The sequence below is a fragment of the Kibdelosporangium aridum genome (assembly GCF_900176515.1).
In the GTDB taxonomy this organism is placed as follows: Bacteria; Actinomycetota; Actinomycetes; order Mycobacteriales; family Pseudonocardiaceae; genus Kibdelosporangium; species Kibdelosporangium aridum.
The window spans coordinates 55,689-113,359 of the sequence record NZ_FWXV01000012.1 but is presented as its reverse complement, the minus strand read 5'-3'; the positions used below and the strand labels follow the sequence as shown (position 1 = coordinate 113,359).

General features: G+C 66.0%; 48 protein-coding genes and 1 pseudogene (2 of these 49 cut by a window edge). 16 read left to right on the top strand and 33 right to left on the bottom strand.

From position 1 onward, the window contains the following. Together B9C43_RS45550 and hemG are read right to left on the bottom strand one after the other, a co-directional pair. A protein-coding gene (locus B9C43_RS45550; protein WP_033387966.1) for a mycothiol-dependent nitroreductase Rv2466c family protein crosses the window boundary here: on the bottom strand, positions 1–532 show its 5' portion. 83 nt of this gene lie to the left of the window's left edge; the window shows 532 of its 615 coding nt (coding positions 1–532); the start codon lies at positions 530–532; the stop codon falls past the left edge of the window. Further along, positions 525–1,976, bottom strand: coding sequence for a protoporphyrinogen oxidase (gene hemG, locus B9C43_RS45545; protein ID WP_084433582.1), 1,452 nt, complete (start codon positions 1,974–1,976; stop codon positions 525–527). Before hemG ends, B9C43_RS45550 begins: the two co-directional genes overlap by 8 nt. Positions 1,977–2,149: 173 nt before the next feature. On the opposite strand from hemG, the pseudogene B9C43_RS60285 reads away from it, so the two are divergent. Next, positions 2,150–2,440: pseudogene (locus B9C43_RS60285) on the top strand (helix-turn-helix transcriptional regulator); the annotation flags it as partial. 764 nt (positions 2,441–3,204) lie between these two features. On the opposite strand, the gene B9C43_RS45535 reads toward B9C43_RS60285, so the two are convergent. Continuing rightward, positions 3,205–4,170 carry a ParB N-terminal domain-containing protein gene (locus tag B9C43_RS45535; RefSeq protein ID WP_200825998.1) on the bottom strand — a complete coding sequence of 322 codons (966 nt, stop codon included), beginning with the start codon at positions 4,168–4,170 and terminating at the stop codon, positions 3,205–3,207. 394 nt (positions 4,171–4,564) lie between these two features. On the opposite strand from B9C43_RS45535, the gene B9C43_RS45530 reads away from it, so the two are divergent. Then, complete coding sequence (locus B9C43_RS45530) at positions 4,565–4,954, top strand: VOC family protein (protein WP_084433579.1); 390 nt, start codon at positions 4,565–4,567, stop codon at positions 4,952–4,954. A 55-nt stretch (positions 4,955–5,009) separates the two neighbouring features. On the opposite strand, the gene B9C43_RS45525 is transcribed toward B9C43_RS45530, so the two are convergent. Together B9C43_RS45525 and B9C43_RS45520 are read right to left on the bottom strand one after the other, a co-directional pair. Then, on the bottom strand, positions 5,010–6,839 hold the full coding sequence (locus B9C43_RS45525; protein ID WP_084433578.1) for an endonuclease/exonuclease/phosphatase family protein: 1,830 nt from the start codon (positions 6,837–6,839) through the stop codon (positions 5,010–5,012). Between the two features lie 163 nt (positions 6,840–7,002). Continuing rightward, complete coding sequence (locus B9C43_RS45520) at positions 7,003–8,361, bottom strand: NDP-hexose 2,3-dehydratase family protein (RefSeq protein WP_200825997.1); 1,359 nt, start codon at positions 8,359–8,361, stop codon at positions 7,003–7,005. A 253-nt stretch (positions 8,362–8,614) separates the two neighbouring features. Here B9C43_RS45520 and B9C43_RS45515 point away from each other — a divergent pair, with 253 nt between their 5' ends. Continuing rightward, entirely contained in the window at positions 8,615–9,931 is a 1,317-nt protein-coding gene (locus tag B9C43_RS45515; protein ID WP_084433576.1) for an activator-dependent family glycosyltransferase, read from the top strand. A 62-nt stretch (positions 9,932–9,993) separates the two neighbouring features. Here the strand turns inward: B9C43_RS45515 and B9C43_RS45510 are convergent, their stop codons facing one another. Next, positions 9,994–11,202, bottom strand: coding sequence for a nucleotide disphospho-sugar-binding domain-containing protein (locus tag B9C43_RS45510; protein WP_033392091.1), 1,209 nt, complete (start codon positions 11,200–11,202; stop codon positions 9,994–9,996). Positions 11,203–11,459: 257 nt separating this feature from the next. Here B9C43_RS45510 and B9C43_RS45505 point away from each other — a divergent pair, with 257 nt between their 5' ends. Then, complete coding sequence (locus B9C43_RS45505; RefSeq protein WP_084433575.1) at positions 11,460–12,362, top strand: putative sugar O-methyltransferase; 903 nt, start codon at positions 11,460–11,462, stop codon at positions 12,360–12,362. Between the two features lie 271 nt (positions 12,363–12,633). Here B9C43_RS45505 and B9C43_RS45500 read toward each other — a convergent pair whose 3' ends face one another. From B9C43_RS45500 to B9C43_RS45490, 3 genes are all read right to left on the bottom strand, one after another. Beyond that, entirely contained in the window at positions 12,634–13,617 is a 984-nt protein-coding gene (locus B9C43_RS45500) for an NAD-dependent epimerase/dehydratase family protein (protein ID WP_084433574.1), read from the bottom strand. Then, complete coding sequence (locus B9C43_RS45495) at positions 13,614–14,960, bottom strand: nucleotide sugar dehydrogenase (protein WP_084433573.1); 1,347 nt, start codon at positions 14,958–14,960, stop codon at positions 13,614–13,616. The genes B9C43_RS45500 and B9C43_RS45495 overlap by 4 nt, the downstream gene beginning before the upstream one ends. Positions 14,961–15,021: 61 nt before the next feature. Further along, entirely contained in the window at positions 15,022–15,567 is a 546-nt protein-coding gene (locus tag B9C43_RS45490; RefSeq protein WP_033392096.1) for an NUDIX hydrolase, read from the bottom strand. A 211-nt stretch (positions 15,568–15,778) separates the two neighbouring features. Here B9C43_RS45490 and B9C43_RS45485 point away from each other — a divergent pair, with 211 nt between their 5' ends. The 4 genes from B9C43_RS45485 to B9C43_RS45470 are packed head-to-tail and all read left to right on the top strand — an operon-like array spanning position 15,779 to position 19,235. After that, the gene (locus tag B9C43_RS45485; protein WP_084433572.1) at positions 15,779–16,777 is read left to right on the top strand and encodes an NAD-dependent epimerase/dehydratase; all 999 of its coding nucleotides are present in this window, start codon (positions 15,779–15,781) and stop codon (positions 16,775–16,777) included. Then, positions 16,764–17,486: a class I SAM-dependent methyltransferase gene (locus B9C43_RS45480; RefSeq protein WP_084433571.1), complete on the top strand. Its 723-nt coding sequence runs from the start codon at positions 16,764–16,766 to the stop codon at positions 17,484–17,486. Before B9C43_RS45485 ends, B9C43_RS45480 begins: the two co-directional genes overlap by 14 nt. Then, positions 17,483–18,610, top strand: coding sequence for a DegT/DnrJ/EryC1/StrS family aminotransferase (locus tag B9C43_RS45475; RefSeq protein ID WP_084433570.1), 1,128 nt, complete (start codon positions 17,483–17,485; stop codon positions 18,608–18,610). Before B9C43_RS45480 ends, B9C43_RS45475 begins: the two co-directional genes overlap by 4 nt. 10 nt (positions 18,611–18,620) lie before the next feature. Beyond that, positions 18,621–19,235: a dTDP-4-dehydrorhamnose 3,5-epimerase family protein gene (locus B9C43_RS45470; protein ID WP_084433569.1), complete on the top strand. Its 615-nt coding sequence runs from the start codon at positions 18,621–18,623 to the stop codon at positions 19,233–19,235. Positions 19,236–19,510: 275 nt separating this feature from the next. On the opposite strand, the gene B9C43_RS45465 is transcribed toward B9C43_RS45470, so the two are convergent. From B9C43_RS45465 to B9C43_RS45445, 5 genes are all read right to left on the bottom strand, one after another. Further along, the gene (locus tag B9C43_RS45465) at positions 19,511–21,253 is read right to left on the bottom strand and encodes an ABC transporter ATP-binding protein (RefSeq protein WP_084433568.1); all 1,743 of its coding nucleotides are present in this window, start codon (positions 21,251–21,253) and stop codon (positions 19,511–19,513) included. Then, the gene (locus B9C43_RS45460; protein WP_084433837.1) at positions 21,250–22,971 is read right to left on the bottom strand and encodes an ABC transporter ATP-binding protein; all 1,722 of its coding nucleotides are present in this window, start codon (positions 22,969–22,971) and stop codon (positions 21,250–21,252) included. Before B9C43_RS45460 ends, B9C43_RS45465 begins: the two co-directional genes overlap by 4 nt. Before the next feature lie 33 nt (positions 22,972–23,004). Then, entirely contained in the window at positions 23,005–23,874 is an 870-nt protein-coding gene (rfbA, locus tag B9C43_RS45455) for a glucose-1-phosphate thymidylyltransferase RfbA (protein ID WP_033392103.1), read from the bottom strand. Positions 23,875–24,192: 318 nt separating this feature from the next. Further along, positions 24,193–24,750: a pyridoxamine 5'-phosphate oxidase family protein gene (locus B9C43_RS56175; RefSeq protein WP_143447065.1), complete on the bottom strand. Its 558-nt coding sequence runs from the start codon at positions 24,748–24,750 to the stop codon at positions 24,193–24,195. 152 nt (positions 24,751–24,902) lie between these two features. Then, the gene (locus tag B9C43_RS45445) at positions 24,903–25,769 is read right to left on the bottom strand and encodes an AfsR/SARP family transcriptional regulator (RefSeq protein WP_084433567.1); all 867 of its coding nucleotides are present in this window, start codon (positions 25,767–25,769) and stop codon (positions 24,903–24,905) included. A 942-nt stretch (positions 25,770–26,711) separates the two neighbouring features. On the opposite strand from B9C43_RS45445, the gene cysD reads away from it, so the two are divergent. Both cysD and cysC read left to right on the top strand, forming a co-directional pair. Continuing rightward, positions 26,712–27,632 carry a sulfate adenylyltransferase subunit CysD gene (gene cysD / locus B9C43_RS45440; RefSeq protein ID WP_084433566.1) on the top strand — a complete coding sequence of 307 codons (921 nt, stop codon included), beginning with the start codon at positions 26,712–26,714 and terminating at the stop codon, positions 27,630–27,632. Then, positions 27,632–29,479, top strand: coding sequence for an adenylyl-sulfate kinase (gene cysC / locus B9C43_RS45435; protein WP_084433565.1), 1,848 nt, complete (start codon positions 27,632–27,634; stop codon positions 29,477–29,479). The genes cysD and cysC overlap by 1 nt, the downstream gene beginning before the upstream one ends. A 43-nt stretch (positions 29,480–29,522) precedes the next feature. Here cysC and B9C43_RS45430 read toward each other — a convergent pair whose 3' ends face one another. The 7 genes from B9C43_RS45430 to B9C43_RS45400 form a co-directional block, all read right to left on the bottom strand. Continuing rightward, the gene (locus B9C43_RS45430; RefSeq protein WP_084433564.1) at positions 29,523–29,723 is read right to left on the bottom strand and encodes a hypothetical protein; all 201 of its coding nucleotides are present in this window, start codon (positions 29,721–29,723) and stop codon (positions 29,523–29,525) included. A 28-nt stretch (positions 29,724–29,751) separates the two neighbouring features. Then, the gene (locus B9C43_RS45425; protein WP_235039226.1) at positions 29,752–30,576 is read right to left on the bottom strand and encodes an alpha/beta fold hydrolase; all 825 of its coding nucleotides are present in this window, start codon (positions 30,574–30,576) and stop codon (positions 29,752–29,754) included. A gap of 30 nt (positions 30,577–30,606) precedes the next feature. Beyond that, a complete protein-coding gene (locus B9C43_RS45420; protein WP_084433563.1) occupies positions 30,607–32,193 on the bottom strand; it encodes an acyl-CoA carboxylase subunit beta in 1,587 nt (528 codons plus the stop codon). Continuing rightward, a complete protein-coding gene (locus B9C43_RS45415; protein ID WP_160097170.1) occupies positions 32,190–33,416 on the bottom strand; it encodes an acyltransferase domain-containing protein in 1,227 nt (408 codons plus the stop codon). The genes B9C43_RS45420 and B9C43_RS45415 overlap by 4 nt, the downstream gene beginning before the upstream one ends. A 345-nt stretch (positions 33,417–33,761) precedes the next feature. After that, positions 33,762–34,805, bottom strand: a complete 1,044-nt coding sequence (locus B9C43_RS45410; RefSeq protein WP_200825996.1) for a ParB N-terminal domain-containing protein — start codon at positions 34,803–34,805, stop codon at positions 33,762–33,764. A gap of 164 nt (positions 34,806–34,969) precedes the next feature. Further along, the gene (fgd, locus tag B9C43_RS45405) at positions 34,970–35,968 is read right to left on the bottom strand and encodes a glucose-6-phosphate dehydrogenase (coenzyme-F420) (RefSeq protein ID WP_084433560.1); all 999 of its coding nucleotides are present in this window, start codon (positions 35,966–35,968) and stop codon (positions 34,970–34,972) included. A 143-nt stretch (positions 35,969–36,111) separates the two neighbouring features. Further along, positions 36,112–36,909, bottom strand: coding sequence for an SDR family NAD(P)-dependent oxidoreductase (locus tag B9C43_RS45400; RefSeq protein ID WP_084433559.1), 798 nt, complete (start codon positions 36,907–36,909; stop codon positions 36,112–36,114). 23 nt (positions 36,910–36,932) lie between these two features. Here B9C43_RS45400 and B9C43_RS45395 point away from each other — a divergent pair, with 23 nt between their 5' ends. The 3 genes from B9C43_RS45395 to B9C43_RS45385 all read left to right on the top strand — a co-directional run bounded on the left by B9C43_RS45395 (position 36,933) and on the right by B9C43_RS45385 (position 41,504). Next, the gene (locus B9C43_RS45395) at positions 36,933–39,596 is read left to right on the top strand and encodes an AAA family ATPase (RefSeq protein WP_084433558.1); all 2,664 of its coding nucleotides are present in this window, start codon (positions 36,933–36,935) and stop codon (positions 39,594–39,596) included. A gap of 62 nt (positions 39,597–39,658) precedes the next feature. Then, complete coding sequence (locus B9C43_RS45390) at positions 39,659–40,426, top strand: creatininase family protein (protein ID WP_084433557.1); 768 nt, start codon at positions 39,659–39,661, stop codon at positions 40,424–40,426. A gap of 64 nt (positions 40,427–40,490) precedes the next feature. Beyond that, entirely contained in the window at positions 40,491–41,504 is a 1,014-nt protein-coding gene (locus B9C43_RS45385) for an alpha/beta fold hydrolase (protein ID WP_084433556.1), read from the top strand. Positions 41,505–41,509: 5 nt separating this feature from the next. Here B9C43_RS45385 and B9C43_RS45380 read toward each other — a convergent pair whose 3' ends face one another. From B9C43_RS45380 to B9C43_RS45335, 10 genes are all read right to left on the bottom strand, one after another. Beyond that, positions 41,510–42,205 carry a hypothetical protein gene (locus tag B9C43_RS45380; RefSeq protein WP_200825995.1) on the bottom strand — a complete coding sequence of 232 codons (696 nt, stop codon included), beginning with the start codon at positions 42,203–42,205 and terminating at the stop codon, positions 41,510–41,512. Beyond that, positions 42,202–43,152, bottom strand: coding sequence for an NAD-dependent epimerase/dehydratase family protein (locus B9C43_RS45375; RefSeq protein ID WP_084433555.1), 951 nt, complete (start codon positions 43,150–43,152; stop codon positions 42,202–42,204). Before B9C43_RS45375 ends, B9C43_RS45380 begins: the two co-directional genes overlap by 4 nt. After that, positions 43,149–44,435, bottom strand: a complete 1,287-nt coding sequence (locus B9C43_RS45370) for a nucleotide sugar dehydrogenase (RefSeq protein WP_084433554.1) — start codon at positions 44,433–44,435, stop codon at positions 43,149–43,151. The genes B9C43_RS45375 and B9C43_RS45370 overlap by 4 nt, the downstream gene beginning before the upstream one ends. Positions 44,436–44,450: 15 nt before the next feature. Next, the gene (locus tag B9C43_RS45365) at positions 44,451–45,347 is read right to left on the bottom strand and encodes a glycoside hydrolase family 191 protein (protein WP_051896659.1); all 897 of its coding nucleotides are present in this window, start codon (positions 45,345–45,347) and stop codon (positions 44,451–44,453) included. 3 nt (positions 45,348–45,350) lie between these two features. Continuing rightward, positions 45,351–46,217 carry an NAD-dependent epimerase/dehydratase family protein gene (locus B9C43_RS45360; RefSeq protein ID WP_084433553.1) on the bottom strand — a complete coding sequence of 289 codons (867 nt, stop codon included), beginning with the start codon at positions 46,215–46,217 and terminating at the stop codon, positions 45,351–45,353. Next, on the bottom strand, positions 46,214–46,954 hold the full coding sequence (locus B9C43_RS45355; protein WP_033387988.1) for a nucleotidyltransferase family protein: 741 nt from the start codon (positions 46,952–46,954) through the stop codon (positions 46,214–46,216). Before B9C43_RS45355 ends, B9C43_RS45360 begins: the two co-directional genes overlap by 4 nt. A 25-nt stretch (positions 46,955–46,979) precedes the next feature. Next, on the bottom strand, positions 46,980–48,356 hold the full coding sequence (locus B9C43_RS45350) for a hypothetical protein (RefSeq protein ID WP_084433552.1): 1,377 nt from the start codon (positions 48,354–48,356) through the stop codon (positions 46,980–46,982). Beyond that, a complete protein-coding gene (gene pelF, locus B9C43_RS45345; RefSeq protein ID WP_084433551.1) occupies positions 48,353–49,933 on the bottom strand; it encodes a GT4 family glycosyltransferase PelF in 1,581 nt (526 codons plus the stop codon). The genes B9C43_RS45350 and pelF overlap by 4 nt, the downstream gene beginning before the upstream one ends. Continuing rightward, positions 49,930–52,041, bottom strand: a complete 2,112-nt coding sequence (locus tag B9C43_RS45340; RefSeq protein WP_084433550.1) for an Agd3-related carbohydrate-binding protein — start codon at positions 52,039–52,041, stop codon at positions 49,930–49,932. Before B9C43_RS45340 ends, pelF begins: the two co-directional genes overlap by 4 nt. Before the next feature lie 194 nt (positions 52,042–52,235). Next, positions 52,236–53,120, bottom strand: a complete 885-nt coding sequence (locus B9C43_RS45335) for a LysR family transcriptional regulator (RefSeq protein WP_033387993.1) — start codon at positions 53,118–53,120, stop codon at positions 52,236–52,238. A 77-nt stretch (positions 53,121–53,197) separates the two neighbouring features. On the opposite strand from B9C43_RS45335, the gene B9C43_RS45330 reads away from it, so the two are divergent. Genes B9C43_RS45330 through B9C43_RS45320 form a run of 3 tightly spaced genes read left to right on the top strand, consistent with a single transcriptional unit; the run spans position 53,198 to position 56,950 of the window. Beyond that, positions 53,198–54,178, top strand: coding sequence for an FAD binding domain-containing protein (locus tag B9C43_RS45330; RefSeq protein ID WP_084433834.1), 981 nt, complete (start codon positions 53,198–53,200; stop codon positions 54,176–54,178). Between the two features lies 1 nt (position 54,179). Beyond that, positions 54,180–54,764 carry a (2Fe-2S)-binding protein gene (locus B9C43_RS45325; protein ID WP_084433548.1) on the top strand — a complete coding sequence of 195 codons (585 nt, stop codon included), beginning with the start codon at positions 54,180–54,182 and terminating at the stop codon, positions 54,762–54,764. Then, the gene (locus B9C43_RS45320; RefSeq protein ID WP_084433547.1) at positions 54,764–56,950 is read left to right on the top strand and encodes a xanthine dehydrogenase family protein molybdopterin-binding subunit; all 2,187 of its coding nucleotides are present in this window, start codon (positions 54,764–54,766) and stop codon (positions 56,948–56,950) included. Before B9C43_RS45325 ends, B9C43_RS45320 begins: the two co-directional genes overlap by 1 nt. Here the strand turns inward: B9C43_RS45320 and B9C43_RS45315 are convergent. Together B9C43_RS45315 and B9C43_RS45310 are read right to left on the bottom strand one after the other, a co-directional pair. Then, positions 56,945–57,538, bottom strand: coding sequence for a MarC family protein (locus B9C43_RS45315; RefSeq protein WP_160097168.1), 594 nt, complete (start codon positions 57,536–57,538; stop codon positions 56,945–56,947). The genes B9C43_RS45320 and B9C43_RS45315 overlap by 6 nt on opposite strands. Positions 57,539–57,546: 8 nt before the next feature. Beyond that, on the bottom strand, positions 57,547–57,671 hold the 3' end of the coding sequence (locus tag B9C43_RS45310) for an MFS transporter (protein WP_084433545.1). 1,429 nt of this gene lie beyond the right edge of the window; only the last 125 of its 1,554 coding nucleotides appear in the window; its start codon lies off the right edge, out of view — the gene reads right to left on this strand; its stop codon occupies positions 57,547–57,549.

Sequence of the window (57,671 nt, the reverse complement as noted above, 5' to 3'; positions counted from 1 at the left end):
ACAGCTTCGCTGCTGCTTCACCACGCGGGATCGGCGTCACCACAGGCCCGAACAACGCCGTTCCCGCCACGGCGATCACCGGCGTGCCGACTTCGTAGCCGACCCGGTCCATCGCGTCGCGGTGTGACTCACGCAGCGCCTCGTCGTATTCCGTGGTGTCCATGGCGTCGGCCAGGTCGGGGTCCAGGCCCGCTGCTTCCAGCGCTGCCTCGATGGTCGCCCGGTCCCGTGGCGCTTTCTCGTGGTGGAATCGGATGCCCAGCTCGGTGTAGAGCGGGCCGAGCACGTCCGGGCCGTACTTCTGTTCCGCGGCAATGCACACTCGCACCGGGCCCCAGGCTTTGTCGATCACTTCCCGGTATCTCGGCGGGATGTCGCGTCCCTCGTTGAGGATGGCGAGGCTCATGACGTGCCAGCGGGTGCTGACCGGCCGCACCCGCTCCACCTCGTGCATCCAGCGTGACGCGCTCCACGCCCACGGGCACTGCGGATCGAACCAGAAGTCGACCTGTGCCGGGCTGTCCTCAGACAACTTCCACCTTCCCGTTCAGCGAGGTGAGCACCTGGTCGACCGCCTTCTGTGCGGTGGCCACACATGTGGCGACGCCCACGCCGTCGTAAGCGGCGCCGCAGATCGCGAGCCCTGGCTGGTCTGCCACCGAGGCCCGGATCCGGGCCACTCGGTCCAGGTGGCCGACGGTGTACTGCGGCATCGCGTTCTCCCAGCGGGTCACCTGGGTTCCCACCGGCTTACCGGCGACACCAGTGGCCTCGGCGAGTTCGGCCGCTGCCTGTGCGGCGAGCTCGGCGTCGTCACGCTCCAGCTGTTTCTCGTCGCCCTTACGGCCGATCGCGCAGCGCACGATCTCCACTTCGCCAGCCAGGTGCGGCCACTTCACGCTGGAGAACGTGACTTCCTGGACCAGTCGCCCGTCCACTGCTGGCACCATGTAGCCGCTACGGCCCACTTCGGCGAGCGAAACAGGGAACGCGTCACGCGGGTAGGCGAACGTGATGACCCCGATGGTGGCGTACTCGATTTCGGCAAGCCCTGCCACGGCTTGCGAGACACCCGTCACGCCAGACAACAACTTGCCCGCTGGGCCGGCGGGAACAGCGACGATCACGGCATCCGCGTCGATGTATTCCGGAGCGGCGGCGGAACCCACGGTCAGCCGCCAACCCTTCCCGGTGCGCGCGAGCTCCCGCACAGTGGTGTTGGTTCGCAGCGCCGCGCCTTTTGCTGAGGCCGCGTCCGAGAGAACCTTCGGCAACGTGCCGATTCCGCCGAGCAGAGTGGAAATGCCCGGCGGACGCTTCTTCCCGTTCGGCAGCGGTTGCGGCATCAGCGTGCTGGCGGCCTTGGCGAGCGACGCGTGCTTCTTCGTCGCGCGGGCCAAGGTCGGCAACGCGGCCTCGAACGACAACTCCTCGGAACGGCCGGAATACACACCGCCCAGCCAAGGATCGACGAGGCGGTCCACGACTTCTTGGCCGAGCCGCCTGCCGACGAACTCCGCGACCGAGATGTCCCCATTGCGTTCAGCAGGCGGCAGTTCGAGGTCCTTGAGTGCCCTGGCCGCACCCTCGCTGGTCAGCACGCCGGACTTGGCCAGTTCGTCCAAATCGGACGGCACACCCATGTGCTGGCTGGGCAGCGGCCGCATCTCGCCGCGTGACCAGATTCCGCGGGAAATGGTGCCTGCCGACGTGAGCTGGTCGTCCAGCCCGGCTTCCGCGATCATTCCGGTTCCCTTGGCACGCGGGGCATATGTCGAATCGGCGCCCACGTCGACGGCGACGCCTGCCACGTCGGCCATGGCCAGCTTGCCGCCGACCCTGGACGAGCCCTCGATGACCGTCACCCGAACCGGCTTGTCTCGAAGGAAGAACGCCGCGGCCAGCCCGGCGATGCCGCCCCCGACGATGGCCACATGCGGCGTTGCGTGTGTTCGACTGTGTCCGTTGTCCGCCATTTCCGCCTGCTCCTTTGTGGATACACGGGTGTGGTAGCAGTCTGCCGGGGCATCCCATAATCTCGGTCGAGCGCGGATGGACCCCTTGATTGCCAAGGGGATAGCACTACTTGAGCCGACCGCGACACGCAGGGGTCACCCTGGTGGTTGAAATTAACCGTGATGAGGTGGGTATGGATAGTGCAGTCGAGAGAGCGATCGGGCTCATGTGGGAGCGCTACAGTGAGCCGTTGTCGCTCACTGACATCGCGCTGCCGTTGAGCCGCTCGTACTTCGCCCGCCTGTTCCGGGACACGGTCGGGGTGACGCCAGGCCGATTTCTGGCGGCCGTTCGGATATTCCAGGCCAAGCAGTTGCTGGTGGACTCGTCGTTGAGCGTGACGGACGTATCGTTCGCGGTGGGGTACAACAGTTTGGGGTCGTTCACCAACGGCTTCACCACGAGTGTCGGTGTTTCTCCCGGTCGGTTCCGCCGGTTGGCCCGCAGTGGCGAGTTCACTGTAGACAGTCAGCGACCGAAGCCCGGTACGGGATTAGGTGCGGTGGCTGGGACGGTCAGCCTGCCGGAAGGCTTGGGAAACGCCCGGGTGTTCGTGGGCGCTTTCCCGACGCCGGTGGTGCAGTACCCATCATTCGGTGGCGTGATCCTGGATGTCCCGTCCGGTCGCCCCACCTGCTATCACCTGTCGGACGTCCCCGAAGGCACCTGGTTCGTGCACGCGGTTGCGGTGGCCGACGGGTTCGGGCCGGTCCCGTGGACGGACCGAACCTCGCTGATCGGCCGGCGCGACGCGGTGACGGTGACCGCGGACAGTGTGACGAGTGCGGCGATGAGGTTGCGGCGGGTGCGATTGGTGGATCCGCCGGTGTTGTTGGCGTTGCCTGTTCTGGAGCCTCCGCCTGCTTTGGCGGCGGGTGGTGGGTGTCCAGTCATCGGGCCGCGTTCGGCGCCGGTGTCGTCGGGGTTGTGACGGCACGGCGCGGCGGGTGTTGTGGGTACGGCTGGTTGGTGTCCGGTGATCGGGTCGCGTTCGGCGCCGGTGTCCCCAGGGCTGTGACCGCACGGCTCCGCCGATGCGGCCATGCGGTCCCAGCGGTTGTCACTGTGCCGTTGTTACTGCGTGGTTGTTACTGCGTGGTGATCGCTGTGTGTCCCAGCGAGTGTCCCCAGTGCTCCCCAGCGAAGTCTTTCCCCAGTGCCCCCGGTGTTCCCTGTGGTGTGCCCCGGTCATGCGCCGAGTGTTTTGTGTTCTGCTTGTTTGAGTCGTTCGGCGAATTGGCTCCATTCTTTGGAGATGTTGTCGGCGATGGGTGCGATGGTGGACAGCCAGTGGCTTGGCAGGGTGGTGATGAAGGTCCGCCATTTCTCAGGGTTGCCGGCGTGGTGCGCCATCCACTGCAGGAATTCTTTGCCGCCGGTGGTGTAGCGGATGGTCGGGTCTTTGGCGATCGTCGTCGCTACGTCGGCCCACGTAACCGGCGTGTCGACATGATTCTTGCGCCGCAACGGCACGCTGGTGATGGCGGCCGGTTGTGGCGTGGCTTCCGGGGTTCGGGTGGCCTTGTTTGGCTGTGCGGTGCGGTTTCCGTTGCGTTCGGGGCTGATGCCGCGGCGCAGGCGGTTGCAGACGTCGTGGACGGTGCCGAGTGAGACGTCGGTTTCTCTGGCGACTTGGCGTAAGGGTGCGTTGGGGTTGTTTTTGATGTATTCGGCGGCGCGTCGTCGTCCTTCGCAGGCGGTGACGGGGCGGCGGCGTCCGTCACGCCCAAGACGTTTGCTGTTGTCGGGCGTGGCGACGCGAGTACGAAGCGAGGCAATGGTTTTCGCCGACAGCCCGGTGATGCTGGCGATGGCGCGGTCGGACCAGTCGGGGTGGTCGGTCAACACGCGGGTCGCACCGGCCAGCCGGTCGTTCTTGGTCAGTGGCAGGCCATGGGAGGTGTTGGCTTCCATGGCGATGACGAGTGCTTCGGAGTCGGAACAGTCCACGAACCGCGCCGGGATGGTCTGATCACCCCGCTGTCGCGCGGCTTCGAGGCGGTGCAGACCGTCGATGACCCGGCAACCCTCTTGCTGGACAAGGATCGGCGGCAACTCCGTGGAACTGGCCGCCTCGATCAACAGCTGGACGTGCGTGGCATTGGTTCCGGCCTGCCGCAGGTGTAAGCCGGGGGATAACGCGGCGACAGGCACGTGCCGGACGGGCAGTTTGTCGAACCTGGCGGTGTCTTTCGCCGCTGAACCGCCGAAGTCGCCGGTGATCAAGACGGCCCGGCTGGTCTGGTGGGTCATCTAGGTGCGCTCCTCTCCGCTGACAGACCCGACAGAGCCTGGCCGGGGCGACTCCAGCCGCAGTCGAGACCGGGTAGACCTGCGTTGACACCCTTTGGCCTGGAAATGCCCTCCAATTGGCTGCCGCGCAATTCGAGAACGGCCCTTTGGCCTATCCCCGAATGGGGGATCCGGTTGAACACGCGCGTCCGGTTGCTCGGTGCTAGGCTCCGGCCGCGCGAGGGAAAATGCTTGGCAAGTATCGGTAACGCTGATTTCCCGCAGTTGCACGTCGAGAACACGAGGGAGATAACCAGTGTCATTGCAGGCAACCGTCATCATGCTCGGCGTGAAGGACGTCGACCGTGCCAAGAAGTTCTACGTCGAAGGCATGGGAGCCACGATCGTGCAGGACTTCCCCGGATTCGCCCGGGCCAGCCTTGGCGGCGGTTCCTCGGACATCGCGCTCTACGAATGGGAAGCGGCCGCACAGGACGCGGGTGTCTCCCCGGAGGGATCCGGGTTCCGCGGCGTTTCGTTCCACTACATAACCGACACCCGCGAAGAGGTCGACGAGACGCTGCGCACCGCGGAAGCCGCGGGCGCCAAGGTGGTCAAGGCGGCGCAGGCGGTCGAGTGGGGCGGGTACGACGCCTGGTTCAGCGACCCGGACGGCTACCTGTGGAAGCTCGCCACGGAGGCCTGAGGCCGACGCGCGAACGTCCCTCCCCCGAACTGCCGGGGGAGGGACGTTCGCGCGTTCAGTGCATGTCGACGCGGACCAGAGTCGGGTCGTGATCGCTTGTCTGCTCAACGAATTCGGAGTTCACGTGCACCACGTCGAAGTCGTGCGGGCGGGCGAACATGCTGCCCGACAGCAGGATGTGGTCGAGCACCTGTGAGTTGCCGTCGAGCACGTACGTGTAGCGCTCGGGCAGCGGCAGGTGTGCGGGCAGGTCTTTCATCCCGGTGCGTGAGGTGAGTGCCTGCAACGGCGGCGACCACGGGAAGTCGTTGAGGTCACCGGCGACCACCACGTACGCGTCCGGGTCGATGGCTTGGATCTGCCGGACGAAGTCGGCCACGATCGTCGCCTGTGCCACGCGCTGGTTCTCGGTGATCAGCGCGGGTGGCTGGTAGCGGCCGAACAGCGGCTGGTCAACGTCCCATGCGGACGCCAGGCTCGCGCCTTCGGCCGGGTACCGGCTCGCCACGCCGCCTTTGGAGATCCAGTGGTTGGCGATGACGAAAACCCGCTTGCCGCACCAGGTGAACTCGCCGACCAACGGCTTGCGGTTGTTGATGAAGGCCGGGTTGTTCGGGTCGATCCGGCCAGGGCTCAGCGTCAGCTGCGGCTTGCCGCCGACGTTCGTCACCGCGGTGGGTGTCGTGGCATCGGCGCCCGGCCGGTCGACGAAGTTCAGCCCGCGGTCCGTCCGGAACAGGAAGCCGACCCGGATGTTGCCTTCGGCCCAAGCACCGTCGGCCTTGTCCTGCGGGAAAACCGCGCGCCACTGGTACGCCGGACCACCGGCGGCACTGATGGCGGCCGTGAGCCGGGCAACGGTCTGGTCGTCGGCGACCGTACCGTCGTCGGCGCCACCGCTGTTGTCCTGCAACTCTTCCACGTTGATCAGGTCAGGTGACCTGAGGTTGTGCACGATGACCGCGGCCAGCTTGTCGAAGTCGGCCTGCGGGTTGGTCGCGGACAGGTTCTCCGAATTGAGCGTGGCGATCGCCAGCTCGTCGCGCCTCGACGCCCGCGTGATCTCCTTTGCCGGGCCGTCCGCCACGCGCACCGGCGACGCGGTGACGACCAGCTTGAAGTTGTTGAAGTTGTAGTCGAGCACGCCGATCACCGGGCCGGCGAAGTGATCGCCGACGTTCACCTTGGGCGTCGCCGCGATCGTGGGGTCGAGCATGATCCGCTCGGGGTTGAGATCCGTTGGGCGGACGACGATTCCGCCACGCCGGGTCCGTTCGCCCGCGCCCGCGCCGTCGCGGGCCAGTACCGGGATCTCGCCGAAGGGACTGGTCGGGCCGACGGCCACGGGGTCGTCCAGCCGCAGGCGCATGCCCTCGAGCGACTCCCAGAAGTCGAGACCGTTCTTGGCCGGGTCGAAGGTCCCGGACGTCTCGACGTCGCCGTTGGTGCCCTCCTTGATGACCGACTTCGGCGGACGGCGGTCATGGCCGATCACGGTGACAGGCAACGGGTTTCCGCTGGAGACGACCCGGATGGCCGGGTTGACGATCTGCGTGGTGGTGAGGTTCGCCTCGATGTTGTTGGGGCGGAACTCCTGCACCGCGCCGGTCACCGTGACCGCGTCGCCCGTGGCGACCGTCGGCTGGGTCCCGGTGCGGACGAACAGGCCCTCGGACGTCGCCGGGTTGTTGTCCCGCTGCGGGTCCTCGAACCAGAAGCCGGTGGACGTCAGTGCCGTCACAACGCCCGGCACGTCGGTGACCGATTGGCCGTTCAGCGGCGACAAGTGCGCCGGTTTTTGGATGTCGTGAATGCGTAAACCGGTGGCTGCGGCCGGTGGCGCGACGACAGCGCCCCCGGCCAGCACCGCGACAACCGCGGCCATGAATACTCGTTTCCCCGTCACACTGACCTCCACTCGGACGAATGTGCTGGATTCATACCCAGGCCGGTAGGGAATGGTCAATGTGGCGGGGAATGAGCATTGAACGGTATCGATGTCAAGAAATTCAATCGCGGATTCGGCGCAGTTGAACGCGCCGGAATGGTCAGATGCCCGCGTAGTTGAGCGCTGCGAGCAAGGTCCTGGCCTGCACGTTGACGTACCGGCTGTGCCCGGCCAGCCAGCTCAGCTGGCCAGGGGTGACCCAGTGGTATCCGGCTGGGGCCTCGGTGGGGGTCGTCGACTCGTCGGTCTCGACGATCATGTAGCGGCTCTCGGCGTACAGGAACCGGCCGCCCTCCTCCGAATGCACTGCCTCGTAACGGATTCGCTCCGGAGCGGCGTTCAACATCAGACCGAGGAACGGCGGGCGCTGCTCCGCGGGCAGATGCATGTAGTTCGCCGGTACATATTGGACAGTCGGGCCCAGCTCGGCCGTGTCGAGGAAGCCGCCTTCGACGCGGGCGTGCACGAGCACGTGCGGCACACCGTCGAAAGTGCGGTACGCGAACCCGACGATCCCCGGAGCGACCGGTTCGAGCAGCGGCTGGGTCCAGCTGGGCACCTCGCGGTTGCTGGCCGCCTCGATGGAAACCCCGACCACCCGGAAGAACTTGTCATCGGGGCGGTGCACCGAGTGCGTCCCGCGGCGCCAGCCCTGCGTCTGGTTCAGCGGTATGCAGCGGGCCTGGATGTCTTGGCCCGCCCGTTGATCGGTGAACCAGGACAGCAGGTCGTTGTCGGACGACAGCGCCGTGCGTTCGGGGTGCGTCATCGGCGCGCTGGCCAGCACAGTGCGGGCGTCCATGTTCACCACGTTGTCGTGCCGCAGCAATTCGCCGAGCTGCCCGAGGGTGAACCAGCGGAAGTCCTCGTCCTGCGGCACGTCACCGTGCACTTCGACGATCATGTTGCGGTTGCGCTTGTGGTAGAACCACGCGCCGTGCTCGGACTGCAGGACGTCGGTGAGCACCTGGTCGCGATCCCGGTCGAGGAAATACTCGAGGTACTTCACGCCGGTTCCGCCGTGCACCTTCGTGTAGTTGCTGTGGGTGGCCTGCACGGTGGGGGACAGCTGCACCAGGTTCGGATTCCCCGGCTCCATCTTGGCCTGCAACAGGAAATGCAGCACCCCGTCGAACTCCTTGGCAAGGATGCCGAGAATGGCGATGTCCTGTTGCACGATGATCGGCTGCTGCCATTCGATGGACGGCCGGACGACGTGCAGGCCCTCGACCGAGAAGAACCGTCCGCTGCGGTGACTCAGATTGCCGGTGTCCGGGCTGAACGACCAGCCGTGCAGTTCCGTGAACGGGACCTGCCGGATCTGGGCCGTGCACACCTTCCGGCGTTCGGTCAGCCAGTCGAGCATTTCGGACGTCTTGATATCGGCGCCTTCGGTCGCTGCCGCTGATCGGGCAAGCCGTTCTTCGACGGCGATGGCACCGGACCGTGGTCTCAGCATTGCCCTGGTCACGATCGATCACCGGGATATCCGCAGCCCAGCCGTGGTCGAAGCATTTTATCTGACCATTCTCGTGAGGTGGGTGAGGTGTCGCCGCGGTGATGCTATGGGCCGCTGATCATTCCCGGCAAATGTTCGACTGCGGACTGGCAACCGTAAAGAACACGGGCGGGAGTTGCGCGGCGAAGATAAACCAGGAAAGGTCGAGTCGTCGCCTGCGAATTCACCTTAACCGAGCCCCGGGAGGTTTGGCGTGCGGGTCCTCATCGTCACGTTCCCTTGGAAGACGCACTTGTTCAATATGGTTCCGCTGGCGTGGTCGCTGCGTACGGCCGGGCACGAGGTGCGCGTGGCCAGCGAACCGGATTTGCTCGATGTCATCACCGGAACTGGGCTGACGGCGGTGAGCGTCGGTTCGGGCGAGGCTTTGCCGGAGCGCATTCGGCGAGCCTGGCGTGAGGGAACGCTCCCGCCCATCGAGGACGCGCCCCCGTTGGGCGAGCCCGCGCCGTTGTTCGACATCAGCCCTGATCGCGAACCGTTGAGCTGGCAACAGGTCAAGCGGATCTACGACACCCTGGTCGTTCCGCGTGCCCGGCTGTTCAACGACGCGATGATGGACGACCTGGTTGACGTGTGCCGGGAGTGGAAGCCGGATCTGGTGCTGTGGAACGCAGTCACCTACGCGGGCGCGATAGCCGCGACCGCGGTGGGCGCGGTGCACGCCCGCCTGCTGTACTCGGTCGACGTCTACACCCGGATGCGTGAGGACTACCTGTACCGCATGGCGCAGCAGCCGGAGGCGGACCGCACCGACGGGTTGAAAGACTGGGTGTCGGGCCACGCCGAGCGGCACGGCGTCGAGTTCTCCGAGGATCTGATCAACGGGCACTTCACGATCGACCCGTTGCCGGAACCGTTCCGGCTCGAGCACCGGCTCACCTCGCTGCCCATGCAGTTCGTCCCGCACAACGGGAAAGCTGTCGTACCGCGCTGGATCGAGGAAAAACCGAAGGCGCCACGGGTGCTGATGACCTTCGGTGTCTCGGCCAACGACTGGCCGGAGCTGTTCGTGTTCGGGGTCGAGCAGATGCAGGCGATTCTCGACGCGGTGGCCGACTTGGAGATGGAGCTGGTCGTCACCTTGCCGAAGGACTTCCAGGCGCAGTTGCAGCGGGTGCCGGACAACACCCGGCTCGAGGAGTTCGTGCCGCTCTCGGCGATCATGCCGACCTGCTCGGCAGTCCTGCACCACGGCGGGGCCGGGTCCTTCGGCACCGCGATGCGGTACGGCGTTCCGCAGATGATGATCAGCCAGGCGTTGGACGCGCCGCTGAAGTTCAAGTACATCGACAAGAGCGGAATCGGTGTGTGGCTCAAGCCGGAGGACGCGGACGCGGCCGGAGTCCGGGCCGGGCTGGTGAAGCTGCTGCGGGACGACTCCTACCGGAAGAACGCTGAACGGCTTGGCCAGGAAGTGATGAGCATGCCGAGCCCCAACGAGCTGGTGCACACGATCGAGAACCTGGTCGCCGACCACCGCGCCGGTGCCGTGCCCGCGACACGCTGATCCAGAAACAACAACGACGATCGCCTGGCAAAGGCGATCGTTGTTGTTGTTGTTGTTACTGATTAAAGCGTTTCCATCATCCGCGCGATCTCGGCCGGCGCCGGAAGCGCGGCGATTTCCTTGGCGAGAGCCTGTGCCTGCTGGGCGTACCCCGGGTTGGCGAGGATCTCCCGGCTGCCGGCCGCGACCACGTCGACCGCGTTCTGATCGGACCCTTCCCGCGGCGGCTCAACCGAAGGAGCGGCACCGAAATCTGCCAGAGCCTGAGCGACTGTGTTGGCACGGGCCGATTCGGGCATGATCAGCTGCGGTACGCCCGCGGCCATCAGCGTCATGACCGTGGCACCACCGCCGTGGTTCACCGCCACATCGCAAGTGGGGGCGACCACGTCCAACGGGATCCAGCCGATGCGGACGTCACCCAGTTCCGCGCCGAACTCCTTGGCTGCGGCCTCAGGCGCGGCGATCAGCACTTCGGCTCCCGCGTCGGCCAGTTGATCCACCAGGTTGCGCATGGAGCTGCCCGGGGTCTTCAGCATGAGCGTGCGGGTTCCGCCGGTGATCAGCACGCGGCGGCGGTCCTTGGGCCGCGTGTACATCCATGGCTCAAGGCGGCGTTGACGGTTGCCCGGGATCCAGCGCATCGGCTGCGTGTTCGCCGGCAGCGCGGACGGCCGCAGCGACGGCGGGCAGACGTCGATGGTCATCGCGGCTTGCGGAAGTCCTGTCAGGCCAAGGCGTTCCAGTTCGGGCCGGAGTTCCTCGGTCGCGCCGATGTCATGGTCCGTGGTCGGCACGATGTCCGAACTCTGCCGCACGTAAGGGACTCCGAGCCGCGTGGCGAGCAAACCGGCGGCGTAGGTGACCAAGCCGCCGACGACCACATCGGGCCGCCAGTCCTTCGTCAACTCCAGCAACGGATCCATTCCGGCGAGGGCCATCCTGGCGAAGCCCCGGCCGACACCCTGCATGCTCCGCGGACCACCGCCGGGGCCACCACGACCAGGCCCGCCGCGACCGGGAGGACCGCCGCCGGGCCGCCCCTGCGGTGGGCCACCGGGACCGTTGCCAGCGCGACCGGCCATGATGAAGTGCCCGATCGACTCGGTCTCGAAGGCGACGGCAGGCAACCCGGCCCCTTCCGCGGCCGCGATCTGCGGCTCGTTGACCGCGAGCAGGACTTCGTGACCCGCGTTTCGAACGGCCGTCGCGAGTGGCGCGACGGCAAAGACGCTCGCCTCGCTACCGACGCCGATGAACAAGAATTTCATGGCAATTCGTGTGCTTCCCGTGAGATGGTCGATTACACGAACCGAGGCCTTGACGCAACCCCCTCAATACGTATGGCCTCTTACTATGCCGCAGGCGGACTTTCGGTGTCAACGCACCGATTTCGCGTGTTCTTGTCCGTTATGGTGAGCCGCCGGAAAACGATATAGTGATTTCCTGACGGCGTCGTAATCCGGCGTTCGACTGGCCCGTGTGCGCAGTTGAACGCACCCACTTCTCTGGCGAAAGAAGAATTGCGATGGCACAGAAATATCAGGCGAGCCGGCAATGGGAACTGATCAACCAGTTCTGGGTCACCGACGACGCGGCCATCGATCTGGCGAACTTCAAATCCGACCGCCGCAACCACAAGGTCTCGCTGTGGGACCCGGCGACGAACGGAGTCCGCTACCTGAAGTCGTTGATCTACAACCTGGCGGCGCGGCTGGGACCGGACGACTGGGCGAGGCTGTCCCGCACGCCCAACCGCGAAGTGGGCAATCCTTTCGCGGTGAAGTGGGAAGGCCAGAGCGTCTGCCTCGACTACCTGCAGGCGACGATTGAACTGGGGTTCATCGAGCGGAACCTCGACCTGCGCGGCGCCAACGTCCTGGAGATCGGGGCGGGTTACGGCCGGACGTGCCACACGCTGCTGTCGAATAATGACGTGGCCGGCTACTGCATCATCGACCTGAAGACGACGATGGAGTTGAGCCGGAAGTACCTGCGGACAGTGCTGGACGACGAGCAGTTCGCCAAGATCAGCTGGGTGACCGTCGACGAGGTGGACATCGCGCTGAGCTCGCGGCGGTTCGACCTGTGCGTCAACATCGACTCGTTCGCCGAGATGGACCCGGAGACGGTACGCGGCTACCAGGCGCAGATCGACCAGACGTGCACGGCTTTCTACACCAAGAATCCCGTCGGGAAGTACCTGGACGGCAGCCTCGACGGAAGTTCCGAGCGCTCTGAGACGGTGGTGAGCGCGCTGGAGACGGGTTTGTTGCGGCAGGTGCTCGACATTCACGACAGTGCGGCCGTCCGGGCGGCTGTGCCCACTTTCATCTCGGCATATCAGCCGGACGACGAGTGGCGTTGTGTGGCCGACGAGTGGGCTGCGCCGTGGAGTCACTACTGGCAGGCGCTGTACAAGAAAGACTGAAAGGCACGCCCGGGACGGACAAACCCCGTCCGTCCCGGGCAGAACGCGGGTCATTCCTCGGCGGCACTGCGGCGGCGAAGCCATTTGGTCAACTGGACCGTGAGCGCGACAAGTGCCAGCCTCAGCTGTGATCCGTCGTTCTTTGCCGACATGTGATCACGGCATGCGGCGGAAATCCCATTGAAAAGGCGCTCCTGACCAAAGTGCACGTACGTCGCACATTGCTGTTCAGGAGCGCCTTTCAGCCATTCGGCACGCTTTCCGCCGGGAGCTACACGGCGCCGCTGTCGGGCAGCGCGAGCCACCAAGAGCTCTCGCGCGCCCACGCGATCGTCGCCGCGATGCCGTCCCGCAAACTCGTCGTCGGCCGCCAGCCGAGGATGTCGCCTGCCTTGGTGTTGTCCGGAATCCGGCGAGCCAGGTCCTCGTAGACCTTCCCGAGCTTGGCCCGCGTGTCGACGTTGACGATCTCCGCGTCGGAGTTCGACAACTTCGCGATCAGGCTGACGGCCTCACCGACGGTCGTCTCCACCATCGACCCGATGTTGAACGCTTCCCCTGCCGACTTCGGGCTCGCCGCGGCCAGCAGCGTTCCCTCGATCGCATCGTCGACATAGGTGAAGCACCGAGTCTGCCGGCCTTCGTCATAGACCACCAAGGACAGTCCGTTGAGCGCCCGGTGCACCGACCGGCTCACGATGTACGCCGGACGTTGCCGAGGCCCGTACACGTTGAAGTACCGGATGATCGTGGCGTCCATGTCGTGCTGACGGGCGAACGCGAACGTGACGTGCTCGGCCAACGCCTTGCTGGAGGAGTAGACCCAGCGGTCCGCGGTGGTCGGGCCGAGCACCCGGTCACCGTCCTCCCGCCAAGGAACGGCCGGGTTCTTGCCGAAGACCTCGCTTGTGCTGGCGAGTACCACCTTGGCACCCGCCTGAGCAGCCAGTTCCAGCACGTTCCTCGTGCCGGTGAGCGTGGTGTCGATGACGTCGAGCGGCCGGGCCAGATACTGGTCGACGCCGACGACCGCGGCCAGGTGGTAGACCACGTCCACATCCGGGGTGATCGCCTTGGCGAGGCTGTCCTTGTCGCGGATGTCGCCCTTGACGAACTGCGCGTGCTTCCGCGCCAGCGCGTGGTGCTCAGGCGGCGGCACGCCGTCGAAGATCTTCACCTGGTCGCCCAGCGGGATCAGCTTCTCCACGAGGTGGCTGCCGATGAAACCGCAGCCGCCGGTCACCACCACGCTCATCGGCCGACTCCCCGGTAGACGTAGCCCAGCTCGCGCAGCGAGGCGATCTTCTCTTTCGAGTAGTAGGCCCGCCCGTCGAGCACCACACACGACTTGGCGACCGGCAGGGTGGCGAAGTCGATGTCCGCCAATTCCCGGTGCAGGGCGAGGATCGCGATGCAGTCCGCGTCCTTGACCGCCTCGGTCAGGCTTGCTGACGGCGTGATGCCGAACAGTTTCTCGGCAGGCTCGGCGTCCACGAGCGGGTCGAAGATCCGTACCTCGGCCGCGGCCTTCGCCAGTGCCGCCACCGCGGGTTGCGTTGGTGTGGCTCGTAGATCGCCTGTGTTGTTCTTGAAGGCAAGGCCCAGTACCGCGATCTTCGCCTTGGCGGGGTCCTTGCCCAGCGCCACCAACTCGTCGAGGGCGAGCTGCGCGGTGTACTCCGGCATGCCGGCGTTGACCTCACGGCTGGTCGACGCGGTCAGGATTTCCACACCGCGTTGCCGGGCCGTCCGCCACACCATCCAGGGGTCCTTGGTCAGGCACGAACCACCGACGCCGACACTGGGCAGCAGGATGTTGACGTTCCCGGCGCCCTTCTTGATCGTGTTGGCCGCGGCGATGACGTCCAGCACGTCCACTTCGAACAGTGCACAGAACTTGGCCAGCTCGTTGGCCAGCGCGATGTTCAGGTCGATCCACCAGTTGTCCGCCAGCTTGACGATCTCCGCGGCCTCCACTGTGTCCAGTGCGATCGTCTCGACGCCCAGTGCGCGGCGCCAGAACTCGGCGGCGTCGGCCGCGCTGTCCGCGTCCAGCCCACCGACCACGATCGGGAACGTGCGCAGCTCGTGGATCGCGGTGCCCTCGGCGAGTCGTTCGGGGGTGAAGGCGAGCCCGAAGTGCTCGCCCGCGGTCAACCCGCTTTTCTCAAGCAGGGGAAGCACAAGCGACCGCGTGGTGCCGGGTGGGACAGTGCTCTTGACCATGACCAGCTGGCCCTCGCGCAGGTGGCGGCTCAACTCCTGGCACGCGCCCCGCAGCTGGTCTTCGGCGAGGGAGCCGTCGTCGCGGATGGGCGTACCCACAGTCATCAGCACGACATCGGCGGTCTCGACGTCGGAGTAGTCGGTGTTCAGCCGGACTCGGCCGGCCGCGATGCCGCCGAGCAAGAGCTCGGTCAGCTCTGGTTCGCGGAACCGGCAGTAGTCGTTGTTCAGCTCTTTGATCAGTTCGGCATCGGTGTCGACGCCGATGATGTCGACGCCCCGCTCGGCCAGTGTCGCCGCGATGCAGGAACCGACATAGCCGAGTCCGACGATCGCCACCGTGAGGGGTTGGGTTGTGGACAGGAAACGCATCTGGGCTCCAAGGGAAAGAAAACCGAATCCGTTCCTCGTGATCGGTTCGAGTCAGCAGGTCCTACCGCGGCTTCTCGCGCGCAGCGCTGGCCAGGCACAGCTGGAGCAAGCCGACAACGCTTGCCCCGCCGACGATCTGACGTCGTGCGATCATGTCAGGCACGTCGGCAAGCGGGATCCATGAGATTCTGTCGGACTCGTGCGAATCAGCCGGGGGACCGATGTAGTCGGCGCCTTCTGCCACGAAGATGTGTTGCTCGGCACGGGCGATTCCGGCCATGGACTGGATATAGCCGAGTTCGGCGACGCTGTGCGGCCGCCACCCGGTTTCCTCCTCGGCCTCGCGCAGTGCGGCTTGCTCCGGCTTCTCGTCGGCCTCGACGGAGCCGCCGGGCAGTTCCCAGCCCCACGTGTCGGTGGTGATCCTGTGCCGCCACAACATGAGTACGCGATCCGCGTTGTCCAGTACGGCAACGGCCACCGACGGGTGCAGGCGGATCAGGTGGTGTTCGAATCGCGCACCGCCCGGTATTTCGACGTCGGAAAGGAACAACTCCATCCACTTGCTGCCGTAAACCAAGCGCTCACCGTGCACTGTCCAACGCATGAAATGAGACTGTCCCAGAAGTCGCGGTACACACAACCATTCATTCAGCAGTCGAACGAGTACCGAACCGGACCGTGTTCGTGTGTGGACGTCGCGCAGTTGAACGTACCGCGGCACTCGAAGATGCGCCGGGGGACAGCCGAGTGCCATGCTCGACAGGCGGCGCGGCGGCGCCGATTCTTGGTACGGCGCCTGAACGAAGAGGACTTCGATGAGCAAGCCGGTAGTCAGTGTGCTCGGAGCATCCGGATATATGGGTTCTGTCCTCATAGGATTTCTCGCGGACCTGCCTGTCCGGCTGCGCGCGGTCGCCCGCAGGCGCAGCCCGGTCCCTGACCGGTCAGTGGCCGAGATCGAGGTGTGCACCGCGGATCTCACCGATTCCGGACGCCTCGCCGAGGCCGTCGCGGACGCGGACGTCATTTTCCATTTGTGCAAGCACAGTGGCGGTTGGCGTGACGCCGAGCGGGACCCGGACAGCGAGCGGATAAACGTCGGCGTGATGCGTGACCTCGTGGAGATCCTGCGCGGACGGCGTTCCGGTGGAGCGGCTCCGTTGGTGGTCACTGCGGCGACGACCTCACAGATCGGTCGTCCGCCGGACTATCCGATGGACGGCAGCGAGCCGGATCGGCCAGAGACCGAGTACGACCGCCAGAAGCTCGCCGCCGAGCGATTGTTGAAGACTGCCACGGATGAAGGCGTGCTGCGGGGCGTAAGCCTCAGGCTGCCGACGATTTTCGGCCAGAGCCCACGGTCACGAGTGCCCGACCAAGGCGTCGTGTCCACAATGGTCCGACGGGCGCTGGCAGGCGAACCGCTGACAATGTGGCACGACGGCACAGTCAAACGCGATCTCATCTATGTGGAGGACTTGGCCGAGGCCTTCATTGCCGTGATGCGGCGTCCGGACCCACTGGCCGGGCGTCACTGGGTGGTCGGCACCGGCCGTCACGACGAGCTGGCAACAGTCTTCCGGACTGTCGCGGAATCCGTTGCGGCGCATACCGGAAAGCCCGCGGTGCCGGTGACTTCCGTGCAGCCGCCCGCGCATGCGCCGGTCATTGATTTCCTGAGCGTGATGATCGACCCCGTGCCGTTCCAGCTCGCCTCGGGGTGGTGCGCGCGAACGCAGCTGCACGACGCCGTGGACCGCACTGTGAAAGCCATGCTCGACAAGGCAGGAGAGGAGTCAAGTGTACGGACGTGATCTCGCCGAAATTCACGACGACGTCAACAGCCGTCGGGGAAAGAACTATCGGTCGGAAACCGAGTACATCACCGAAGTGATCCGCGCCCGCCAGCCGGGAGCGCGCTCGCTGCTGGACGTCGGATGCGGGGCGGGCGGGCACCTCGTGCACTTCGTCGAACACTTCGACCACGTCGAAGGGCTCGAACTGTCCGAGGACATGCTGGGCGTCGCGCGGTCCAAGCTGCCCGGTTCGCCGATGCACCAGGGCGACATGCGTGCCTTCGACCTCGAGAGCCGGTTCGACGCCGTCGTCTGCCTCTTCGGGTCGATCGGCCACACCTGGAACGACGACGAGCTGCGCGGAACACTGGAGTGCTTCCGGCGGCACCTCACCGATGGGGGAGTGGTCGTTGTCGAGCCGTGGTGGTTCTTCGAGAAGTTCATCGACGGCTACGTCAACGGTGACGTCGTCAAGACCGGGGAGCGGACCATCGCGCGTGTCTCGCACACGGTGCGCTCCGGGGACGTCTCGACCATGAACGTGCACTTCCTGGTCGCGGATGCGGCCGGGTCGAAGCACTTCGTCGAGACGTACAAGCACAAGTTGTTCACTCGCGAGAAGTACGAGGCGGCCTTCGTCGCGGCGGGCTTCGATGTGGAGTACATCGAGGACGTTCAGGGCGGCCGCGGGATCTTCGTCGGTGTTGTCGGGAAGGGACGATCGTGACCATTCGTGTCTGGGACTATCTGGCCGAGTACGAGAACGAGCATGATGACATCATCGACGCGGTCGAGAAGGTGTTCCGTTCCGGCAACTTGATGCTGGGTGCGAGCGTGCGCGGGTTCGAGGAGGAATTCGCCGCGTGGCATGGGATCCCGCACTGCGTTGGCGTGGACAACGGCACGAACGCGATCAAGCTCGGCCTGCAGGCGATGGGTATCGGCCCGGGCGACGAGGTGATCACCGTCTCGAACACGGCGGCGCCGACCGTGGTCGCGATCGATGGTGTGGGTGCCAAACCCGTCTTCGTCGACGTCCGCGAGGAGGACTTCCTCATGGACACCACACAGGTGGAAGCGGCCATCACCGACAAGACCCGCTGCCTGCTGCCGGTGCACCTCTACGGGCAGTGTGTCGACATGCGACCGTTGCGCGAGCTCGCGGCCAAGCACAACCTGCTGGTCATGGAGGACTGCGCCCAGGCGCACGGCGCACGGCAGAACGGCAAGCTCGCCGGGACGATGAGCGACGCCGCGGCGTTTTCCTTCTACCCGACCAAGGTCCTTGGTGCCTACGGCGACGGCGGTGCCACGATCACCGCGAACAAGGACATCGCGCGGAGGTTGGCGCGGCTGCGTTACTACGGCATGGACAACCACTGGGGCGAGCAGAAGCGCTACTACGTGGTGGAGACGCCGGGCCATAACAGCAGGCTCGACGAGGTGCACGCCGAGATCCTGCGCCGCAAGCTGACTCGGCTCGACAAGTACATCGAGGACCGGCGTGCCATCGCGCAGCGGTACGTCGAAGCGCTGAGCGACACCGAGATCAAGCTCCCGCGGACGGCTGAGAACAACGAGCACGTCTACTACATCTATGTGGTCAGGCACCCGCGCCGGGACGAGATCCTTGAGCGGCTGAAGTCCTACGACATCGAGCTCAACATCAGCTACCCGTGGCCGGTGCACACCATGACCGGCTTCGCGCACCTCGGGTACGAGGAAGGTTCGCTGCCGGTCACCGAGAAGCTGGCCAAGGAGATCTTCTCGCTGCCGATGTACCCGTCACTGTCGTTCGATCTGCAGGACAAGATCATCAGTGCCCTCCGCGAGGTCCTCAACACACTCTGAGGGAGTTCAGATGAAGGTGGAAAAGCTCGCGGTCGCCGGTGCGCTGAAATTCACGCCGACGGTGTTCCCTGACGAGCGCGGCGTGTTCGTGTCCCCGTTCCAGGAGCACGCGTTCGTCGAGGCGTACGGCGCCCCGCTGTTCCCAGTGGCGCAGACGAACCACAGCAGGTCCAAGCGGGGCGTGGTGCGGGGGATCCACTACACGGTCACGCCTCCTGGTGCGGCGAAGTACGTGTACTGCGCGGCTGGGGAGGCGATCGACATAGTTGTCGACATCCGGGTGGGGTCGCCGACCTTCGGCAAGTGGGATGCCGTCGTGGTGAACCCGCAGGAGTTCAACGCGGTGTACCTGCCGGTCGGTGTCGGCCACTGCTTCATCGTGCTCAAGGACGACACCGTGATGTCGTACATGCTCTCCGGCGAGTACGTCGTGTCGCATGAGTTGGCGTTGGATGCCTTCGATCCGGAGTTGGGGCTGCCTATTCCCGCGGATATTGAGCCGATCGTGTCGCCTCGGGACACGGTTGCTCCGAAGCTGGCTGAGGTGGCTGCGGCGGGTGAGTTGCCGGACTATCACGAGTGTTTGGCTATTGAGAAGGAGCTGATGAGCAGGAGCATCGGCTGAGGGGTACGTGGGAAGCGGCGCCATTCGGAAGAGTGGCGCCGCTTTGGTTTGTGCTGATCGCGACGGTTGTCGCTGGAATGGCTGCGCTGCCATGTCTGCGCTGCCATGTCTGTGCCGCGACGGTTGTCGCCATGATGGCTGCACCGTGATGTCTGGGCCGTGACCTCTATGCCGCGACGTTTGCCCTGCGCTGTGCCCACCACGGCGCTCGGGGATGGGCTGGTTTTCGCTTTGTGTTGTCCTGCAAGGTGCAAGGCCTCCTTTCAGGCCTTCTGTCAGGCCTTGGTGAATTGGGCGGCGTGTAGTTCGGCGTAGAAGCCGTTCGCTGCAAGGAGTTCCTGGTGTGTTCCCTGCTCGACTATGCGGCCCTCACGCATCACGAGGATCTTGTCGGCGTCTCTGATTGTCGACAGCCTGTGCGCGATCACGAAGCTCGTGCGTCCTTGTCGAAGTGAGCTCATTGCTTGCTGGACAAGCATTTCTGTGCGGGTGTCCACCGAGCTGGTTGCCTCGTCCAGCACCAGGACGGCCGGGTCGATCAGGAATGCGCGGGCGATGGTGATCAGTTGGCGTTCACCCGCGCTGAGGCCACCGTTGTTCTCGTCGATCATCGTGTCGTAGCCGTGGGGCAGGGTGCGGATCATGTGGTCGGCGTGCACGGCCTGTGCTGCTGCGGTGATCTGGTCACGGGATGCGTTTGGGCAGCCGAAGGCGATGTTCTCGGCAATTGTGCCGTGGAACAGCCACGTGTCCTGGAGGACCATGCCGATGTGGCGGCGTGCTTGTTCCCTTGGCATCGCGGCGATGTCGTGGCCGTCGATGGTTATCGTGCCGCTGTCCAGGTCGTAGAACCTCAGCAGGAGGTTGACCAGTGTGGTCTTGCCTGCACCGGTCGGTCCGACGATCGCGATCGTCTGTCCCGGTTCGACCTCCAGTGACAGGTTCTCGATCAGGGGTTGGTCGTTGCGGTAGCGGAAGGTGACGTTGGAAAACGTGACTCGGCCGGTATGGCGGCCGGTCTGGGAGCTGCTTGCCGGATCAGGTTCCTGCTCTGTGGAGTCCAGCAGTTCGTAGACCCGTGCGGCCGACGCGATCGCCGACTGGGTTTGTCCCGCGAGCGTGGCCAGTCCGGTGAACAGGTAGCTGAACTGCATGACGTACGTGACGAACGCCTGGATCTCGCCGATCGACATGGTTTTCGCCGCGACCAGCAGGCCGCCCGCGACCGCGACCAGCACGTATGCCAGGTTGCCGAGGAAGAGCAAGGACGGGGCGATGAGGCCGGAGACGAACTGTGCCTTCGTACCCGCGGTGCGGACAGCTTCGTTGTGCCGGTCGAAGGTTTCGGTGGCCTCGTTCCACCTGCCGAACGCGGTGACCAGTTCGTGTCCGGTGTACATCTCCTCGATGTGGCCGTTGAGCCGGCCGGTGGCTGCCCATTGTTCGGTGAACTGTGGTTGGGCGCGTCGGCTCAGTCGCCTGGATATCCAGATCGTCAGTGGAACCGTCGTCAGCACGACGGCGGTCAGCAACGGGGAAATCACCACCATCATCGTCACCGTCCCGGCCAGCATCAGCAGCGATGCCAGCACCCGGTTGACGATTTGCTGCACGGTCTGGGCGACGTTGTCGACGTCGTTGGTGGCGCGTGACAACACTTCGCCTCGTGGTCGGCTGTCGAAGTAACGCAACGGAAGCCGGGACAGCTTGTGGCTGATCTGCGCGCGCATGGTGAACGCTGTCCGCTGCGTCAGCGTGGCGATCAACCGTCCCTGGACCAGCGTTGTGAGCCATGCCAGCAACCCGAGTGCCACAACCGCCATGAGCGGCCATAGCACTGCCGTGACGCCGTTGCTCAGGATTGTGTCTGTCGCGTGGCCTAATAACAGTGGGATGGTGGTTGATGCGGCGACCGTGATGACGTTGAGAGCAAGAACTCCGGCGGCGCGGGTGCGGTCGACGCGCATGCTGTTCAGCAGACGCCGTGTCGTGTGGCTGAAACCGGCCGGTGCGGTCATCTCATCTCCTGCGACTTGACGATCTCGGCGTAGACACGGCTTCCTGTGATCAGTTCCTCGTGCGTTCCGGCGGCGTCGACTCGTCCGCGGTCAAGCACCGTGATGTGGTCCGCGGCGCGGATAGTTGCCACTCGCTGGGAAACGATCACCTGAGTGGCGTCGCCGAGATGCTCAGCCAGTGCGGCACGAAGTGCGGCGTCGGTGGCGTTGTCAAGCGCGGAGAACGCGTCGTCGAATAGGTAGATCCGTGGCTTGGCCACCAATGCGCGTGCAATGGCCAGCAGTTGCCGCTGCCCGCCGGAGACTGTGCCGCCGCCTTGCCCGACGGGCGTGTTCAGGCCGGCCGGCATGGCGTTGACGAAGTCGCGGGCCTGGGCGATTTCCAAGGCACGCCACAGTTCGTCGTCGTCGGCGTCGGGGTTGCCGTAGCGCAGGTTGGAGCCAATCGTGCCGGAGAACAGGTAAGCGCGCTGCGTGACAAGGCAGACGGTGTTGGTCAGGGCGGAACGGTCCATGTCGCGTATGTCGACGCCGTCGATGAGCACCGCGCCGTCGTCCGCGTCCAGGAGCCTGGCTATCAGATTGATCAGCGTTGTCTTGCCACTGCCGGTCGAACCGACGATTCCGGTCGTCTGACCTGGTTTGGCGATCAGGTTGACGGTGCGCAGGACCGGATTCTCCGCGCCGGGATAGCGAAAGCTCACGTCTTTGACGTCCACGCGGCCTGCGGGCGTCACCAGTCGCGTGGGCGCCGCGGGGTCGTGAATGGTGGGACGGGTGTTCAGCACCTGCACGATCCGACCCGCGCTGACACGGGCCCGGGGTGCCTGCATGAACACGGTCCTGCCGAACATCACGGCGGAGAGGATCAGTTCGAGGTACCCGAGGAAGGCGATCAGCACGCCCGGTCTCAGGTCTCCGCCGCCGAGTCTGTCGGCGCCGAGCGCGATCACCGCGACGGCGGCCAAGTTCGCGACCAGCACCGCGGTGGCTCCGAAGAATGCCTGCCACCGCCCCACGCGCAGGGCGGCTGTCATCAGGTCGGTGTTGGCTGCGGCGAACCGTTCTTGCTCGTGATGGTCACGTCGGAACGCGCGGATCACCCGGACTCCGGTGATCTGCTCGCGCATCAGATGACCGGCCGTGTCGATGCGGTCCTGCATCGCTCGTGACGGAGGCGTCATCCGGCTGATGACGAGTGCCGTCGTGATGATCAGGACTGGAATGGCCACGGCAGGCACCACCGAGAGCGGCACGTCCTGGCGCATCGCCAGGACCAGGCCGCCCACGCCGATGAAGGGCGCGGTGAACAGCACGGTCAGCGTGGTGAACACCAGCTGCTGCACCTGTTGAACGTCGTTGGTGGTGCGGGTGATCAGTGACGGCGTGGTGAAGTGGCTCACCTCGCGGACGGAAAAGCCGCGTACGCGCTTGAACATCGCGCCGCGCAGTTCGTGGCCGACGTCCATGGCGACTCGGGCGCCGAGGTAGACCGACCAGATGGCGCTGCCGATCTGCACCGCGGCCGCGGCAAGCATGAGGCTGCCTTGGCCGAGGATGTAGCCGGTGTCGCCGTGCCGGATCCCGTTGTCGACGATGTCGGCGTTGATCGTCGGCAGGTAGAGCAAGCCAAGCGCTTGCACGAGTTGCAGACCGAGGATCGCCACGATGGTGCCGCGGTGTGGGCGCAGCCGTCCGCGCAGCAGGCTCAGTAACAGCAAAATGCTCCAGACTTCGTCGCGAGATCTCCCTCAGCCGGCTTTGGCGACTTCCATGATGTATTGGCCGTAGGACGTCTTCTCCAGCTGGCTGCCGAGCAGATAACACGCGTCCCTGTCGATATAGCCCATGATCAAGGCGATTTCTTCGAGACAGGCGATCCGGACACCTTGCCGGTGTTCGAGAACCTGCACGTATTGCCCGGCTTCCATCAGCGCTTCGTGCGTTCCGGTGTCCAGCCAGACGAAACCGCGTCCCATTTCGATCAGGGTGGCTTCGCCGCGCTCGAGATACACGTTGTTGACGTCGGTTATCTCGAGTTCGCCGCGCGGCGAGGGCTTCAAACCCCTGGCGATCTCCACGACGTTGTTGTCGTAGAGGTAGAGCCCGGTGACCGCCAGATTGGTCCGTGGGCGTGCCGGTTTTTCCTCGAGCGCGATGAGGTTGCCGCCTTCGTCGAGTACGGCGACGCCGTAGCGTTCCGGGTCCCGCACCGGGTGTCCGAAGAGGATGCACCCGTTGACGTCCTGTGTGACCCGTTGCAGCAGTGTCGGGAACCGCGCGCCGTGGAAGATGTTGTCGCCGAGGACAAGCGCGACGGAGTCGGATCCGATGTGGTCGGCGGAGACCAGGAAGGCGTCCGCGATCCCCCTGGGCTCGTCCTGCGCCGCGTAGGTCAGGGTGATGCCGAGCGACGAGCCGTCGCCGAGCAGCCGCTGGAAGCCGGGCAGGTCGCCGGGGGCGGAGATGATCTCGATCTCCTTGATACCCGCGAGCATCAGCACGGACAGCGGGTAGTAGATCATCGGCTTGTTGTAGACCGGCAGCAGTTGTTTCGATACACCGAGCGTGATTGGATGCAGGCGCGTGCCATTGCCGCCGGCGAGCACAATTCCTTTCACAGCTCCCCCTTCCGCTGTGTCCATTATGGATTCAGGCATCGAAAGTGCCGTTGTGGCCAGAGCTTACATTCTTGTGTGACTATTTCGGCCAGTGCGGCTTGGCGCTCGTTCAACTGCAGTGGAATCGCCAGACGAACGGCCGGTTTTCTGGCCGTTCAACAAAACGCGGCAGCAGAGTTTGATGCGCCGGGCGGTGAACGGGCACACTTCACTGTGGTGCTCTGTGATTCGCAGGCGCCCGGAAGCACTGCTGCATAGCCAAAAACAGTCAGCCCCTCCCGCGTCGTGACGCGGGAGGGGCTGACTGGTGAGACGAGGTCAGACGTTGCGGCTCATCACCCGGTCGACCGCGATCTCGATGACTGCCTGCCACGAGTCCAACGGGTCGGTGCGACGTCGTTGGCCCGCACCGGGTCCGCCGCCTGCGAAAGGCCCGCCGCCGGGGCCACCGCCCGGGCCACCAGGCCTGCCGCCGCCGAACGGGCCACGGCGTGGTGCGCCGTTGCCGTTGCCGTCACCGGTTTCTGGGCGGGGGCGTCGGTAGCGGTTGATGTAGCGCTTGCGTCCCTCGGCAACGCGTTCTGCCTCAGTGGTGACCGTCGCGGTGCCTTCGAGGGTGACCCAGCCGCCGCCTTGGGCCTGGCACACGGCGGCGCGGCTGCCTGGGGCGGCGATGAGGTTCTTCGCCTTCTTCGATTCGGCGCCCACCATGATCCGGACCAGCCTGGTGTCGGCGTCCCAGCTGAAGGACACGGGCACAACGTGCGGGGAGCCGTCGGGGCGGAAGGTAGTGAGCGTCGCGATGGCCGGCTCGTCGAGGAAGTTCTCGATCGTCTCGGACAATGGCCAGGTCTTCGTGTCCTGGGGCGTCACCATTGGTGTCTTTCCTCCCGGTGGTACGACGAATGCACGGTGGATAACAGCGTCGTGGCAGTGTGGCAGGGATTCCCGGAATCTCGGTCGAGCGCGGATGGACCCGTCCGGTCACGGCTGGAACGACCCGAAAACCGTTGGCAGTACGCAGAGTCCTAGCTACGAGTGAGCTCGTTCTGTTCGTACGCCGGGCGGCTCTGCGGGACCTCTTGGTGCGCCAGCGGGGCAGGCCCGCACTCGAGCACCGGATCGCCGGAGAGGATCGCCGCCTGCAGGCGTTGCAACCGCGGGCACGGCTCGATGCCGAGCTCCTGGTTCAACGCCGAACGCAGCCGGTGAAACGCTTGCAGCGAGCGGCTGACGTGGCCGGTCCGGTACAGCGCGGTCATCAGGAACGCGCAGAGGTTCTCGTTCATCGGGTTCTTCGCGGTCAGGCGCGTCAGTTCGCCGAGCAGATCGGCGTGCCTGCCCAGCGCGAGATCGGCCTCCACGCGTCGTTCAAGCGCTCCCAGCCTGCCCTCTTCGAGCGACGCCGCCTCGATTTCCAGTACTCGCCCCATCTTCACGTCCACCAGCGCCGGACCCCGCCACAACTGCAAAGCGCGGGTGAACTCCTCGGACGCGCGACGGTGATCGCCTGCCTCGGCGGCCGCGCGACCGGCGAGCACGTGCCGGTCGAAAACCTCGACGTCGGTCTGGCAGGCGTCTTCTTCAAGCAGGTAGCCGTAATGGCTGGTGCTGAGAATCTGCCGGGCGCCAGGGTTGCCGGAGTCGGCTGCGGCCAAAGCGTTTCGCAGCTGGAGGATATAAGTCTGCAAAGTGGTGGCGTAGCTACGCGGTGGGCGGTCGCCCCACAGTTCCTCCACGAGCATGGGACCTGTGACGACCTGACCGACATGCAGCGCGAGGAGCGCGACCACCTGACGCTGCTTGGGCGCGCTCGTGGTCACCGGCGTCTGGTTCAAGCGCAGTGACAGCGGACCGAGGAGTCCGATGCTGAGCGGTCTGTGATCGACGGTCATTCCCGTCTCCCCCCATCAAGTCGGATTCGTCCCGCTTCCGAGCATGCCCATGGTTTCGGCCCAATTCAAGAGTTAGTCAAGTCGGATGATCTTGGCGTAGTTTATGTCGTTTGCGGCCGTCGCGACGGCGTTTTCGGAGGTCAAGACCGGTTTTGGGAGCGCTCTTAACCGGCTCGGCACCGGTATCGGTACAGCGGTTACCAGCAGTGGTCGTCCGATAACGCGGTAACCAAAACCATCGAGGTCGAGGCGTAGTTCCGCAGGCCATGTCTGCCCCTTCGGACGCCCTTTTCGTGCACGGTGTTCAAACTCCGCCGCGAACGCGTGGAAAATCATCCGATGTAACCGGCTGTCATGGCTTGTTCACCATGCGCACCGAAGAGTTCGCAGGTCCAGGCGGCCCGCCCAGGCGTAAATCGATGGCGTGAATCGGCGGCAGCCCTGGAATCGTGGAGACAACTCGCAGCTGCGGTTGAACAACTGCGGTCGAGGCGATCGATGCTCGGGGGTGGGCGGGCGGTTCGCCGCGCCCGAGGTCGCTGGGCAGCCGTGACGGGCTGCGGAACGCTCTCGCTGAATAGCGCGAGCCTGCGTTCGACCGCGCTGTGGAGAAACCGCGGCGGCGCCCTGTCGCAAGAAATACGAAAGCGTTCCGGCCGGTGAAGACAAAGAGAGAACCCGGTGTCGAGAACTGTTCAACCGCAATTTGAGTGGGTCCCGACGGCGGTCGTGGACAAAGGCGAGCGGCATGGTCCACGCTTGCCCGGACGAGTTCCGCGGCGCCTCGATCGCGACGATGACAACGTTGTACCCCGGCTGTCAACCGGCCGGCGACACCGCAGAATGCAGGTTCCTGCAACTTTGGGAAACATCGTCGCCTTTCCGGCGAATCGTCATGAGAACTCGGCGAACCGCTGTCATCGGCAACGGAAGGACGGTTCGATGGCTGGGCAGGCATTGCGGGCCGGGTACGAGTTGACCCACCCCGAGGCTTTGGAAGCCGAGGCGGTACACGTTTTCCGCGAGGTGGCGTCCACGTTCGCGCGGCCCGCGCTGCTGTTTTCCGGCGGCAAGGATTCCGTGGTCATGCTGCACGTGGCGGCCAAGGCGTTCTGGCCGGCGCCGGTGCCCTTCCCGGTGGTGCACATCGACACCGGGCACAACTTCGACGAGGTCATCGCCTATCGGGACCGCGTCGTCGAGCAACAGCGCCTGCGACTGGTCGTCGGGCACGTGCAGGACGACATCGACGCGCGCCGCGTCGTGGAGGAGCCCGGTGCGGGCCGGAACCGGTTGCAGACCACCACATTGCTGCGCACGATCGCCGAGCACCGGTTCGACGCGGTGTTCGGCGGCGCCCGTCGTGACGAGGAAAAGGCCCGCGCCAAGGAACGGGTGTTCAGCCTGCGCGACGAATTCGGCCAATGGGACCCGCGCAACCAACGCCCCGAGTTGTGGCGGCTGTACAACGGGAAACACCGCAAAGGTGAGCACGTCCGGGTGTTCCCGCTGTCGAACTGGACCGAGCTGGACATCTGGACCTACATCGAGGCGGAGGGCATCGAACTGCCGTCGCTCTACTACGCACACGAACGCGAAGTGGTCAGCCGCGACGGCATGCTGTTGGCCAACACCCGGTTCGTCCAGCCGTTGCCCGGCGACGAACCGTTCACCGCGACCGTCCGCTTCCGCACTGTCGGAGACGCCACCTGCACCGGCTGCGTGGAGTCGACCGCCGCCACACCCGCGCAAGTCGTGGCAGAGGTCGCCGCCACCCGGGTCAGCGAGCGCGGCGCCACCCGTGCCGACGACCGGATCTCCGACGCGGGCATGGAGGACAGGAAGAAGGAGGGGTACTTCTGATGCCCAGCAACCTGGTCCGGCTGGCCACGGCCGGCAGTGTGGACGACGGCAAGTCGACACTGATCGGGCGGCTGTTGTTCGACTCCAAGGCGATCTACGAGGACCACTTCGCCGCCATCGCCCAGACATCGGCCCAGCGCGGCCACACCGGCACCGATCTCGCGCTGCTCACCGACGGCCTACGCGCCGAGCGCGAGCAGGGCATCACCATCGACGTGGCGTACCGCTATTTCGCCACGCCACGACGGAAGTTCATCATCGCCGACACGCCCGGCCATATCCAGTACACCCGCAACATGGTCACCGGGGCATCCACGGCGGACGTCGCACTCATCCTCATCGACGCCGAGAAAGGCGTCATCGAGCAGTCCCGCAGGCACGCGTTCCTGGCGAGTCTGCTTGGCGTGCCGCACATGGTGGTGTGCGTGAACAAGATGGACCTCGTCGGCTACGCGCAGGAGCGATTCGAGGAGATCCGCGAGGAGTTCCGCAGGTTCGCCATGAAGCTGGAGATCCAAGACCTCACTTTCGTGCCGATTTCGGCGCTGACTGGCTGCAACGTGGTCAACCGCAGCCCGGAAATGCCGTGGTACGAAGGCAGGACACTGCTGCACCAGCTTGAGCAGGTGCACGTCGCCTCCGACCGCAACCTGATCGACGCGCGCTTCCCCGTGCAGTACGTCATCCGTGCGCACGGCACCGACGTCGAGGACAAGCAGGGCTTCCGTGGCTATGGCGGCACGATCGCGGGCGGTGTGTTCAAGCCAGGCGACGATGTGACCGTGCTGCCGTCCGGCTTCAGCACGAAAGTGCGGGCGATCTGGGGGCCAGGTGGCACCGAGATCACCGAAGCGTTCGCCGGGCAGGCGGTCACCGTCGAACTGGCCGACGAGATCGACATCGGGCGTGGTGACCTGATCTGCCGCCCGCACAACCGGCCGCACATCGGGTCCGATGTGGACGCGATGGTCTGCTGGATGGCCGAGGGCGCGGAACTCAAGCCGGACGGCCGCTACACCTTGCAGCACACGACCCGTTCGGTCCGGGCAACCGTGCGCTCGCTGGAATACCGGCTCGACGTGAACACGCTGCACCGCGACGAAGAAGCAACTTCGTTGCGGTTGAACGAAATTGGCCGCGTTCGACTGCGCACCCAGCAGCCGCTGCTGTTCGACGCCTATCGCCGTAACCGCGACACCGGCAGCTTCGTGCTCGTCGACGACGTCACCAACAGCACGGTCGCCGCAGGGATGATCACCGGGCCGGCGATCTCCGTGCCGAATGTCGTGTGGCACACGCCGATCTGCACCCGCGATCAGCGGGCCACGCAAGGGATGACCGTGTGGCTGACCGGGCTTTCCGGGTCCGGCAAGTCCACGATCGGCGCGGAGCTGGAACGCAGGCTCGTCGCATCCGGCCGTCCTGCCTACCTGCTCGACGGCGACAACCTGCGGCACGGCCTCAACGCCGGGCTCGGGTTCAGTGTGCAGGACCGCAAGGAGAACGTCCGCAGGGCCGGTGAGGTCGCCAAACTGTTCGCCGACGCCGGTGTGATCGCCGTGGTGTCGCTGATCAGCCCGTATCGCGGGGACCGTGACCTGATCCGGCAGATCCACCAGGACGCGGGCCTTCGGTTCGTCGAGGTGTTCGTCGACACCCCGCTCGAGGTCTGCGCGGAACGTGATCCCAAGGGCCTGTACGCCAAGGCGCGCGCGGGCGTGATCACCGGGTTCACCGGACTGGACGATCCTTACGAGGCCCCGCACCGGCCGGACGTGGTTCTCCGGCCGCAAGACGGTGACCCGGCCGCACAGGCAGCGATCCTGCTCGACTGGATCGACGGATAGCAGCAAGAGGGCCGCACCCGGTGCGGCCCTCTTGGCATGACGCCTAATGCAGGCGCTTGAGCAGATCCGTCCACTCGGCGTGTTCCGCCTCCGACAAGGGTTCCCCATGGTGGTCTGCGCTGTGCTTCTCGGCCGGTGTGGTTGCGCCGATGTCGAAATCCGGGCCGAGGGTCTGGCCGAGACAGATCAGCCCGTCACGGACGCAGCCCAGCACGAAGCGCAGGGCGGACTTGAACCGCGACATACCTGCTTTCCTCCGCTTGGGACAGTGGTCACGTGGTGGCGAACCCGGCCAGTACCCGGCCGAGGATGTCCATGTCGATCCGGTGGAAGGATCCAGGCAACGCCATGCCCCAGCCGTTGGGCAGCGCCGTCGCGGTCGCCTTCGCCGCCGCCTTGAACCACTCGGAGGTGCCGTCGCTGTTGAGGACCAGGCACGGAATACGCAAGGTGGCCAACCGTTCGGTCGGAACGGTGTAGTCGCCGGCGATAGTGGTGTCGTAGGGCAGCGTGTGCGCGTTCGCCACGTTCATCGGCCACAGTGGACCTTGCCGCCACGCCTCGATCGCCTGCGGGGAGAGTTCCATCAGCTCGGCCAGCCAGAGTGCCGCGGCCTCGTCGCGGTCGCCATCGGCCAGCAAAGCGTTGAGCTTGGCCATGAAGTCGCTCGGCGGTTTCGCGAAGCCCTCGACCCGGTAGTACGGCTCGTGCAGGGCCAGTTTGGTGATCGGGACGCCGGTCATCGCGGCTTCGAGAGCCAGGTTCGCGCCGAGGGACCCGGCGAACACCACTGCTTCGCCGCCGGCTTCCTCGATCACCGCGGCGAGGTCCTCGACCTCACGCTCGACGGCGTACTCGGGCGAGTCACCGCTTTGCCCACGGCCACGGCGGTCGTAGACGTAAGTGGTGCAGTGCGCGGTGAGCTCGGGAACCAGCTGATCGAAGATCGTGTGATCCCGGAACGCGCCGTTGAGCAGGACGATCGGCGGGCCGTCGCCCGCCACCTCGTACGCGATCGTCGTGCCGTCCCGCGAAACGACCTTGCGCATCACGATCTCCTCGTGCTGAACGGATGTCGGGCTCTCAATCTCGCGCACGCCGGTGGACCGGCAGTCGAGAACGGGTCGCTACGTCGGGGGATTGCCGTGCTTGCGGGGCATCAGGTCGGGTCGCTTGTCGCTGAGCAACTCCAGTGCCCTGATGATCATGACGCGGGTGTCCGCGGGGTCGATCACGTCGTCGACCAAGCCGCGTTCGGACGCGTAGTACGGGTGCATCAGTTCTTCGGTGTACTCGGTGATGAGCTGCGTCCTGCGCTGCTCGGGATCGCCCGCGGCGGCCAGTTCCTTGCGGTAGATCACACCGACGGCCGCTTCGGCACCCATCACGGCGATTTCGTTGATGGGCCAGGCGAAGGACAGATCCGCGCCGATGGATCGTGAGTCCATCGCGATGTACGCGCCGCCGTAGGCCTTGCGCAGGATCACCTGAATTCTCGGGACGGTGGCGTTGCAGTACGCGTACAGCAACTTGGCGCCGTGCCTGATGATCCCGTCGTGTTCCTGGTCGACGCCGGGCAGAAAGCCGGGCACGTCGACGAATGTGACCAACGGGATGCTGAACGCGTCGCACATCTGGACGAACCTGGCTGCCTTCTGGGAGGTGTCGATGTCCAGGACGCCCGCACGGACAACTGGCTGATTGGCAAGGATTCCGACCGTACGGCCACCCATCCGGGCCAGTGCGCACACGATGTTCTCGGCCCAGTGTTCGTGGACCTCCATGAACTCGGCGTCGTCGACGATCTCCGCGATCACCTCGCGGACGTCGTACGGGACCTTCGGGTTGGCCGGCACGATGTCGGCCAGCCGGGGACATCGTCGCGCAGGCGGATCGTCAGTCTCGTACGACGGCGGAAGGTCATGGCTGTTGGACGGCAACAAGGAGATCAGGTGACGGACGTCCTCGAGGCAAGTCTCCTCGTCGTCGGCGACGAAGGTGGCGACACCGGAGGTCGCGGCGTGCACTTCGGCGCCGCCCAGTTCCTCGTGTGTGACGGACTCGCCCGTCACGGTCTTGATGACGTCCGGTCCGGTGACGAACATGTGCGAGACGTTGCGGACCAGAAACGTGAAGTCCGTCAACGCCGGTGAATAGGCCGCACCGCCTGCGCAAGGGCCCAGCACCACACTGATCTGTGGAATCACGCCGGAAGCACGGACATTGCGACGGAAGATCCCGCCGTAACCGGCGAGTGCGGTGACGCCTTCCTGAATACGCGCTCCGCCGCTGTCCAGAAGCGCGACAAGCGGTGCCCCGGCGGCGATGGCGAGATCCATCACCTTGTGGATCTTCGCTGCGTGTGCCTCACCGAGCGAGCCGCCGAGGATGCGGAAGTCCTGTGCGTAGGCGAAAACGCGGCGGCCGTGCACGGTGCCCGCTCCGGTGACGACCCCGTCGGTGCAGTACTCCGGAACGGGTGAACCAGGCGCGGGCCGCCGGAACAAGTCGAACTCTGTGAAGGAACCCTCGTCAAGCAGGTGCTGGAGCCGTTGCCGCGCGGTGAGCTTTCCCTTGGCGTGCTGTCGTTCTGTGGCCAGCTCGTCGCCGACGGTCGCCCGCCTGCGGACTTCGTGCAGCCGCCGGACGTGATCCCTGGTCGTGGCCGCGTGCCGTACGGGTTCGGGCGCAGGAGTGGATGCCTGCTGGCTCATGACTGTGCGTCCTTCCCGGCGGTCAGCAGGTCTGTCCGGACTGGTGCCCCGAGCACGTAAGCGGCGGCCGCTGCGGACAGCAAGCCGGACAATGACGTGCTTTCCGTGCTCAGTGCGACTGCAGGGATGTTCGGGCAGATCCGGCGGGCATGGCCGGAAAGTGCTTGGCTGGGACCGACTTCGATGAACAGGTCCGTCTCTTCGGCCATCCGCTCGACCGCTTGCTGGAACCGGACAGGCTCGCAGATCTGCTTGACCAGCAGGTCACGAAGATCGGTGTCTGACTGCAGGACGTCGCCTGTGACGGTCGACATGACGGACCGCCTCAGTGGACGGAAGTGCATGTCCTTGAGGTGTGTGCGGAGTCCGTCCGCGGCTGGCGTCATCGCGGACGAGTGGAACGCGTCGGCGACCGGCATGCGGTCCGCCTTGAGATCGGCCGCCAGGGCTGCCCGCTGCACACGCTCGACGGCTTCGGCCGGACCCGCGATGGCGGTCTCGTCAGGGTTGTTGTAGCCGACGATGACGACCGGCTCGCCTCGCAGCAACGGCTCGACTTTCTCTGGGCCCGCGGCGATTCCGACCATCGCGCCGGTGCGTGTGCATGCCTTGGCCACGATCTGGCCGCGCTCGCCCACGAATGTGAGCAGCTCGGACTCGGTCATCGCACCGGCCCAGTGCAACGCCGTCAGGTCGCCGAGGCTGTGGCCGACGGCCGCTGTCGCCTCGATGCCGAGCACGGACAACACTCGCAGCCCGGCGATCGAGGACGCGACGATCTGCTGCTGGAAGATGCTGGGCGGGAAGAGGTTTTCCGCCGTCGGTATCCGGGTGGCCCGGTAGAACTCCCGTGCCGTTTCAAACCGCCGGGTCAGCGCGCTGTTGTCCACATCGTTGCTGGCGCCTTGGCCGGGGAACAGGTACCCGATCCTCGGTGTGCCGTTCGCGCGGCCGACGAAGATCCCGTTGGCAGGGTCGATGGTTGTCGTCGAGTCGAGTTTCGCGGCCAGCGCGGTAAGGCGTTCGGAGGCTTGTGCGGCCGATGCGGCCACAACTCCGGCACGTACTGGACGATCCGCGAGTCCGCGCCGCAGAGTTGCGGCCACGTCGGCGAGCGTCGATTCCTTGACCAACTCGGTCAGGTGCGCTGTCCGGTCGCGCAGTTCGGTGACCGTCTCCGCGTCGATGAGCAGGAGTTCGGGATCGTCGGTGGGTTCGTGCATGCCGTCTAGCGTGGGCCAGTCGCTGGCTGCGTCCATCTCTGAGTTTGCTCTCCCCGAATGGCACGAGCGGTGCTCGAGCAGATCACGATGGGTGGGTGGCACCCGCCTGCCCCGGCGGGCGGGTGTCCGGTGATCACGACGTGTTCGCCAAGGTCGTGTTTTGAATGTCCCGGTCGATGAGAGCCGGGATCGGGCGGTTGGAACACGCCCTAGGGGCCTTGGTCGCGCGGCCTGCTGGTGTGGGTCGCGCGTGGTCACTGTGTGGTCGCCGTGTGGTGGCTGTTTTCCCCAGTTGGTTCCCCAGTGTCCCCCGTGGTCTTCCCCAGTGTTGCTGTCCCGGTGTGGTTACGCGCCGAGTGTTTTGTGTTCTGCCTGTTTGAGTTGTTCGGCGAACTGGCTCCATTCTTTGGAGATGTTGTCGGCGATGGGTGCGATGGTGGACAGCCAGTGGCTTGGCAGGGTGGTGATGAAGGTCCGCCACTTGTCGGGATCGCTGGCGTGGTAAGCCATCCAGCGGAGGAACTCCTTGCCGCCGGTGGTGTAGCGGATGGTCGGGTCCTTCGCGACCTTGGTCGCGACCTCGGCCCACGTAGGCGGTGTTTCGGTGTGGTTCTTGCGGCGCAACGGCGTGCCGGTGTCGGGCACGCTGGTAATGGTCGCTGGTTCTGTTGTGGCGACAGGGTTTTCGGTGCGGTTTCCGTTGCGTTCGGGGCTGATGCCGCGGCGCAGGCGGTTGCAGACGTCGTGGACGGTGCCGAGTGAGACGTCGGTTTCTCTGGCGACTTGGCGTAAGGGTGCGTTGGGGTTGTTTTTGATGTATTCGGCGGCGCGTCGTCGTCCTTCGCAGGCGGTGACGGGGCGGCGGCGTCCGTCTCGTCCGAGTCGTTTGCTGTTGTCGGGGGTGGCGACGCGGGTGCGAAGTGAGGCAATGGTTTTGGCGGAGAGTCCGGTGATGCTGGCGATGGCGCGGTCGGACCAGTCGGGGTGGTCGGTCAGTACGCGGGTCGCGCCGGCGAGGCGGTCGTTCTTGGTCAGTGGCAGGCCATGGGAGGTGTTGGCTTCCATGGCGATGACGAGTGCTTCGGAGTCGGTGCAGTCCAGAAAGCGCGCGGGAATGGTTTGGTCGCCGCGTTGTTTGGCTGCTTCGAGGCGGTGCAGGCCGTCGATGACGCGGCAACCCTCTTGCTGGACAAGGATCGGCGGGAGCTCGGTCGAGGTGGCCGCCTCGATCAGCAGCTGGACGTGCGTGGCATTGGTTCCGGCCTGCCGCAGGTGTAAGCCGGGGGATAACGCGGCGACGGGGACGTGCCGGATGGGCAGCTTGTCGAAGTTCTTCTGGTCGAACCCATCCGTGGCGGCGGCCGAACCGCCGAAGTCGCCCGTGAGCAAAACGGCCCGCCTGGTCTGGTGGGTCATGTAGGTGCGCTCCTCTCCGCTGTCAGACCCGTCAGAGCCTGGCCGGGGCGACTCCAGGCCCAGTCGAGACCGGGTGGACAGCGGAAAGGCGACGTCGCGCCCGCCCGGCCGGGCCGGTGCGGGCGCGACCGGGCCGGTTAACCGAGAGCGCGCAACCTGGGCACGATGTCTTCGGTGAACTGGGTGAGGAACCGCTCCTGGTCGTGGCCGGGCCCGTGGAAGACCAGGTGGTTGAGTCCGGCGTCGAGGTACGGCTTGATCTGGGCGACGGCCTCGTCCGGGTCGGACGCGACGATCCAGCGCTTGGCGACCTGCTCGATCGGCAGTTCGTCGGCGAGGCGTTCCATCTCGTCAGCCGTGTCGACGCTGTGCTTCTGCTCAGCGGTCAACGACAGTGGCGCCCAGAAACGGGTGTTCTCCAACGCCGCGTGCGGATCGCGGTCGTAGGACAGCTTGATCTCGATGGTCTTGTCGATCTTGGCGACGTCCCGGTTGGCGGCGGCAGCGCCCTCGGCGACGGCGGGCATCAGCTTCTCCGTGTAGAGGTCCATGCCCTTGCCCGACGTGCAGATGAACCCGTCCCCGGCGCGGCCGGCGTACTTCGCGACGACCGGGCCACCAGCGGCGATGTAGACAGGCACCGGCTCGTCCGGGCGGTCGTAGATCCGCGCGCCGACCAGCTTGTAGTAGTCGCCGTCCGCGTTGACCTCGTCCTCGGTCCACAGCGCCCGCATCAACCGGACGGCCTCCCGCAGCCTGGCGAACCGTTCCTTGAAATCGGGCCACGTCAGACCGGACACTGCGATCTCGTTGAGCGCCTCACCCGTGCCGACGCCAAGAATGATCCGGTGGTCGTACAGCAAGGCGAGCGTGGCGAACGTCTGCGCCATGACGGCGGGGTTGTACCGGAACGTCGGGGTCGTCACGCTCGTTCCGATCTGCACCCGCTTGGTCCGTTCGCCGACGGCCGCCATCCACGCGAAGGCTGCCGGAGCGTGTCCACCGTTGTGCCGCCATGGCAGGAAGTGGTCGGAGACCCAGACGCTGTCGAGGCCCACCTGCTCGGCGCGAACCGCGTACTCGACGAGGTCGCGCGGGCCGAACTGCTCCGCCGAAGCCTTGTAGCCGATCTTCATGGGCTAACGATATGCGACTTGCCTCGGACATGCCGCCGCTCAACTGCGGCGCGAAGCTCGGTGTGACGAAGCAGCCACGTGAGCTGCTCCAGGGCGAGGGGTGTGCGGCGAAGAAGTCCCAGATCAGCCACGGCCGTGGACCGTCAGAATGGTTGATTGGCGGTTACTCCACCGTCGACACGCAGACTCGCCGCCGTGATCCACCGTGCCGCGTCGGAGAGCAGGAACAGGCAGGCGTCGGCGACGTCCTCCGGTGTGCCCAGGCGACCGAGCGGCGCGGCTCGGTGCCAGCGTTCGACCCCGTCCGGCCAGTCCTGCTCAAGCCCAGGCCGATCGATGAGCCCAGGGCACACCACGTTGACGCGGATCCCGGAAGGACCAAGCTCAAGCGCTGCCGCTCGGGTGTGCATGATGACTGCTGCCTTCGACGCCGCGTAGTGGCTGTGCGCCGGTGCGGGCACTTCGCCTTCGATGGACGCGATGTTGACGATGCTCAACGGTACGCCCCCGGCGATGGCGCGTTTGGACATCGCTTGAGTCACAAGGAAAACCGCGCGGACATTCACTTCGAAGACCCGGTCGAACTCCGCGACGTCCATGGAAGTCAAGGGCGCCAACGGTTGCAGTCCGGCATTGTTGACGACGCCGCGCAGCGTGCCTGCCGTACGGTCAATCTCGTCGAGCACGTCCTCGACGATCGCGGTATCGGACAGATCGCCGTGGACGCCATGTGCCGCAACGCCATGCCGACGACAGGCGTCCAGAACCGGTTGCAGCCGTTCGGGATGCGAGTTGGCGTGCGCGATGACAGTGGCTCCGGCTTCGGCCAGACGAACCGCGATGCCCGCGCCGATGCCGCCGCTGGCGCCCGTGACCAGGACTGGGCGTTCGCGAAGGCGTAGCAACTCGCCGACGGGCGGCGCGGAAATGTTGTCGGGCATACCGCCAGGGTACGGTCGGTGACATGGGCACACTGATCGGCCGTGACCTGGAGAAAAAGACCCTGACCGAGTTCGCCGACGGGGTCCGCGACCGCGGTGGTGCCATGATCGTGCGCGGTGAGGCCGGGATCGGCAAATCCGCTCTGGTGGCCGAGGTGGCCGCGCTCGCGGCGAACATGCGCGTGCTGAAAACGACCGGTGTCGACTCCGAGCAGCACCTTCCCTTCGCAGGCTTACACCAGCTGCTGCACCCTGTTCAGGACGGTCTCGACGCGCTGCCTGCCGTGCAGCGTGACGCGCTCAGCGCTGCGCTCGGTCTCGCCGAGGCGCAGACGCCGAACATCTACTTGGTCGGGCTGGCCACGCTGAACCTTCTCGCCGATCTCGCCACGGCCAAGCCGCTGCTGCTGATCGCCGAGGACGTGCCAAGCCTCGATCCGTCCAGTGTGGACGTCCTGGCGTTCGTGGCGCGCAGGCTGGAGTCCGAGCCCATCGTGTTGATCGCCACGGTCCGCGAGGGCGAATCCTCCCGGCTCGACGAAGCGGGTCTGCCGTCGATGACGCTCGAGCGCCTGACGGACGACGCGGCTGCCGATCTGCTCCACACGGTCTCGCCCGGTCTCGCGGCGCCGGTCCGAGCGCGACTGCTGGAGCAGGCGGCGGGAAATCCGTTGGCTTTGACCGAATTGCCGCACAGCCAGATGACGGCACGGTTGGAAGAAGCATTCACGGCCAGGGTCGCGGGGTTGCCTGCCGAGACCCGGATGACCTTGTTGATCGCCGCGCTCAACGACAGCGGCTCGCTCCGGGAGACCCTGGACGCGGCCGCGTCGGCGCTGGGCACGTCCGTCGGCATCGAGGTGCTGACGCCCGCAGTCGCCGCCCGGTTGATCGAACTCAACCACGGCGCGCTGACCTTCCGGCATCCGCTGATGCGTTCGGCGATACCCCAAGCAGCGGCCGTGGCACAGCGGCAGTCCGCACATCGGGCATTGGCCGAGGTGCTCGACGGGCAGCCGGAGCGGCGGGCATGGCATCGGGCAACAGCCGCGACCGGGCCGGACGACGCCGTCGCCGCCGACCTGGAAGCCGCCGCCGAGCACGCCAGGCGTCGCGGCGATATCGCAGGCGCGGTGACGTCCTTCGAGCTCTCCGGCCAGCTGAGTGAAAGTCCGGAACAACGGGCCGAGCGGCTGCTCCGGGCCGCGGAACTGGCGGTCGAGTCCGGCCGTAAAGACGTCGTCGAGCGGCTCCTGCGCGACTGCCGGTCCGGCGAGCTGACCGCGCAGCAGCGCGCACGGGCGACCCTGATCCTGAGCGACTTCGAGGACGGGCTGCGCTCCACGGAAGGTCCGCTGGAGCTGGCCGAACTGGCCGAATCGGTCGCCGCTGCCGACCTGGGCTCACGCATCCTGTGGAGCGGCGCGATGCGGTGCTTCTGGATCGAGCCGGGCCTGGCCGCCCGGCAACGCGTGATGTCCGTCGCGGACAGCCTGCTCACCGACGACCTCGATCCCCGAAAGGTCGCGATCACGGCTTACGTCAGCCCGTTCGAGCGCGGCCACGCGGTCGACGAAGGCCTGCGCCACCTCGCCGGAAACACGGGCGGAGATCCCCTGGTCGAGCGTTTCCTCGGCAGCGCGGCCATGCAGTTCGGGGCATTCGAGGAGTCCGCGCGGTTCTCCGCGGCCGCGGTGTCCGGTCTGCGCGCCCAAGGCAGGCTGGGGTTGCTGACCAGGGCGCTGACGGTGCACGCGTGGAGTTCGGTACGGCTGGGCAACCTGGCCACGGCACTACCAGCCGCCGTGGAGGCCGGTCGGCTCGCGTGCGAGACGGACCAACCGTTCATGCGTGGGCTCAGCCTGGCCGTCCAGGCTGAGATTGCCGCGCTGCGCGGAGACGACGCCCAGGCCCTGGCCCTTGCCGCCGAAGCCGAGCAGATCGGCCTGGCGGTGGCCGCCCGGCCAGTTCTTGCCACCGTGCAGATAGCCCGCGGGATCGCCGCGCTTGGCCAAGGGCGATACGCCGACGCCTTCGCCGACCTCCAGCGCCTGCATGATCCCGCTGACCCGGCGTACCAGCTGGCCCTGCGCTGCTACACGCTCGCCGAATTCGCCGACGCGGCCACCCGGACCGGCCAAACAGACACGTTGCGCGAAATTCTGTCCGAAATGGCGGAGTATGGGCGGTCCGCTTCCTCGCCCGCGCTCCACATTGGCCTGCGCTACGCCAACGCCGTGCTCACCCAGACCGAGGAGACATACCGGGCAGCGCTGGACGCCGACCTGACAGGGTGGCCGCTCGAACGCGGACGCGTCCAACTCGCGTTCGGTGAATGGCTACGACGGCAGCGCCGGGCCGCGGAATCCCGTACCCACCTGCGGGCAGCGCGTGAGGCATTCGACGCGCTCGGCGTTCTCGCATGGAGTGAGCGGGCCCGCAATGAGCTACGAGCGGCAGGTGAAGCCAGCCCTCGCCGCGACCCGGACGCCCGCGACCGGCTCACCGCGCACGAGTTGAGCATTGCCCAGCTGGCGGCCGAAGGACTGACGAACCGTGAGATCGGCCACCGTCTCTACCTGTCGCACCGTACGGTAAGCACGCACCTGCACCGGATTTTCCCCAAGCTGGGCATCAGTTCCCGGGCCGAACTCGGCGCCGCGCTCAGCCGCTCCGAGCCGGCATGACGTACACGGGGACCGTCACCTGACAGACGCGGGTCCGCGCGCGGAGTATTTACGTTCCGGCCGTGTCCGAAACGAACGAGGTCAGATGGAACCACCTCACGGCCGCTGAGCTCAACGTCCTCGCCGAGCGTGGTGCCGTGGTGCTGCTGCCGATCGGTTCGACCGAGCAGCACGGTCCGCACCTGCCCACCGGTGTTGACGACTTCATGGCGGCCGAGGTGTGCCGCCGGGCCGCGCACATGGTCGACAAGCGCACACCGGTGGTCGTGGCGCCGTCCATCCCGTTCGGCCTCGCCGAGCACCACATGCTCTTCGGCGGCACGCTGACCCTGTCACTCAGCACATTGCACGCCCTGCTGCGGGACTTGTGCCGGTCGATCGACCGCGCCGGGTTCGACTGGATCCTGATCGTCAACGGGCACGGCGGCAACATGACCGCGCTGCACGCGTTGATCACCGAACTGACCGCCGAGCTGAGCATCTCGGTCGGGTTCACCAACTACTTCACCGCCGGACGGATGGTGATCCGCGAGACGCTGGAAACCCAGGACGGCCTGATGCACGCGTGCGAAGGTGAGACGTCCATGGTCATGGCCGCGCTGCCGCACCTGGTTCGCACACAGGAACTGGACAAGGCGGTCGGGCCCGCGATCACACTGCCGGCCGAGTCGACCGACCCGGTGTACTTCGCGGTGTCGTTCCGTGTCATCACCGAGTCGGGCGTGGCGGGCAACGGCGACAAAGCCACCGCCGAGAAGGGCGAACGCATTCTCGACGGCTGCGCCCAAGCACTGGCCGACCTGCTGGTCACCCGGTTTCGGAGGCGCTGATCGGTGCACTCTCGACCTTGATTCTCGTCCGGGACAAGGCCGTTGTCCTGAAAGGAGCAATGACATGATCAACAGGAGGCAGTTCTCCACGGGCAGTGCCGCGGTGCTCGCCACGGCGGCGATCGCCGGATGTTCCTCTTCGGACACCGGCCCGGCAGCCCCGGCGCCTGTGTCGTCGAAGAACAATTCGTTCGGGCCACTGAAACAGGTGCAGGCCGGTGTGCTGAACATCGGGTACGCCGAAGCCGGTCCCGCTGACGGCCCCGTGGCGATTCTCCTGCACGGCTGGCCGTACGACATCCACGCCTTTGTGGACGTCGCGCCTGCCTTGGCGGCGAAGGGATTTCGCGTGATCGTCCCGTACTTGCGCGGCTACGGCACGACGACGTTCCTGAAGGGCGACACTGTCCGGAACGCCCAGCAGACCACGTTCGCCTCGGACATCATCGCGATGATGGACGCGCTCAAGATCGACAAGGCGATCTTCGGTGCGTTCGACTGGGGAGCGAGGACGGCCTGCGTGATCGCGGCGCTCTGGCCACAGCGGTGCAAGGCGCTCGTCTCCGACGGCGGCTACCTCATCACGAACCTCAAGGCGAACCTGCAGCCGCTGCCACCCGCGACCGAGTTGGGCTGGTGGTACCAGTACTACTTCACCACCGAACGCGGCGTGATGGGCTACACGAAGAACAAGCGGGAGTTCAACAAGCTCATCTGGCAGACGGCATCACCGAAGTGGCGTTTCGACGACGCGACATACGAGCGCAGCGCCACCGCGTTCGACAACCCCGACCACGTTGCCATCGTGATCCACAACTATCGGTGGCGCCTGAGCCTCGCACCGGGAGAGCCCGCGTACGACGCCCTTGAGCAGAAGCTGGCCGAAGCTCCCGCCATCACCGTGCCCGCCATCACCATCGCCAGTGACTTCGAAGGCGCGGCCGCGGATGGCATGGCCTACCGCAACAAGTTCACAGCCAAGTACGAACACCGTGTCCTCAATGGAATCGGTCACAACGTGCCGCAGGAGGCACCAGAGGAGTTCGCCAAAGCCGTCATCGATGTCGACCGGTTCTAGCGTTCCTAGATTCGCCCGAGGGCCTTGTCGCTGACGAAACAAGGCATGCCGTACTCGGCCGCTCGTCGCACCGCCCACTCTTCAAGCTCGGGCGTGTCGGCGTAGTCCAGTGCGTAGATCTCGACGCCCAGTTCGGCGAGCTTCACGGCGTACTCGGCATGGATGTCCAAAGTGGCCTGTGGCCAGCGGGCGTAACCATCAGCGACCCAACGGGCCGAGAAGGACTCGAACAATACCCCGTCGACGACCGAACCGAGCTCCGGCAACAACCCGAAGCCGCGGTTGGCGAGAACGTACGCCGAGCCGCTTGCCTCACGCAGTGCGGAGATCAGTTCCCACAGGTGTGGCAGGTCCTCGGGGTACGTGAACTCGATGTTGAGGGTGTCCAGGAACAGCCCGGCGAACCCGCTCTTCAGCCCAGCGGCCGCTTGGTCAAGCACGTGGGCCTGCCACAACGGCGAACCCACGTGCACGTACGCACCACCCCAGTCCGGGCAACGCCTGTCGCGTTGCCACGGAGCGGGTGGGCCGACGTCCTCAGTCAGCGACAGGTAGCACAAGGTGCGTACGCCGTGATCCGCCAGCCAGGCAAGCTCGGCGGGGGAGTAGAAGTCGGCCTGGAGCACCACCGTGGAGTGGCGCGCCAGTGCCGACAACTTCCCGTCGCCGTAGTAGAAGGCAATCGCGGACGAGATGGTCACAGCCAGTTCTCTCGGTACCAGTCGAACGTCCGCTGGACGCCTTCCTCAAGCGACACAGTCGGTTCGAACCCGGTCAGCTTCCGCAGCTTGGCCAGATCCGGGCAGCGGCGGGCCACCGAACCCGCGGGTGCGGGCGCCGGATCGAGGACCGGGTCGAAGTCGGCGACCCGCAGCACCAGCTTGGTCAGGTCACCGATGTTGGTCTCCTCGGTGTCGTTTCCGATGTGGACGATCTCGCCCATGGCCGTGTCCGTGGTCATCAGCCGGAGCATCGCGTCGGTGGCGTCGTCCACGTGGCAGAACGCACGGAACTGGTCGGTTCCGTAGACCTTGAACGGGTCCTCCCGCCGCATCGCGCGCAGCGACAGCTCGGGGATCACGTGGTCCGCGCCCATTCGCGGGCCGTAGACGTTGTGGAAACGCCCGACTACGAACGGGATTCCCCGAGCGCGTCCAGTGTGGACGACGGCTGCCTCGCCCAGCAACTTGCTGGCGCCATAAGCGAACCGCGGTGCGGTGATGTCCGAGATCATCAGCGGCACGGTTTCCGGCGTCGGGACCTCGACCACGCCGGCGCTCACGCCGTCGGCGTATGCCTCGCTCGTCGACGCGAAGAACAGCTTCGTCCCCGGCTGAATCCAGTCCAGCAGGTTCAGTACGACCAACGTGTTGATCCGGATCACCCGAGCCGGGTCCGACTCGACGTTGCGCACGCCGACCACGGCCGCCAGCATGTACACCTGGTCCCAGCCGTGCGGGATGTCCCGGTACGCAGCGGGATCGGTGAGATCCGCGTGCAGCACGTCGACATCGAGCGCGGCCAGCTCCGGGTCCTCCTTGCCGCGGGAGAAGTCGTCCACAATGGTCACCGAATACCCCGCGGCGAGCAGCCGCCGGGTCAGGTGCAGGCCGATGAAACCGGCACCACCGAGAACCAACGCCTTCATGCCGCCACCTCGTATCCCAGGCCCGCGTAACGCACGCCCTGCTCAGTCACCGCGGCGGCGTCCAGGATCCGCCACGAGTCGTACACAACCTTGATCTGAGTTCCGGCCAGCGCGGCCTTGACGTCCAGCGAACGGTATTCGGGGTGATCGGTGATCACCAGGACCGCGTGCGCCTCGGCGAACCCGGTCGCCAGGTCGACCGGCTCGCCGCCGTACTTCTGGATGACCTCCGGCGTGACGAGCGGATCATGCCCGAGAACCCGGATCCCGGCCCGCTCGAACACCGGCATCATGGTCTCGATCGGCGTACCGCGCATGTCGTCGGTCGGCGGCGTTCCCTTGTACGCCCAGCCAAGAACCGTGATCGTCTTGCCGCCGGTCTCCTGCATCAACGAGACCATCCGCTCGGCCACGTGCACGGGCAGTTCCTCGTTCAACCGCCGCGCCGCGCCGATCAGCTTGGGCTCGTGCCCGGCGCGCACACCACTGGACAGCATGATGTACGGGTCCTTCGACAGGCAGCCGCCGCCGACGTAACCGGGCTTGGCGATGTCCGGCCTCGGGTAGTCCAGGTTCGTCGCGCGGATGACCTCCAGCGGGTCGAGCCCGAGCCGCTCGGTGAGCATCGCGACCTCGTTGCCGAACGAGTAGATCACGTCTGTGTGGCAGTTGTTGGTCAGCTTCACCAGCTCGGCTGTCTCCAACGACGACACCGGGACGAGTTGGTTGGCCAGGCCGCCGAACAACTCGAGCCCCAGCCGCAGGCTCTCGTCGTCCAAGCCGCCGACGACCTGCGGCAGCTCGACGAGCTCACGCAGCGCCTGGCCCTGGATGGTCCGCTCCGGCGCCATCACCAGCCGCGCGGAGCCCCAGGCGTCCAGCAGAACCGGCAGCACGATGCTGCGGCTGGTGCCAACCGGGACAGTGCTGCGGACAACGACAAGCGTGTCGGCCGTGCAGCGCTGCACGACGTGTTCGGCTGCCGCCGCGAGGTTCTTCAGGTACGGCTCGTGCGTGGTCTCGTCGACCGGCGTGGAGACGCAGATGATCGCGGCGTCCACGCCGTCCTGCGGCAGCTCATGGGACACCGTGATGGTGTCGCCGATCAGCTCGGTGAACGCCTCGGTCACGCCGGGCTCGAAGATGTGCGGCTTTCCCTGCGCGAGAAAATCCACAACGGACGGTTGGACGTCCACTCCGTGAACCCGGAAGCCCTTGCGGGCCATGGCCGCGGCCAGGGTCAGGCCGACGTAGCCCATCCCGATGATGCCGATTCTACGCATGTTTCTCACCCCTCCTCAGGGACACGGTGGTGGCACCGTGTCCAGTGGTTTGACTGTGACCGCGCCGGCGAACTTCTCGTCGCGGTGTTTGCGGCAGGCGGTGGCGATGTTGCCGGGTTCGGTCGCGTAGTCGATGGCCACGACCGTCTTGCCGGCGTCTCGCAGCGCCTTCGCCTCCCTCAGGTTCTCGGCACAGAAGTCCTTGTCGCACGGTTCATCGGTGGCCAGGAAGAACAGCTCCTCCATCCCGATGCCGTCGATCGCCTCGGTGTACCCGGTGTGGTGCCGCAGTTCCGGCGAGTTCTGCGGGTAGATCAGGAAATCCGGCCGGTTCTGCTTGGCGTACTGGCTGATCTGGATGATCAGGTCGACCATCTTGCGGCCGAGCGTCTGCCTGGTCTCCCCGCGCACCAGCTTGAGGTCGATCTCCTCGTAGGCCAGCGGGGTGTCCAGGTACACGCCGTCGAACCCGGCCTGCAGTGCCCGGTCGACCCGCGGTTTGACGGCCGACTCCCACCACCGCTTGTCCCAGTACTTGACGAAGAACTCGCCTTCCCAGTGCTCCCACTCGTTGAGCATCAGGTCCGGGTTCGTCTTCCGGAACTGCTCGAAATCCGGCCGGAACTTCTCCAGCGACCCGATTTCGAAGTACGCCAGCACCTTCTTGCCGGTCGCACGGACCTTGCCGATCTCCTCGGCGGTGAAGTACGACGCGGCGGCGTCCCGCGCCAGGTCGATGATCACCAGCTGCTGTGGCTTGCCGGCGATGTCGTCCAGCTTGTCGTCCTCATAGCTGCTCAACTGGTAGGCCACGCTGGGCTGCGGGTTCTCCCGCTGTTCGGCTGCCGGACTGCACGCCGACGCGACGCAGGCGAGCGACACGACCGCGACTAGCAGCCTGAACTGGTTCATCCTTCAGCTCTCCCAACTTGCCTTGACTGAGAACGCGAGGTCGCGGGTGGGCCGCCAGCCGAGTGCCCACTCGACGAGACTGAGGTCTGCGGCGATCCAGTCGACCGCCGCAGACCGTGCCGGTGCTGGCGCGGATTCCCGGACCTCACCGGTGAAGCCAGCGACTTCCGCTAGCCTCGTGACGGCTTCGCGCGCCGTGACGGCAACCCCGCTGCCGACGTTCAGCACCGGTTCGCGGAGCTCGTCAACGCTGGCCGCCGCGGCGATCGCGGACGCCAGATCCCGCACGTCCACGAAGTCCCGGTAGGCGCCGAGCGGGCCCAGCTGGATGTGGTCCTCGCCCTTTTCCTGCGCCGCACGGATGCTCGCCGCGGCCCGGCCGAGGAGGTTCTCCGCGGGCAGGCCCGGACCGATCGGGTTGAAGACCCGCAACGACACCCCGTCCAGCACACCCGCTTCGACGGCGCGCTGTACCAGTTGGGTTCCCGCGAGCTTTGTGATCCCGTACGCGGCAACCGGATTGGCTGGGCTGTCCTCGGTCACGGGTGTCCCATGTGGAACGACGCCGTACTCGCCCGCCGAGCCGAGTGTGATCAGCCGGGCGTCCACAGCGGACACCGCGTCGATCAGCTTCGCGGTGACCTCGACGTTGGCGCTGACCAGTTCGGCCGTTGTGCCGGTGAGCCGGCCGGTGCAGTTGATCACCACATCCGGCCGGTTCGCCCGTAGCACCGCGGTCAGCTCGTCGGCCGTACCGTTGACCAGATCATGCTGAGCCCGGCCGATCGGCAGCAGGTCACTGGACTGCTCCAGCTCCCTGGCCACCTGGCGGCCGATGAAGCCGGAGGCGCCGAACAGCACGACCCTCACGACGCCACGTCCTCAGGCACCGCGTGGACCGGCGGCAACAGGACGGGACGCAGCTCCTCGAAGACCCGGTTGGCCTCGTCGTAGTCGTCCGGACGGCCGATGTCCAGCCAGTAGCCGTCGAACTCGTACGACCTCGGCGGCTCGCCACGGTCCAACAGGTCCAGCACGAGGTCGTCGAAACCGAACGGCACATTGCGCGGGTAGCGCGCCAGCGTGGCACGCGACATCGCGTAGACGCCCATGCTGACGCCGTAGGACAACGTCGGCTTCTCCCGGAACCTCACGATCCTGTCGTCCTCGGTCTCCAGCGTGCCGAAGTCGATCTTGACCTGGCGCTGGTACGTGGCCACTGTGAGCGGCGCACGCGACCTGATGTGCGACTTCAACAAGGACGCGTAGTTCAGGTCGGTGAGCACGTCGCCGTTCATCACCAGGAAGTGATCGGGCAGCCGGTCGAGGAAGTTGAGGATCGGCCCGATGGTCGACAGCGGCGACTCCTCGTCGGAGTAGTCGACGTCGAGGCCCCACCGCTCGCCGTCGCCGACGAACGCGCGGATCAGCGAGCCGAGGTGGCCGATGGCCAGCGTGACCCTGGTGAACCCCTGGGACTTGAGCTGCTGCAGGATGATGTCGAGGATCGCGTACTCCTCGCCGATCGGCACCAGCGGCTTGGGCAGCGCGGTGGTGTACGGCCGTAACCGGACACCACGCCCGCCCGCGAGAATCGTGACGTGCATTGGAAACCCCTCCCCAAGAAACGGACTATCGGTAGTGGTGGACGCGCCCGACACCACGCCGGACGGCCACCAGGAACAGCGCCAGCAACGTGACGCCGCTGTACAGCAGGATCGACACCTCGCCATGCGGGGCCAGGTGCTTGGCCAGGAACGTCACGGCGGCGATGTTGGCCGCGACGACGGCCGCCAGAGCTCCCAGCAGCCAGGCGTACCGCTCGTGCCTCATGAGCACGAACCCGACGAAATAGGCGCCACCGAGCACCATGTGCGCGTTGATCAGGATCGCGCCGTGGAAGGTCAGTGCGTCGAAACCACGCAGTACGAACATCAACGCGGTGCCGAGGCCACCGAGGATCATCAGGCACAGCACCAGTTCGTGCAGGAACAGCCGCCATACCTCGCGCTTGAACTTCTCCGGTGAACGCTGCCTGTGCAGTTCCGCGTTCGCGGAGTCCACGAACCGGTGCGCCCGCCACTCCACCGCGCCCATCCCGAGCACCAACGGGGCGACGGCGATGGCGAGATCGAACTCCGCCGCGACGAACCGTGCGTCGGTGAACAGCAGGATCGCCGCGCACAACGCGCCGTAGCAAGCGCTTCGGACCGCCGCGATCGCTACTTCACTACGGGCGGCCGGTGTGCGGGGATCGGTCTGCCCTGGCTTCTTGAAGGTCGCCATGGTTGCCGCGGCCAGCACGAGAGCAGCCGATGAGGCACCGGCGACGACGGCGGGCAGGACCAGGTCGGGCGGGTAGCCGCTGACGATGTGAACGATGCCGATGATCACGACCGGCAGCATCAGCATCGCCAGCCGGGCCTCCTGCTGGTAGAAGAACAGCACCCCGCAGGCAAGCTGGTATCCCATCTGCGCCACCACGAAGATGACCAGCCCGGCGTCGCCACCTTCGAGCAGTCCGGCCAGCAGGATGCCGACCCCGGCGGCCAGCACGAGCCCGGCGAGGCCGAGCCAGCGCAGCATCCGCGCGGCCGCGTTCGGCCGGCCGTGACCAAGCAATTGGTAGGCCACCGAGCTCATGCCCATGCCCCACACCCAGCCGATCGCGGTCGCGATGACCAGGCCGATGACCATCGCCGACCCGCCGAGGCTCATCAGCACGGCCGGGTACACGGCACTCGGCAGGACGTAGAGCGGACCGTGCGCGATGATCCGGATCGTCCACTCCTTCGCCGGCTTCGGAGCGTCCTTCGCAGCCGGTGGCGTCTGCGCGGGCATCCGCTTGTAGACCTCGGAAGCGAGGGTGAACACGTCCTTGTGGCCGTATTCCTCCCTGGCGATCCGGTCGTTCACGCCTTCGCTTTCCAGGATGGCCGCCACATGCAGCTCATCCGCGGCGCCCTGCACGCGGGGCGACACCTTCAGCATCAGCTTCTGGACGCTCACCTCATCACCCCTTGTTTCATGACGAGATCGTCGTAAATGGCTCGGTACGCCAGGTTCCATTGGTCGAGCGTGAACCGCTCGAGGACGCGTTGCCGGGCGATCTGGCCCGCTCGGCGACGTAGTGCACTGTCCTGCAACAACTTCACGCACGCCGCCGCCACAGCTGCGTGATCACGCGGTGGCACAACGAAACCCGCGTCGCCGACGGCTTCGGCGACACCACCGACGTTGGTGCACACCTGCGGCCGTCCGGTGGCCATCGATTCGACCACTGTGTACGGGAACCCCTCGGACACGCTGGTCAACGCGGTGACGTGACCGGCGTGGTACGCATCGACCTGCCGTGGCACCCGGCCTTCGAACACCGCCGAGCCGTGCAGGCCGAGCTCGTCGATCAGATCCAGGCAGCTCTTGTGGTACGCCTCGTTGCCGTTCGGGACGGGGCCGAACATCCGCAGCCGGGCCGCCGGGATTTCCGCTCGTACCAACGCGAATGCCCGGATCAGCGTGTGCAGGTCCTTCAACGGGTCGATCCGCCCGACGAACACCACCGTAGGCACAGCAGGTTCACCCTGCGCCGGCGGAAAGTCGTTGGGATTGATGCCGTTGTACATCGTCCGGATCCGGTCCGGGGTCCCGCCGTTGTACATCTGCCAGCGGCGGTTGTACTCCGAGTGCGGTGCCAGCACATCGACGAGCCGGTACGCGGCCTGTGCCAGCGCACGGTGGAACCGCAGCATCAGCAACCTGACCGCGTACGGCCAGGAGTCGTCCACGCCGAGATAACGCTCGCGCAGGTACACGCCGTGCTCCGACATCACAATCGGTGTGCCGTAAGCCCATTTGCTCGCGAACGCGACCAATGCGCTGATCCCGTTCATCGCAAGGTGAACGACGTCCGCCCGGATCGGCGGATACGACAGCGGCCGCACCATGTGCTCGAACAAGTCGGAGATGACCAAGGCGTCGTGCAGCGTCAACGCACCGGTTCCGGGCGGAGCCACCCGGGCGTAGGCCCACTGCAGGCGTTCCAAGGCGTCATTGGCGATCAACGCCGATCGCAGGTCGCCGACCTGAGCCCACGTGAACATCCCGTACAGCCCGGCGATGAACTCGTCGACCGAGCCTGGCTCGTCGGCCCGGACAATTCCGTTCAGGAACCGCCGGTGTGCTTCCTTCACCGGCCCGTTCGTGGTGAGCGGAGGGCGGTGCGGGACTCGCGGCCGCGGGCTCCACAACGGCATGTTCACGATCTCGGCCAGGTTGTGCGGACGCGGCCAGCTGACCGGCTCCCGACCGTCCACTGTGAGCGCGACGACCGTGAACGGCGACTCCGGCATACCTTTGACCAGCTGGTCGCACCACAGGCTGACGCCACCTGGGTGGTAGGGATACGTTCCTTCCGACACCAGCGCGATCCGTAACGGCCGGACCGGGCGGCGCTGCTGCGGCGGCTGCTGCAACTGCCGTGGGATCGAGATGCGGACGGTGTTGTCTTCCGCCAAGGTGTTCTTGTCCAACCGGACCGTCGGCTCGGAGCCGAGCGGGAACGTGGATTCGGTCTCGTAAATGGTCATGAGCGTGGCTTCGCGGACAGAGTGACGGTCGATCCCTGGCTGATGTTCACCCGGGACACCGAGTCGGTGCCGTAGTTCTCGGCCGCGTCAGGCAGGACCTGGTCCGCCGCGGTGGCTGGTTTGGTGTCCAGCCCTGTGATGTACAGCAAGCCGTCACCCCCGGGTGTGTGGCTGATCTGGTTGGTGACGCGGTTCCACACCGGATCTTCGTTGCGTTTGAGGACATCGAAGTGTGTGTTTCGGCCTTTGACGTACTGGGCGAGACTGACCCAGTCCGGGTTGCGCAGCGGAACCTGGTAGAGGTTGCTGTACTTCTGCACAAGGACCCTGACCCAGTCGAAGGTGAGGCTGCGCTCCTTGGCGTACTGGTGCATGTTGGCCTGGTGCACGGTGTGTGCGTAGGCGGAGCCGCTGATCATGTTCTTCAGCGCGAGTTCCGCTTCGCGGTCGGTGATTTCCTCGTAGGTCAGGTCTTTGCTGAAGTGACCTTCATCAGTGCCGTTCTTGCCGTACGTGAGGTTGTACAGCACGGTCTGCTCTTCGGGCGTGGCCGCCTCGAATTCGATGTCGGTCGGCCAGTCCGGGATGACCATCACGTCCGGCTGCAACGGGTGGTAGATGCCGCAGTTGAAGCACTCCGGCCGTTGCCCGGCATGGGACATGTCGCCATGGATGTACTTCACGCCGAGATCGCTCATGGCTTTCAACAAGTCCTTGTTGGACGCCCGCAGGCCGTGGTCCTTCGGCTCCTCGGTCCGGCTGTTCGGATCGGTCCGGTAGGCGCCGAGCCCGGAGTACTCCGGTGTTTTGAGGATCGACACCGGAACCGGGATGCCGCCTTCGGCCGCCGCGGTGAGGTTGTCCGCGATCTCCTTGCGGTTGCGTTCGTACGACGTGGTGTGCATGGCCGGATGGCTGTACGTGTGGTTCAGCCAGCGGAATTCGTTGACCATGCACTTCGAGTACGCGGACAGCTCGTCCGCCTTGACTTCGGGACTGCACACCGCTGGTGCGTTGGGATCGAAAAGCCCCGCGTTGTAAGGCAAGTTGAGGGTGAAGTCACGGGCGAGCGGGAACGCCGCGCGCAGCGCGTCCTGTTCCTTCTTCACCCCGACGACTTCCGGTCCGGTCAGCCGGTACGCGCCTTCGGCGCCGTCCGGATACACCCGCAGGGTCGAGTTGAACCAGTCGTCGACGTCGACGTTGATCCAGTGCCGCTTCTCGCCGATGAAGACTCCCTTGGTGGCCCAGCGAAGCAGGCCATGGCCGAGCAGGTCGAGAATCCGCTCCTCGACGTAGGTCTCGAAGCTCAGCGCGATCCGCTGCCTGCCGTCCGGGGCGTCCGACCGGACACCGATGACACCGGAGCCGATGGTGAGCAGCGGCTCGGCGGAGCATCCCGGTTGTAGCGAGGCCAACTGAATGTTGGCGTTCGCGATCGGCAGCTTCGCATCCGGCTTGAGCTGCTGGAAAACCCCGGCGCCAGGCTGAGTCATGGTGGCCTGCACGGCGTTGCCGTCAACGGTCTGTTCAGTGCCCGGGCGCAGGCAGTAATCCTCGGGGACGGTGCCAGGGCGTGCACTCAGTGCGACCTGACGGACACCGAACTTCTTTTCGTAGTCCCATAACGCGGTCCATTTGGCACTGTCGAAGACACTGGTCGGGTTGTCGGTGTCGTCCGTCGCGGGCAACTGGGCGTCCGACAGCAGGATCGACTGGTAGCGGCCAACTCCGTCGGGACGGACCAACCTGTTGAGGTCAAAGGGTTCGTGCCTGGCCAGCACGACATCATAGGGCGAGCCGATCGTGTCCAAGATAGATTTCCACGCGGCAAGACCGGGATCGTTGGCGTCGACCGCGATGATCAGCTGACGTAACGCGACTCCCTCGCCAGGACCTGGTGGCCTGGCGGGCTGTGAGCTGCGTACCGGCACCAATTCCTTGGGCGGTAACGGTGGTACGGGCGGCATGGTGAACGTCCGCGACGCCGCGACGGCAGCGTCCCGCTCGGCGGCGGTCGGGCTCATCAGCGTGACGACGACCATGACCACGGCCATGCACAACAGAAAGATCGTCGATAAGTTCCTGGCCAGCGCGCGTGCCTGCATCGCGGAGACTCCCCCAAGCCGTACTTCCCCAGTGGATCGTCCTCAAAGGATTTCCCGGTGTCCCTTGAGGAGCGCGTACTTCCCTGTGACGTACGGCCGGGCGGAGCGGTTTCATCGGACTTGAGTATTTCTACCCAAGCCGTCCGGAAGACCGGACTGAGGGTTCATAACGGGCGAATCGGACAGGCTACGTGTTACTTGACGGCTGAGCGGACGATCTCCCGCAGCCACCGGTTGGTCATATCGCCGTCCAGGCGCGGATGCCACGCCATGTAATAAGGGAACGGCTTGATCTCCTTGGGTGCAGCCACCACACGGGTCCCTGGCGGTGGCGTGCCGACGATGCGCGAAGGCAACGTGGCGATGCGGCCGGTGCCGGCGACTGCCTCCAGTGCGGCGGTGAAGTAGGGGACACGCACCCGGACCGTCCGGTGCGCCCCGACGGCACGCAACGGATCATCGACCATGGCCTGTTTACCCGACCGGACCTGCACCACGATGTGCTCGCACTGCAGGTACGCCGCAAGATCGAGGCGCGAGCGAGCCGGGTGGTCCTCGGGAACGACGCAGACGAACGGTTCGTCGAACAGTACTTCGCCCAGCAGCGGCTGATCCGGCTCGATTCCGGTGAGCACCAAGTCGAGACGCCCCGATTCGAGGTCGACGTCCACGCGGTCGTGCCACGCCATCAGGTTGAGCGTCATCTGCGGAGCGAGTTCGAGCACTTGGCTGAACAACGGCCGGCCGATCACGATGGCCGCGTAGTCCGTGCCGGACACGTTGAGCACGTCCGTGGCCATCGCCGGATCGAAGCGATCGCCGCGCAGCAGCGCGTTGATCCGGGGCAAGATCTGGCCAAGTTCCCGCTGGATCGTCCGGGCCCGGGGAGTCAGCTCGTATCCGGTCGCCGTGCGGACCAGCAACTCGTCGCCGAACGTGTCGCGCAGGCGCTGCAAAGTCCTGCTCATCGCCGGTTGGCTGAGGTTGTACAGCTCCGCCGCGCGGGAGATGTGCCGCTCCTCCAGCAGGACTTCCAACGCGCTCAGCAGATTCAGGTCCGTCGTGCGGGTATGTGCCATGGACATAGTGTACGTGCCTTCTGTGCATTTGAAACATACGCCCGATTCCGGGACGATCCACAGTGGAGGTGCGGCCGATGATGCCTTTTTCCTACGTTCGCCCGGCCAGAGTGGCTGAAGCCGTCGCGGTGGTGTCCGCGGACCCGGCGGCGAAGTTCGTCGCGGGCGGGACAGATCTGTTGAATCTCATCAAGGACGGCGCGGAACAGCTCCACCACGTCGTCGACATCAACCGGCTGCCGCTCGCCGGTATCGGGGTCCTGAGTGGACGGACGATCCGGATCGGCGCGCTGACCCGGATGCGGGAAGCCGCCGACCATCCGGTCGTGCGCACCCAGCTGCCGGTGTTGTCCCAAGCGCTGCTGGCGTCCGCGTCACCGCAGGTGCGCAACATGGCCGCGATCGGCGGCAACCTGTTGCAGCGCACCAGGTGCGGCTACTTCCGCGACACCGGGATGCCGTGCAACAAAAGGGAACCCGGTAGCGGGTGCCCGGCGCAGAACGGACAGAACCGGATCCACGCGATCTTCGGCGGCAGCCAGCACTGCATCGCCGTGCACCCGTCGGACTTCGCGGTGGCTCTGCGGGCGCTGGACGCGACGGTGCTGACGACGGGTCCGGCCGGTGACAGGCGGATCAGCCTCGACGAGTTCTACGTACTGCCGGGAACCACGCCGCACATCGAAACAACGTTGCGGCACGGCGAACTGATCACCGCCGTCGAGGTCCCCCTCACGCCGATGGCCGCCCGGTCGAGGTACGTCAAGCTGCGTGACCGGGCAAGCTTCGAGTTCGCGGTCGTCTCGATCGGCGCTGCCCTGGACCTGCGGGGCCGCCGGGTGCGGGACGCGCGGCTGGCGTTCGGAGGGGTCGGCACCCGGCCATGGCGTTCGGCGGAAGCGGAAGAAGCGTTGCGTGGCAGGGACCTGACCTCGGCCACGATCGCCGCCGCGGCCGACGCGGCGGTCCGTGGGGCAGTGCCGCGGCAGCACAACCAGTTCAAGATCGAGTTGCTGCGCCGTGCCTTGACCGGGCTGTTGACCGAATTCGGGGGATGACATGGCAGACCAGGACAACCCGACCCGGCGCAGTGTGCTCAAGGCGACCGGCGTGGCAGCCGTCGGGGTCGCGGTTCCGACGCAGGTCGCGACCGCCTCGCAGCCCGCGGAAGCGGAAGGAACCGTCCAGGTGTCGTTGAAGATCAACGGCGTCACACATACCCAGGCCGTGGAACCGAGAGTGACGTTATTGAACCTGCTGCGGGAGCAGCTCGGCCTGACCGGTGCCAAGAAAGGGTGCGACCGGGGCGAGTGCGGCGCGTGCACGGTCCTGATCGACGGGCAGCGGATGAAGTCCTGCCTGACCTTGGCGGCGATGCGGGACGGCGCCGAGGTCACCACTGTCGAAGGCCTGGCGCGGGGTGACCGGCTGCACCCGGTGCAGGACGCCTTCATCCGGCACGACGCGTTCCAGTGCGGGTTCTGCACGTCCGGTCAGATCATGTCGGCGGTCGCGTGCATCAACGAGGGACACACGAAGTCCGACGACGAGATCAAGGACTGGATGAGCGGCAACCTGTGCCGCTGCGGCTGCTATCCCAACATCGTGGCCGCGGTCCGTGACGCAGCGAAGGACCGCCGCTGATGAGCAACCTTGTCGGACAACCCATCGCCAGGGTCGAGTCGCGCGACAAGGTGACTGGCGCGACTCGCTACACCGCCGACATCCACGTACCCGGTCTGGTACACGGCTTCCTCGTGATGAGCACTGTCGCCAATGGACGGTTGACCGGCATCGACACCGCTGCGGCACGGACGGCCCCCGGCGTGATCGAAGTCCTCACCCACGAGACCATGCCGCGACTGAGACTGCCGGACGCGCACGGCAGGTACCTCAAGACATTCATCCCCATGCAGGACGACCTGATCCGCCACAATGGACAGCCGATCGCCTTGGTCGTCGCGGAAACGCTGGAGCAAGCGGAGTACGCGGCCACATTGGTGAAGGCGACGTACTCGTCGCGCACGCCTCAGGTCTCCCTGGCCGAGGCGATGAGCGAGGCCTTCATCCCGCCACCGCTGGGCGACGGTCCGAACGAGATCGTCCGTGGTGATCCGCAAGCCGGGCTGCGCGAGGCGGAGGTCGTGCTGGAGAGCGAGTTCACCACGCCGATGCACCACCACAACCCGATCGAGCCGTCCGCGACCACCGCCGTGTGGGAAGGCGACCAGCTGACGGTTTACGAGACCACGCAAGGCATCACCAACTCGCACACGGCGCTCTACCAGATGCTGGGCGTGCGAGCCGAGCAAGTCCGTGTCGTGTCGAAGTACCTGGGCGGAGGGTTCGGCAGCAAAGCGCCAGTCTGGCCGCACACCATCCTGACCGCGGCGGCGGCGCGCGTGGTGCGCCGTCCGGTGAAGCTCGTGTTGTCACGTGCGCAGACCTACACGTCCAACGGGCATCGAGCCGAAGGACACCAACTGGTTGTGATGGGCGCCAAACGCGACGGTCGGCTGACCGTGCTGCGGCACGTCACGACCCAGCAGATAACCCGGTCGGACGTCGTGATGTTCAGCAGCGCGGAACCCACGCGGATGGCGTACGCGGTACCCAACATGCACATGGTGCAGCGCGGTGTACGGCTGGATCTGCCGACGCAGAGCTTCATGCGGTCGCCCGAGGTGATGACCACGCACGGCCTTGAGTGCGCCTTCGACGAACTGGCCTACCGGCTGAATCTCGACCCGATCCAGGTGCGGCTGGCCAATTACGCCGACTCCGATCCCGAGACCGGGCGGCCACTGCCCGGCAAGCACCTCAGGGAGTGCTATCGACGGGCCGCGAGTACGTTCGGCTGGGCGCGGCGCGACCCGAAGCCGGGCTCCATTCGTGACCGCGACGGGTTCATCGGGTGGGGGATGGCGACCGCTGGGCACACCGCGGGAGGCAGGCCCGGTGGTGGCGCGCGGATCACCATCGGTGTGGACGGCCGTGCCTTGGTCCAGTCCGGTACGCAGGACATCGGGACGGGTACGTACACCGTGATGACCCAGGTCGCGGCGGACGGCCTTGGCATGCGCCTGGACACGGTGCGGTTCGAGCTTGGTGACACGAACTTCCCGGTCGCGTACACATCCGGTGCTTCGAACACGGTTCCGGCCGTCACCAGCGGTGTGAACCGCGCATGTGTTGCCGCTGTGCGGGCTGTGGCCACGATCGCGGTGGCAGACCGGCAGTCCCCGCTGTTCGGGACGGCGGTGGAACGGATCAAGGTTGACGACGGATTTCTTTTCGTGACCGGCGATCCACGGCGACGGGACAGTTATCGGGCCGTGCTTTCCCGGCACGGCCAGCCGGTTCAGGTGGCTGTCGCACCGGTCGACACCCCGCTGGGCTTCTCGACCGGTGCGGTGTTCGTCGAAGTGCACGTCGATCCACGGATCGGCCGCGTCCGGGTGCGCCGGATCGTCACCTGCTACGACGTGGGCCGGGTGCTGAACCTCAGGACCGTACGCAGTCAGGCGATCGGTGGCGCGGTCTGGGCGATCGGCTTCACCCTCAGCGAGCACACCTTCGTGGATCCCCATTACGGCAGGGTGGTCAACCCGAACTTCTCGGGCTACCTGATGGCGGTGAACGCCGATGTCCCGGACGTCCAGGTGGAGTTCATCGACCGGCCCGACCCCGACCACTCGTTGTCCTTGGGTGCGCGGGGGTTCGGGGAAAGCCCGATGACCGGCGTGACCGCGGCGATCGCCAACGCGGTGTACCACGCGACCGGCAGGAGGATCCGTGACCTGCCGATCACCCAGGACAAGCTGCTATGAGACCTCGCCGATGATGTGCAGTTGCTCGAGGCCGGTGATGATGAGGTCGACCCCGAGCGCGGCCAGCAGGACGCCGAGGACGCGGACGAGCACCCAGGCGTAGGTCATCTTCACGTACCGCAGCAAGATGCCCAGCACGGGGATAGCGGCGAAATCCAGTGCGATGACCGAGATGTAGGCCCCCGCGAGCACGAAGCTCGCCGACCATGTGCTCGCGTCGGCCATCAGGAAGAGGTACGCCACCGCCACCGGGTTCGCGTAGAACGCGGTGGCGAGCTCATGCGTGCCGCCTGTTTGGTCGTGCTCGGGCTCCTGCTTGCGCCCGAGCACGAGGTCCAGTGCGTGGACGAACAGGATGACCCCGCTGGCCAGCATCAGCGCCCCCGCGCTGATGTGGAACAGCTGGATGAGCAGGCGCCCGGCCACGATCACGAAGAGGCCGGTGGCGACCGCCGTCGCGGTGGTGGTGAAGGCCACGCGCCAGCGCCTGCGGGCCTCCGCGCCCTGAGTGTCCACAAGGAACGCGAGCAGGATCTTCGGCGGCCCGACGACGGCGACCAGGATGCTGAACGCCTCCACAAAGGTCATACAGGCCATCATCGAGCCGGGTCGTGACCTCCGCCATTCGGAGCGGTCGGCGGCACCCGGCGCAGGACGAGAAGAACGAAAGCTGCGACAACGACGGATCCGCCAGCCCCGATCCAGGCCACCCACTGCACGC

What these genes read in the sequence shown, in the direction of transcription:
- hemG (WP_084433582.1), bottom strand. Translation starts at nt 1,976, where the DNA reads ATGGCGGACAACGGACACAGTCGAACACACGCAACGCCGCATGTGGCC.
- B9C43_RS45525 (WP_084433578.1), bottom strand. Translation starts at nt 6,839, where the DNA reads ATGGCCGCGGTTGTCGCGGTGCTGGCCGGGGGCGCTGTCGTCGCGCCA.
- B9C43_RS45520 (WP_200825997.1), bottom strand. Translation starts at nt 8,361, where the DNA reads ATGCTGAGACCACGGTCCGGTGCCATCGCCGTCGAAGAACGGCTTGCC.
- B9C43_RS45510 (WP_033392091.1), bottom strand. Translation starts at nt 11,202, where the DNA reads ATGAAATTCTTGTTCATCGGCGTCGGTAGCGAGGCGAGCGTCTTTGCC.
- B9C43_RS45505 (WP_084433575.1), top strand. Translation starts at nt 11,460, where the DNA reads ATGGCACAGAAATATCAGGCGAGCCGGCAATGGGAACTGATCAACCAG.
- B9C43_RS45500 (WP_084433574.1), bottom strand. Translation starts at nt 13,617, where the DNA reads ATGAGCGTGGTGGTGACCGGCGGCTGCGGTTTCATCGGCAGCCACCTC.
- B9C43_RS45495 (WP_084433573.1), bottom strand. Translation starts at nt 14,960, where the DNA reads ATGCGTTTCCTGTCCACAACCCAACCCCTCACGGTGGCGATCGTCGGA.
- B9C43_RS45490 (WP_033392096.1), bottom strand. Translation starts at nt 15,567, where the DNA reads ATGCGTTGGACAGTGCACGGTGAGCGCTTGGTTTACGGCAGCAAGTGG.
- B9C43_RS45485 (WP_084433572.1), top strand. Translation starts at nt 15,779, where the DNA reads ATGAGCAAGCCGGTAGTCAGTGTGCTCGGAGCATCCGGATATATGGGT.
- B9C43_RS45470 (WP_084433569.1), top strand. Translation starts at nt 18,621, where the DNA reads ATGAAGGTGGAAAAGCTCGCGGTCGCCGGTGCGCTGAAATTCACGCCG.
- B9C43_RS45465 (WP_084433568.1), bottom strand. Translation starts at nt 21,253, where the DNA reads ATGACCGCACCGGCCGGTTTCAGCCACACGACACGGCGTCTGCTGAAC.
- B9C43_RS56175 (WP_143447065.1), bottom strand. Translation starts at nt 24,750, where the DNA reads ATGGTGACGCCCCAGGACACGAAGACCTGGCCATTGTCCGAGACGATC.
- B9C43_RS45445 (WP_084433567.1), bottom strand. Translation starts at nt 25,769, where the DNA reads ATGACCGTCGATCACAGACCGCTCAGCATCGGACTCCTCGGTCCGCTG.
- cysD (WP_084433566.1), top strand. Translation starts at nt 26,712, where the DNA reads ATGGCTGGGCAGGCATTGCGGGCCGGGTACGAGTTGACCCACCCCGAG.
- cysC (WP_084433565.1), top strand. Translation starts at nt 27,632, where the DNA reads ATGCCCAGCAACCTGGTCCGGCTGGCCACGGCCGGCAGTGTGGACGAC.
- B9C43_RS45430 (WP_084433564.1), bottom strand. Translation starts at nt 29,723, where the DNA reads ATGTCGCGGTTCAAGTCCGCCCTGCGCTTCGTGCTGGGCTGCGTCCGT.
- B9C43_RS45420 (WP_084433563.1), bottom strand. Translation starts at nt 32,193, where the DNA reads ATGAGCCAGCAGGCATCCACTCCTGCGCCCGAACCCGTACGGCACGCG.
- B9C43_RS45415 (WP_160097170.1), bottom strand. Translation starts at nt 33,416, where the DNA reads ATGCACGAACCCACCGACGATCCCGAACTCCTGCTCATCGACGCGGAG.
- fgd (WP_084433560.1), bottom strand. Translation starts at nt 35,968, where the DNA reads ATGAAGATCGGCTACAAGGCTTCGGCGGAGCAGTTCGGCCCGCGCGAC.
- B9C43_RS45400 (WP_084433559.1), bottom strand. Translation starts at nt 36,909, where the DNA reads ATGCCCGACAACATTTCCGCGCCGCCCGTCGGCGAGTTGCTACGCCTT.
- B9C43_RS45395 (WP_084433558.1), top strand. Translation starts at nt 36,933, where the DNA reads ATGGGCACACTGATCGGCCGTGACCTGGAGAAAAAGACCCTGACCGAG.
- B9C43_RS45385 (WP_084433556.1), top strand. Translation starts at nt 40,491, where the DNA reads ATGATCAACAGGAGGCAGTTCTCCACGGGCAGTGCCGCGGTGCTCGCC.
- B9C43_RS45375 (WP_084433555.1), bottom strand. Translation starts at nt 43,152, where the DNA reads ATGAAGGCGTTGGTTCTCGGTGGTGCCGGTTTCATCGGCCTGCACCTG.
- B9C43_RS45370 (WP_084433554.1), bottom strand. Translation starts at nt 44,435, where the DNA reads ATGCGTAGAATCGGCATCATCGGGATGGGCTACGTCGGCCTGACCCTG.
- B9C43_RS45365 (WP_051896659.1), bottom strand. Translation starts at nt 45,347, where the DNA reads ATGAACCAGTTCAGGCTGCTAGTCGCGGTCGTGTCGCTCGCCTGCGTC.
- B9C43_RS45355 (WP_033387988.1), bottom strand. Translation starts at nt 46,954, where the DNA reads ATGCACGTCACGATTCTCGCGGGCGGGCGTGGTGTCCGGTTACGGCCG.
- pelF (WP_084433551.1), bottom strand. Translation starts at nt 49,933, where the DNA reads ATGACCATTTACGAGACCGAATCCACGTTCCCGCTCGGCTCCGAGCCG.
- B9C43_RS45340 (WP_084433550.1), bottom strand. Translation starts at nt 52,041, where the DNA reads ATGCAGGCACGCGCGCTGGCCAGGAACTTATCGACGATCTTTCTGTTG.
- B9C43_RS45335 (WP_033387993.1), bottom strand. Translation starts at nt 53,120, where the DNA reads ATGGCACATACCCGCACGACGGACCTGAATCTGCTGAGCGCGTTGGAA.
- B9C43_RS45330 (WP_084433834.1), top strand. Translation starts at nt 53,198, where the DNA reads ATGATGCCTTTTTCCTACGTTCGCCCGGCCAGAGTGGCTGAAGCCGTC.
- B9C43_RS45325 (WP_084433548.1), top strand. Translation starts at nt 54,180, where the DNA reads ATGGCAGACCAGGACAACCCGACCCGGCGCAGTGTGCTCAAGGCGACC.
- B9C43_RS45320 (WP_084433547.1), top strand. Translation starts at nt 54,764, where the DNA reads ATGAGCAACCTTGTCGGACAACCCATCGCCAGGGTCGAGTCGCGCGAC.
- B9C43_RS45315 (WP_160097168.1), bottom strand. Translation starts at nt 57,538, where the DNA reads ATGACCTTTGTGGAGGCGTTCAGCATCCTGGTCGCCGTCGTCGGGCCG.